The following is a 57,671-nucleotide window of genomic DNA, read 5'->3' as shown; positions in this document are numbered from 1 at the left end:
CGAGCGGCTTTCCCACAAACTCGGTTTGCTCGATTCGCGCGGGCGGCCCGTGGCGGGAATGGCAACATTTATTGTGGGAGGTTCAAAGGCTGATGCTGCGGCTGCCTGGCGCGGAGCCTTTCTAGCCCGAGGTTCGCTAATGGAACCGGGAAGAAACGCCTCATTGGAAGTGGTGTGCCCGCGTCTGGAGGCCGCTTATGCGCTTGGCGGCCTGGCGCGCCGCCTGGATATTACCTACCGGGTGCGTGAAGCGCGCGGAGCTCAGCGAGTAGACATCCGGGGCGGGGAGGGTATCTCCGATATGCTCACGCGCATGGGCGCCCACGATGCGGTGTTGCGCTGGGAAGAGCTACGTGTTGAACGCGAAGTGCAAGGCACGGTTAATCGCCTGGCCAATTTCGACGACGCCAATATGCGCCGTAGCGCCAACGCTGCGGTGGTGGCAGTGCTCCGGGTGGAGCGCGCCTTCGAGATCCTCGGAAACGAGGTGCCGGAGAATCTCCGCCAAGCGGGTATGGCGCGAGTGGAATATCCGAGTGATTCCTTGGCCATGTTGGGGGAGCGCCTAGACCCCCCGGCCACGAAAGATGCGGTGGCGGGCCGGTTACGGCGCCTCAACGCGTTGGCCGATAAAAAGGCCGTTGAATTGGGCATACCAACTACGGAAGATGTGGCCCAGGGAGAAGATTTATAGCCGTATCCGGTTTCGATTCGCCCCCGGCATAACGGGACTAAGGGCGCGGAATCGCGGCTTTTTGAGGGCCGTTGTGCGAAAGGTCGCACTCGCGTCGGGCGAAGGCCCAAGCCTGGCCTTCTAAAACCGGTAAAATTGATTGCGGATACGGGAGATAATCCCGGCCGAACCCCCGCTAATCGGGCGGGAATCGACGATACGCGCGGAAGCGCGTGAGGAGGAAAATAAGTGACTGTACGCGTTGGTATTAACGGTTTTGGTCGTATCGGTCGTGACTTCGTTCGCGCCGTTTACAAGGAAGGCCTCGACCTCGGTTTCGAGATCGTCGCCGTGAACGACCTCACCGACGTCAAGACGCTTGCGCACCTGCTCAAGTACGACACCGTCGGCGGCCACTTCCCCGGCGAAGTTGAGGTTACTGAAGAAGGCTTCTCGATCAACGGTAACGCAGTGAAGGTATTCGGCGAGAAGGATCCCGCCAACCTTCCGTGGAAGGACCTCGGCGTCGAGGTTGTTATCGAGTCCACCGGTAAGTTCCGTACTCGCGAGGGCATGGAAAAGCACATCCAGGCTGGCGCCAAGAAGGTCCTGCTTTCGGCCCCCGGCAAGGATGAGGACGGCACCTTCGTTATTGGTGTGAACGACTCCGAATACGATCCGGAGAAGCACAACCTGATCTCGGACGCCTCCTGCACCACCAACTGCCTCGCCCCGGTGGCGAAGGTTCTCCAGGAGAAGTTCGGTATCAAGAAGGGTCTTATGACCACGATCCACGCTTACACCGCGGATCAGAACCTGCAGGATGCGCCGCACAAGGACCTGCGTCGTGCGCGCGCCGCCGCTCAGAACATCATCCCGACCACGACCGGCGCCGCCAAGGCCGTCGCGAAGGTCATCCCCGAGCTGAAGGGCAAGTTCGACGGCTACGCCGTTCGCGTTCCGGTTATCACCGGCTCGTTGACCGACCTCACCTTCCAGTCGGAGAAGGAAGACATCACCGCTGAAGAGATCAACGCGGCGATGAAGGAAGCGGCTGAGGGAGAGCTCAAGGGCACCCTGAAGTACACCGAGGATCCGATTGTTTCGACGGACATCGTCAACGATCCGCACCAGTCGATCTTCGACGCTTCGCTGACCAAGGTTCTCGGCGACCTCGTCAAGGTTGTTTCCTGGTACGACAACGAGTACGGCTACGCCGTCTCGCTCGTCAAGCTCACCGACATCGTTGCCAAGAGCCTCTAAAGACTGACCTCAGGTAACAGTTTCATGAAGTGAGAAGGTGCCCGTGCGTGCGAGATTCGTGCGCACGGGCACCTTTGCTTAGAAGAAAAAGAAGTAACGCTTAGTTAGGACGAAAATTGAGGACTATTGATTCGCTCGGCGATCTCGCCGGCAAGAAGGTTTTGGTTCGCTCGGACTTTAACGTCCCGCTCGACGGCGATAAGAACATCACTGACGACGGCCGTATTCGCGCCGCTCTCCCGACCCTCAAGCGCCTGCTTGACGCCGACGCCAAGGTGATCGTGATGGCCCATCTCGGCCGTCCGAAGGGCAAGGTCAACCCGGATTACTCGCTAGCTCCCGTGGCCAAGCGCCTTGGTGAGCTACTGGGCAAGGATGTTGTGCTCGCCGGCGACACCGTGGGTGAGGATGCCCATGCCAAGGTCGAGGCTATGAACAACGGCGACGTCGTTCTCCTGGAAAACGTTCGTTTCGACGCTCGCGAAACCTCCAAGGTGGAGGAAGAGCGCCAGGAGCTCGCCAAGGAATACGCTTCGCTGGCGGACGTCTTCGTTTCCGATGGCTTCGGCGTGGTTCACCGCGCGCAGGCTTCCGATTACGACGTCGCAACGCTTCTGCCTTCGGCAGCCGGCGAGCTCGTCTTTAAGGAAATCGACTCCCTCTCCAAGGCCACCGAGAATCCGGAGCGCCCCTACACCGTGGTGCTCGGCGGTTCGAAGGTTTCCGACAAGATCGGCGTGATCGAGAACCTGCTCGAGAAGGCTGACAAGCTCCTCATTGGCGGCGGAATGGCCTTCACCTTCCTGCGCGCCAAGGGCCTGGAAATCGGTAACTCGTTGGTTGAAGATGACCAGATCGAGACCGCTCGTAAGTATATTGAAGAGGCCTCGGCCAAGGGCGTTGAGCTTCACCTCCCGGTGGATGTCGTGGTGGCGGAGAAGCCGGAAGCCGGCATTTCCTCCTCGATTGTTTCCGCGAACGATATTCCCGCGACCGAAGCGGGCCTGGACATCGGGCCGGAAACCGGTGAAGACTTCGCCGAGGTGATCGCCAGCTCCAAGACCATCGTCTGGAACGGCCCGATGGGCGTCTTCGAGATTGAGGACTTCGCTGAGGGAACCAAGGCCGTGGCTCAAGCCATGCAGGATGCCGAGGGTTTCACGATCGTTGGTGGCGGTGACTCCGCGGCGGCCGTGCGCACGCTCGGCTTCGATGAGTCCAAGTTCAACCACATTTCGACCGGTGGCGGCGCTTCCCTCGAGTTCCTCGAGGGCAAGACTCTCCCCGGTATCGCAGTTCTGGAGGATTAGTAATGGCACGTACCCCGATTATGGCGGGTAACTGGAAGATGAACCTCGATCATCTCGAGGCTACCCACCTGGTTCAGAAACTCGCTTGGACGCTCGAGGACGTCAAGCATGACTTCTCGAAGGTAGAGGTTGTTGTTCTGCCTCCGTTCACCGATCTTCGTTCGATCCAGACCCTGTGCGAGTCTGACGGGCTGAAGATCAAGTACGGCGCTCAGGACGTTTCAACCCACGACGAGGGTGCGTACACGGGTGACATTTCGACGACAATGCTGACCAAGCTTGGTTGCAGGTACGTCGTAGTGGGCCACTCGGAGCGGCGTGAATACCACGGCGAATCCAACGAGTTGGTGGGGGAGAAGGCCAAGAAGGCGCTTGATGCCGGCCTCACCCCGATCATGTGCTGCGGCGAAGCGCTCGAGGTGCGCAGGGAAGGCAAGCAGGTGGAGTACGTGGTCGGCCAGATCGACGCAATGCTCGCCGGGCTTTCCGCCGAAGAGGTTGCGAAGTCGGTTATCGCCTATGAGCCCATCTGGGCCATCGGCACTGGCGAGGTAGCAACCCCGGAAGACGCCCAGGAGGTGTGCGGAGCTATTCGCCAGCGCATCGGCGAGCTTTTCGACGATGCTACTGCCGAAGCGGTTCGCATTCAGTACGGTGGATCCGTGAAGCCGGCGAACGTGGCGGACATTATGTCCCAGCCTGACGTCGACGGCGCACTGGTCGGCGGAGCCAGCCTCAAGGCTGAAGATTTCGCCAAGATTGTCACGTACCAGGCGGCCTAAGTCAACAGTGACCAAGAGCGCGGATGGGTTTCTTACCTATCCGCGCTCTTCGGCTAAACTAAATAACGTCGCTTTTCTGCGCGTGCATCATCATGGCTCCGACCTGACGCTATGTATGGCCGCAGGAACATATTGAAAGGAACCACGGCGTGACCGTTCTGCTTTACGTTTGCGAGGCACTTCTGCTTCTGACGAGCATTCTTTTGACGCTCTCGATTCTGCTCCACAAGGGTAAGGGCGGCGGAATTTCCGAAATGTTCGGTGGAGGAATCTCCACCTCGATGCGTTCATCGGGCGTGGCCGAACGGAATCTTAACCGTATTACCGTGGGGCTGGGCATCGTCTGGCTCATCTCCGTGGTTCTTATCGGCTTGATCGTCAAGTTCGGCTAAAATCACGTAACTCGCTTGCCCTAAAATTTAGCCGACATGCACGAGTAGTTGGCAGTGTTCCATAAGGTGCTCGTCGTGGGTAGCCACGATAACGGCGCTTCCAGCTCGTGCCGCTTCTTCGAGCAATGAAATGACCTGGGCGCGATTGGCCGCATCTAGCGATGCGGTTGGCTCATCTGCGTAGATGTACCGCGCTTGGCGATAAAGCGCCCGCGCAATGCCAACACGTTGCTTTTCGCCGCCTGAAAGCACCGTAACGTCTTCCTGTATACGGCTCTGCATTCCTACTGCCTCGAGCGCGCGTAGGGTGTCATGATCTGGGTTCGGAAAGCGCCCGAAAATGTTCGGGCCACGAAGATTTACGTTATAAGCGACTGTACGGCCGGGGATGATCCCCGCGTCTTGGTAGATAAAGGCAGCTTTCTCTCGCCAAAATCGCTGAATTTTGTTTTCTTTCCATCCGGTGGCGTCTTCGCCGTCGATCTCCACTAATCCAGCCGTCGGGCGCAGAAGCAACCCTAAGATATTCAGCAACGTAGTTTTGCCGCTCCCAGAAGGACCCACGAGAGCGGTAATTTGGCCTGAGGAAACAGACACGTTGACATCGCTAAAAATGGTTCGGCCCGTGATCTCCATACGTAAATCGCGTGTGATAATAGACATAGTTTCCTACAACTTCAGGTGCGGTGAATAGTTTTTAGTGAGATAGCTCGGACAACGTGAAGGTGAGTCCAATAGGTACCGCCCATGTATACGAGCAAAACGAGGGCTACGATCGTCCCCGCGTAGAGAAGATTATCCAACTGCATTACGGCGAGGGTAGCGCCAATTGCGCACGCTATCACCGCCAACGCAAATTCTTTCCGGATGCGCGTCCGCACTATGTGATGCCGCGGAGACCCGGCAGTATATAGCGCAAAAATTTGCTCCGGGTTACTGTTTCCCCAGTTTAAGGCCGCAACGAAAAGCATTAACCCCACGGTTGCCGCCGCGATGAAAGTAGCGAGGACTCCTGAAATCTTAAGTATCCGTTGAAACTGCGCCTCTGCGGCAAAAGCGTCCGTCACGTTATCTACTCCGAGAATAAATGAAGAGAAGCCGCTTTTCGTAGCAAGCTCTAGTACTTTATCCGGGTTGCTAAAGATAACCTGCCCGTTGACAAGAAAAGATCCAAGCGCTCCGAGCTGATCTAGTTCTTGATAGGGATTCTCCAGAACTACGATGAGTGGATTACTGGTTTTTACGGTGTTGCTCGCATCCAAAAGGGATGGACCGATAGCGGGAAAAGCATCTTCGTTGTTCCAAGAATAGTAATGAGCGGAGATTCCCGCACCGTTAGTAGCGAGTGTGGAAAGGGCATCGCGGGTGGATGAATCGACATTCACCAGAGCGAGGTCAGATACCGTAATTCCCATGAGGTTTATGTAGTTACGGTCCGCCAGGATGATGTGGTCGTACCCGTCGGGCACAGGAATATCCATGAGTTGATCAATTACCGCCGAAAATGCCGGTAAATTTTCCTGTGCGCTAGTCGAAAGAAACTCACTCGCTGCCGATATATACGCTTCTTGCGCCGCGCTGGAATCAATTGATGCGGAGATCTGAAGGCGCACCGCATCCTGCGCCCGCGTCCATTGCTGTAGTTGCTCCTCGTTGGCGTGCGCGAGAGTCGCACTGTAGATGCTGAGTGGCAACATGAATACGATCAAGACGAGTCCCAAGGCGCGCGCTACTCCAGCTCCCAGATTGAGGCGCCGATCGGGTACCGTGGTGCGAATACCAGCATCGCGAATCCGGGGTAGAGCGAGCCGCGACGCCGCTACCGTCACTACCAGGCAAATCGCAAGTAATGCGAGCAACTGGGTAAAACTGCGCCAAACAAAGGGATCGGTCCTAGTCCAGCCCCATACCAGGCAAGCTAACACAATGAGTGCGTAGGTAAAGAGCGCGGCAAACGAAAAGGTTCGCCAGACTTCCCATACGTCATGGTAGTGAATACGCCACCGAGCAACGCCTGAGGTTAGTAATACCTTTCGCGCGGTGCGTCGACGCGCGAATATAAACAGACAAGACGAAAGCGCGAGGAGGATGAGCGTGCCGAGCGCATATCCTATTCCGCTCCGAACAAGTTGGGATGAGGTGTGTACCGGACTCAGACGATCGAAACCGGTGAGTTCGAGTCCGGTTTCCTCAGCCCAGTCCCGGATTATTCGTTCCTGCCCGCCAGCGGACTGAATCGCGTAACTACCCGTTAGCGTTCGAGTACCGATATCCTCCGGAGCCACGTACTGGCCGTCAACGGCCGACAACCAGGGCACCCTACCTTGGAGTTGGATCCCCGATGCCGGAAAGTAAATGACGTCCACGTTGGCATCACCGTCTATAAAGCTGGGTGCGTTCTTAAAAATTGGCGTACCTAGTCTGACGGCGAGTTCAGAGATGTGTGAAACGATGGTTGTTTTTTCGAGCTGAGCACCTTCAGTAATCAGCCCAAAGTTAAAATTGGTTCCCGGAGGAAAATCCTCCTGTTCGTGGACGACCGAAACGCCCGCGAAAAGACAACCAATTATGGCCGTAGCAACCCCTAAAACGCGTAGTAGGTTTCTCATAGGAGCTTGAAACTAACGGCTACGAGACCCTGTAATGGTAATGAAAATTCTGCCAGGGCGTACGGCCTTGATATTCCGCTATTGACTTCTTACCGGCCACGGTGTTAGTGGAGCGAAATAGCAATTTAGTGTCATTGGCATTTGCGATTGATGACCCATGTGTTCTATTGACGGTATAGTAAGAATAAGCTTTGCCGAAGCCCCTTTTACCGTACTCCCATATACCACCCTCAGCGGGATACTGCACTGACGCCATGGCTACGGGAGCGGCTACGAGAATCAGAGCACCAACTCCCGATAGTATTTTTGCCGTTACCCGGCTTATTTTTGACATATTAATTGCCCTGCCGAATCGTTATGACTATTCAGTTAATTGCGTTATGAGGATGATTCTACTCTCCGCAGTACACGAATCAAGGAAAAGCATATTGAAAAAATGTTTTCGATCAGTTGTTGAAGTAGGCGCTCTGAAGTACCGCCGCATACGCGGGGTCGGGATTAAGATCGCGCAGATCCTCAATTAACATCGCTTCGATGCTTCGGCGGGGAAGCGAAACTTCCTGGTCGTGACGGCCCGGGCGGTGCATCACTGCGAAATCTGATCCGGGTGAGCGGCGCAGGCTAATCTCGCCCGGTCCGCGCAAGCTAAGCGTCACTGAATTAATTGCGCTTCCGCGCCCCGGCGTCAGCGTAATGTCTGCCCCACTAAGGAGCCGCAACCACGCCACCATGAGGTACGTCGAGGCATTATTTGGATTTCCGTCTACCACGCCGCCGGTAATCAGTTCCTCGGTATCCGCCTGGTGCGCGAATTCGTCGACCATGGCGGCGATATGGTTGCGCCAGAGAGTGATTCCTGCCCACGCCAGGTCGGTATCTCCGGGTTGGTAGGCCTCGCGGAGGTTGCTCAGCATTCGGAGCGGATCATCGGCGGTACGGCTGGTTGTAATCCGGCGCTGCGCCATTTTTCCAATCTCGGTTGCGGCGGGATTATCCGGAGCTTTTTGTATCCACCAGGAAACAATCGGCGCGTCCGGAAGGAGGAGCGGCGTAACGAGCGTTTCGGCATTGGTGCCGGCGTCTCCCACGGTCCGCAAAATAACAATTTCCGAAGCCCCCGCTTCCGATCCGGTACGAATCTCCGCGTCAAGCCGCGAGGACGCCCGATCTTCACCGCTCTCCGCGGCTTCCGGTTTTCCGCCGGCTCTCAGGAGCACAATAATCCGCGCCGGATGCGCGCGGGAGGCCCCGGCCGCGGCTGAGAGCGCGTCGCGAACGCCGCCCTCGGTTTCCGCCAAAATAATCAGCGTCAAAACCCGGCCAAGAGCACCGGATCCGGCGGTGCCGCGTAGCTCGTCAAGGCGAGAGCCGACCTTAGCCGCCGTAGTATTCGTCATATGAGTAATCATTTTTCTCCCAGAAGTTTTCGCTAGGGGCGCCGCCACACGTGGCCATTTGCAGCGAGCATTGCATCGGCACCCGCCGGCCCCCAGGTGCCCGGGTGATAGGTCTCAAGAGTCTCCGGGGCGCTTTCCCAATAGTTTTCGACCTGATCGATAATGCGCCAGGATTCTTCTACCTCGCGCCACTGGGGGAATAGCGGCGGTTCGCCAAGGAGAACATCCAAAATGAGCCGCTCGTAGGCTTCGGGGGTGTATTCGGTAAAAGCGTGGCCATAGGCAAAATCCATGGTGACGTCGCGCAGGCGCATTTCTGACCCCGGCACCTTCGAGCCGAACTTAAACGTGGTGCCTTCGTTGGGTTGCACCCGGATCACCAGGGTATTTTGCCCGAGTCCAGAAATATCATCAAACGGCAAGAACGGCGGGCGCTTAAAAACGATCGCGATTTCGGAAACCCTCCGGCCCAGCCGCTTTCCGGTGCGCAGATAGAACGGCACCCCGGCCCAGCGTCGCGTTTCCACACCCAGCGCCATCGCGCCGTAAGTGTCGGTAATCGAATCGGCAGGTATGCCGTCTTCTTCGCGGTACGCCTTGACCCGCTCTCCGCCCTGCCAGCCGCCGGCGTACTGCGCGCGCACCGAATTCGTCTCTGCCGGGCCAAAGAGGTGGGTTGCCTTGAGCACCTTTTCCTTTTCGGCGCGCACGGCATCGGCGGTGAAGGCCACCGGCTCTTCCATAGCGGTGAGTGCGAGGAGCTGGAGCAGGTGGTTTTGAATGACGTCACGGGTGGCTCCAATACCGTCGTAATATCCGGCGCGCGAACCAATACCTATGTCCTCCGCCATGGTGATTTGCACGTGGTCGACGTGCGCGGAGTTCCAAATCGGCTCGTACAGCTCGTTGGCAAAGCGCAACGCCATAATATTCTGCACGGTTTCTTTGCCGAGGTAGTGGTCAATGCGGAACACCGAGCTTTCGGGGAACACGGCCCGCACTGTTTCGTCGAGTTCGCGTGCGGAGGCGAGATCGCGCCCGAAGGGCTTTTCAATCACCACGCGCCGCCAGCTCCCGTTCTCGCCCCGGTTCAGGTCGGCGCCCGCCAGCCCCTCGGTAACCACCGGGAATAGACGCGGGGGAATCGACAGGTAGAAGGCGAAGTTTCCGCCGGTACCCCGCGTTTCATCAAGCCCACGCAAATGCTGCGCCAGTGCGCGATACATTTCCGGATCGTCGTAGCCGCCAACAATTAGCGAAACTCCATCCAGGAGCTGCTTGAGTGCGGTGTCCGAAACCGGTGTTTTTGCGCCCTCGCGCACGGATTGTTCAACCGCGCTCCGCACGTCAATATCTCGCCGTGCCACGCCCACAATGGAGAACGACGGCGGGAGTAGGCCGCGGTTGGTGAGGTCGTAAAGTGCCGGCAGGATCTTGCGCTTGGCGAGGTCGCCGGTGATACCGAAAAGCACAATGCCGCAGGGGCCGGCGATTCTCTGCAAACGCCGGTCCGTAAGTGCACGCAATGGGTTAGTCGTCATAGTTCCTTAAAAGTAGCCGAGACCCGGGCGAAATCCGCTCGGGTCTCGGTCTGTGGTTTCGTCCGCGCCTATCTTACTCGGAAGCGGGCGCGAGTTGCCGCCTTAGCCGCGCGCGGCCTCGATGCTCTCGAGAGCCTTCTCGGCAACGGTTTGCGCGTTGATATGGAAGTGCTCCATCACCTCGCCACCGGAAGCCGATTCACCGAATTCGTCAATTCCAACACTTCGGCCGGCATCGCCCACGTAGTTCTTCCATCCCAGTACCGATCCGGCTTCCACCGAAACGCGAGCCCCTACCTCGGGAAGGATCACGGAGTCGCGGTACTCCAGCGGCTGCTGGTTGAACCATTCGAGGCAGGGGAGGGAGATAACCCGTGCGCCAACGCCCTTTTCAGCCAGTTGCTTTTGTGCCTCAACGGCCACCGAAACTTCGGAGCCAGTGGCCAGAAGCTGCACGTCTACCGAGCCGGTGGGAGATTCGGCCAGCACGTAGCCGCCCCGCTTCACACCCTCGCTATCCGTGCCTTCCAAAATCGGCAAGCCCTGGCGGGTCAGCACCAGGCCGATCGGTCCGCCGTCGTGCAACTCGAGGGCGGCGCGCCAGGCGGCCGCGGTCTCGTTGGCGTCCGCGGGGCGAACGATTGCCGTGTGCGGAATCGCGCGCATGGCCCACAGGTGCTCGATGGGCTGATGGGTGGGGCCGTCCTCGCCAACGCCCACCGAATCGTGTGTCCACACGAAAATCGTGGGAACACCCTGAATTGCGGCCAGGCGCACCGCCGGGCGCATGTAGTCGGAGAACACGAAGAAAGTGCCGCCGTAGGGGCGGGTGAGCCCGTCGAGCTGAATGCCGTTGAGGATCGCGCCCATGGCGAATTCCCGAATACCGAAGTGCAGGGTGCGTCCATACGGGTTACCCGGGAACATCTTCGAGCCGCGACGCTCGGGTAGGAACGAGGGCTCGCCCTTCATGGTGGTGTTATTCGACCCCGCCAAATCGGCAGAGCCGCCCCACAGCTCGGGAAGCACGTCCTTTAGTGAGTTGAGCACCTCTCCGGAGGCGGCGCGGGTGGCGATACCCTTCGAGCCGACCTCCCAGCGGGGAAGCTTTTCTTCCCAGCCGGCGGGAAGCTGATGTGCTCGCACCCGCTCCAGAAGCTCGGCGCCCTCCGGGTTCGCCTTCTGCCAAGCGGTGAACTTCGCGTTCCAGGCCTCGTGTGCGGCCTTGCCGCGCGCCGCGGCATTTTCGCGGGCGTGGGCAAGAACGGCGTCGTCGATCTGGAAATCCAGATTCGGGTCCAGCCCGAGGATTTCCTTGGTGGCGCGGATTTCTTCCTCGCCGAGAGCCGATCCGTGCGAGGCGCCGGTGCCCTGCTTGGTGGGTGCCGGCCAGGCAATAATGGTGGAGAGCTTAATAATGGACGGCTTGTCCGTCACCTTCTTCGCCTCCAGAAGCGCGTTGTAGAGCGCCTCGGGATCTTCCTTGTAGCCATCTTCGCCAATCCAGTTCACGTGCTGGGTGTGCCAGCCGTAGGCCTCGTAGCGAGCCAGAACATCCTCGCCGAAAGCAATCGAAGTGTCATCCTCAATGGAAATGCGGTTGTCATCGTAAATAACGATGAGGTTGCCCAGTTCCTGGGTGCCAGCCAGCGAGGCTGCCTCGCCCGAAACGCCTTCCTGCATATCGCCGTCCCCGGCGATCACGTACACGAAATGGTCGAAAATCGATTCGCCCGCTGGCGCGGTGGGATCGTAAAGCCCGTGCGCGCGCCGGGAAGCCATCGCGAAGCCGACGGCGGTGGCAACGCCCTGGCCAAGCGGGCCGGTGCTCATCTCTACGCCCTTGGTGCGGCCGTACTCGGGATGTCCGGGAGTCTTCGAACCGAAGGTACGAAGTTGCTTGAGGTCCTCAAGCTCAATATCGATTCCCGCCAAGAACAACTGCAGGTACTGGGTGAGCGAGCTGTGGCCGGCGGAAAGAATAAAACGATCCCGCCCGATCCACTCGGTATCCGCGGGATCAAAATCCATGATCCGCTGATAAAGCACGTAGGCGGCGGGGGCTAGCGACATCGCGGTGCCGGGATGGCCATTTCCAACTTTCTGGACGGCGTCCGCCGCAAGTGCGCGGCTCGAATCGACCGCGCGCTGATCGGCATCGGACCACTCAAAGTTAGCCATTCAAAATCTCCTCATTGATGATTGTTTGGATAAAACGAAAAACTCCGCACTATGAGGTCCAGTCTACGTGTATCGGGCGCGGCGCTCATGGGTATTTCGCTTGGGAGCGTAGCCGCAAGATCGTAAACTAGCCGGGATGGCAGAGAATTTTCAGTCGGTTCCGCTGGAGCGTTCGGTGCGCGAATATATTGCCCACCTCAGCGTGGAGCGCGCGCTTTCGCGTAATACGGTGGGTGCCTATCGGCGTGATCTGCAAAAGTATCTGGATCACCTGGCCCAGCGCGGGGTAACGAATTTGCGAGAGGTTTCCCGTGAGGATGTTGCGTCTTTTCCGGAAGCTTTGCGTGAGTACGCAAGATCCTCGGCGGCCCGGGCGGTTACCGCGGTGCGCGCCTTCCATAAGTTCGCTTTTGAGGAGGGGATGACGCCGGAAAATCCCGCCGCGGATGTGCGCCCGCCAAAACTGCCGCGCCGGCTACCCACCGCCTTGAGCGTTGCGGAAGTTACCGCCCTGATTGAAGCGGCGGGAGCGAAGGGTGACGCGGTGGCCTTGCGTGACCGCGCCCTCCTCGAGTTGCTGTACGGTACGGGCGCCCGGATCTCTGAGGCGGTTGCACTCACTGGCGACGACGTCGACGTCGAAACAAAAACCGTCCGTCTGTTTGGAAAGGGACGCAAGGAACGCGTTGTGCCGCTCGGATCTTTCGCCCTGGAGGCCGTCGAGGCCTATCGGGTACGCGCCCGCCCCGAAATGGCGGCGAAAGGGACAGGCACGGCAGCGCTGTTTTTGAATAAGCGCGGCAACCCGCTCACGCGGCAAAGCGCGTGGGGAATTATTCAGAACGCGGCGAAAAGAGCGGGCTTACGCGATCATATTTCCCCGCATTCGCTACGCCACACCTTCGCCACGCATTTGCTGGAAGGCGGAGCGGATGTGCGGGCGGTGCAGGAAATGCTCGGCCATTCTTCGGTCACCACCACGCAGATTTACACCGCGGTATCCCGGGAGCATTTGCGCGAAGTTTACGCTAGTTCCCACCCGCGGGCGCGCTAGCTGCACCCTCAACGCAAAGGTTCGGTAACCTAGAGGGGTGACCGAACAAGATGCGCTATTCGACCAGCCTGATTCCGTGGATTTCCCGGAGCCCGAACCGTTGGAATCACACGGACCGGCTCGGATTATTGCCATGTCTAACCAGAAGGGCGGGGTGGGTAAAACCACCACCACGATTAACCTTGCCGCGGCCCTAGCCGGCTACGGCAGGCGCGTGCTGGTTGTGGATTTTGATCCGCAGGGAGCGGCTTCCGCCGGCCTGGGTATTAATGCCCGCGCTCTGGAACGCACTATCTACGATGAGCTCATCGCCAATAAGCCGGATATCAGCCAAATCATTCAGCACACGGACGTGCCGAACCTTGATGTGGTACCGGCAAATATTGACCTTTCTGCCGCCGAAATTGTGCTCATTAACGAAGTGGCGCGCGAGCAGGCCCTGACCCGCGTGCTCCGGCCGGTTCTTGACGAATACGACCTCATTATTATTGATTGCCAGCCTTCGCTCGGCCTGCTCACGGTCAATGCGCTGACGGCCGCTCACGGCGTCATTATCCCGCTGGAGGCGGAGTACTTCGCCATGCGCGGGGTGGCCCTGCTGGTGCAGCAAATTGAGCGCGTGCAAGATCGCCTCAATCCCCGCCTGCAAATTGACGGCGTCCTCCTCACCATGGTGGACAAGCGCACGCTTCACTCGCGTGACGTGATGCGCTCGGTACGCGAGGGCTTTGGCAAGAGCGTCTACAACACCTACATTGCCCGCACGGTGAAATTCCCGGATGCCACTATCGCCGCCCAGCCAATTACCGATTACGCCCCCAGCCATCCGGGAGCGGTGGCCTATCGCAAGCTGGCGCGCGAGGTGATCGCGCGCGGCCAATGCGCCTAGAGCGCGAGGCGGGCAGTGACGGATAATCCGGAGTTCAAGGTAAGCCTGGATGTATTTTCGGGCCCCTTTTCGGTACTTTTAGACCTCGTTTCCAAGCGAAACCTCGACCTCACCGAAGTGGCGCTGGGGCAGGTCACCGACGAGTTCATCGCTTTCATTCGCCAGCAAGACGAATTTGATTTATCGGCCGCTTCGGAGTTTTTGGTAGTGGCGGCCACCTTGCTGGACCTGAAAATTGCCCGTCTCCTTCCGCGCGAGGAAAGCGAGGAAGAAGACTGGGAGCTGATTGAGCAACGCGATCTGCTTTTCGCGAAGCTGCTGCAGTACCGGGCTTATAAGGATGTTGCGGCGGATTTCGCGGTTCGCCTGGAGAACTCCGGCAAGGCGGTGGGCCGCGATGTTCCGCTGGAGGAGCCCTACGCGAGCAGCGTCCCGCCCGCCAAGCTCACCCTCACCGTCCAGGAACTCGCCATGCTCGCCGTGCAAGCGCTTTTGCGCCAGCCCGAAGAGCCGGTGGTCGAAATCACCCACCTGCACGATCCGGTAGTTGCGGTTGCCTCCCAGGTGAATTTTTTGGAGCGTCGCCTCGCGCATGTGGGGGAGTCGACCTTCGCCGAGCTGTGCGAGGATGCTCCGAACTCACCTACCGTGGTGTCACGTTTTTTGGCGGTGCTCGAGCTTATTCGCCGTCGCGCCGTCGCGGTCTACCAGTCAGCCCCGCTGGAGGCGCTGGTTATCCGTGCCACCCTGGAGGAAGATACCGGGAGTCCACTTTCGGGGGAGTTCGACGACGCCGCCGCTACCGCTCCGGATACTGAGGCGGGGAAAGACCAGGAATGATAAGAGGCAAGGTTTAAAGCGCGATGGATAATAATCGGGGAGCCATTGAAGCAATTCTTTTTATTTCCGCCCAGCCGGTAACGATTGGCGAACTCGCTACCGCCACCGGACTGACCGAGGCTGAGGCCGATAGGGAAGTGCGCGCCCTGCATGATGACTACGAGGCGAGCGGCGGGCGCGGTATAACTGTGCGCGAAGTGGCGGGCGGTTGGCGTATGTACACCAATCCCATGTACGCCGATGTGATCTCCGCCCACGTCACCCGAGCACATTCGGGTAAACTATCCACCGCCGCGCTGGAAACCCTCGCCGTGATTGCCTATCAGCAGCCCATCTCTCGTGCCCAGGTGGCGGCGGTGCGAGGCGTTTCGGTAGACGGCGTCGTACGAACTTTAGCGACCCGCGGACTCATTGAACCGCGCGGTCAAACGGAGACAACGGGAGCGACGCTCTGGGGAACAACCGACTATTTCCTGGAGGAAATGGGAATGAACTCCCTGGAGGAACTTCCGCCGCTAGCGCCCTATTTGCCGGATAATACCGAGCTGGAAGAAGTAGAGAAGGAAATTCGATGAAAGAACGTTTGCAGAAAGTGATGGCGAACGCGGGGGTCGCCTCACGGCGCCACAGCGAGGTCCTCATCGAGCAGGGACGCGTGAGCGTTAACGGTAATATTGTTCGCACTCTGGGAACGAAGGTGGATCCGGAAACCGACGTTATTCACGTCGATGGGATGCCGATTGCCACCAAGCAGGACGACATCACGATTGCTCTGTACAAGCCGCCGGGGGTTGTCTCCACCATGGAAGATGAGATGGGCCGGCCCTCTTTGGCGCAGTACGTGGAAGATCGCCCGGAGCGCCTGTACCACGTGGGCCGCCTCGACGAAGATACCGAGGGGCTGATTCTGCTCTCCAATAACGGCGAGCTCACCCACCGCCTCACCCATCCCTCCTACGAGATTCAAAAGACCTACGTGGCGCGGGTCGATGGCCAGGTCACTCGCGGACTGGGGAAAGTCCTGGAAAAGGGGATTACCCTGAAAGACGGTCCGGCGAAGGTGGATAAGTTCGTGTTGCGTGAGTCCCAGCCGCGCAATTCGATTGTGGAGCTCACCTTGCATGAGGGGCGCAATCGCCTGGTGCGCCGCATGATGGGCGAGGTAGGCCACCCGGTGCTGGAGCTGGTGCGTATTCAGTTTGCGAATATTAAGGCCGGGCGCCTCAAGCCGGGCCAGTACCGCATTATTGGTGGCAGTGAGCTGTCCACGCTCATGCATATGGTCAACCTGTAACCGTTAATCTGTAACCTTCCAACAGTAGCGAGGATCAAAATGTTGCCGCGCAGGGTTCGCATTATCGGCTCCGGCTTGCTCGGGGCCTCCCTCGGCATGCGCTTGCTCCATTTGGGGGCGCAAGTGGATGTGGAAGATGCGTCTCCGATTGCCGCGGCCCTGGCGCGCGATTTGGGCGCCGGCGATCTGGCGAGTGACGCTTCGCCGCAGCCCGAACTGGTGGTGGTTGCGGTTCCTCCTGACGTCACCGCGGAGGTGGTGTGCCGAGCGCTGGAGCGCTTCCCGGACGCTCTAGTTATTGACGTTGCCTCAGTCAAAGAGGTGATTGGCCGCGAGGTGGCCGCTCACCCTGGCGCGGAACGCTATCTGGGATGCCATCCGATGGCGGGCAGGGAGCGTAGCGGGGCAATCGCGGCCGATTCTGATTTATTCGAGGGTCGGCCGTGGGTGATTTGCGCCCGCGAAGGCGCTGCCGCCCCGGAGCATATCGCCTTGACGCGCGAACTGGCGCTCGACGTCGGGGCTATTCCCTACATTATGGAAGCCGGACAACATGACCGGGCGGTGGCCCTGGTTTCGCATTTGCCCCAGCTCGTCTCTTCCCTGATGGCCGGAGCACTGCGCGGCGCCGAGGAGTCTGATTTGGCGCTGGCGGGCCAGGGCTTGCGCGATGTCACCCGCATCGCCCGCTCGGATGCTTCGCTGTGGGCCTCAATTGTGGCCGGTAACGCCCCGCAGATTGCGCCAATTCTGCGAGAGGTGGGTGAGCAGGCAGTCGCGCTGTCCCGCGCCCTGCATTCCACCGGCGATAACCCGGTTGCCGGTGATGGCGCCCTTGCCGTGGCGCGCACCGTCGCGGCCGGAAACGAGGGCGTCAATCGAATTCCCGGCAAGCACGGCGGAGCGCCGCGCCGCTACGGGCACGTTATTGTTTTGGTTCCCGATCAGCCCGGTCAGCTCGGCCGTCTTTTTGGAGATATTGGCGAGATCGGCGTGAATATTGAAGATCTGCAAATGGAACACTCACTCAACCAGCCCGTGGGCCGGGCGGAGCTCTCGGTTCTTCCGGCGAGCGCGGAAGGCCTGGCGGCCGGTTTGGGGGAGCGCGGCTGGCAGGTCATTGTAGAGGGGAGCGAGAAATGAGCGTCGTCATTGCGATTGACGGCCCGAGCGGGGCGGGCAAATCCACCGTATCCAAGGAGCTAGCGCACCGGTTGGGGATTGCGTACCTGGATACCGGTGCCATGTACCGCGCCGCCGCCTGGTGGGTAACGCGCGCGCAAATTGATACCACGGACCGGCAGGCCGTGGCCGGGGCGGTACGGGCTATGGATTTGTCCATGCCCCTCGATCCGTTCCACCAGACGATTTTTATGGACGGCGACGATATTACGAAGGCGATCCGCACCCCGGAAATCGCCCGAAGCGTCTCCACAGTTTCGACGAACCTGGCGGTGCGGGAGATTCTGGTGAGCCGTCAGCGCGCTATTATTCACGACGCCGAAGACGGGATTGTCGCGGAGGGCCGCGATATCACTACCGTGGTTGCGCCCGATGCGGATGTGCGCGTTCTGCTCACCGCCTCCGCCGAGCAACGGGTGGCGCGCCGCGCGGCCGAGGTACGGGGAGGCACCGATGCCCAGGCCTTAGCACTCACCCGCGGTGAGGTAATTGGCCGTGATGCGAAGGATTCGACCGTGGTGGACTTCACCGAGGCCGCCGCGGGAGTGACCACAATTGATACCACAAACCTAACGATTGAAGAAGTGGTGCAAGCAATTATCGAGCTCATTCCGGCCGAGCGGCGTCCGGCCAAGCGAGGAGAATCATGACGAACAACGAAGAGGCGAACCTCGAAGAGCGCGTGATGCGCGCGGGGCTTGATGCCTACGAACTATCCGCGGAGGACCTGGAAGTTCTGGAAGGGAAGGAAGCGGCACGCGAGGCCGGGTTTCCCGTCCTCGCCATTATTGGCCGGCCTAATGTTGGCAAGTCCTCGATTATTAATCGCATTGTGGGTCGGCGGGTTGCCGTAGTGCAGGACGAACCCGGGGTCACTCGCGACCGCGTCTACTACGAGGCGGAATGGAACGATAAGCGCTTCACCGTGGTCGATACCGGCGGGTGGGAGAACAATGCTCGCGGTATTGATGAGTCGGTAGCCAATCAGGCCGAAATCGCCATGCATAGTGCGGATGCGATTTTGCTGGTCCTGGACGCGACGGTCGGAGTGACGAATACGGACGAGGCCCTCGTCAAAATCGTGCGACGCGCGAATGTTCCCGTGATTGTGGCTGCCAATAAGGTGGACTCGGAGGCTCAGGAAGCCGACGCCGCCTATTTGTGGAGCCTTGGATTGGGTGAACCGCACCCGGTTTCCGCGCTACACGGGCGCGGATCGGGTGAGCTCCTGGATGTGATCGTGAAGGCTCTTCCCGAAAAGTCCGCGGTTGCTAGCGCGCGCCCGCAGGGAGGACCGCGCCGAATCGCCCTGGTCGGGCGACCAAACGTGGGTAAATCCTCGCTACTCAATCAGCTGGCGGGGGAGAACCGCGTGGTGGTGGACAATTTGGCCGGAACCACCCGCGATCCGGTTGACGAAGTGATTGAACTTGACGGAAAGCCGTGGGTTTTTGTCGACACCGCGGGAATTCGCCGCCGCGTTCACCAAACCACCGGCGCTGATTACTATTCCTCCTTGCGCACCCGCGGAGCGATTGAAAACGCCGAGCTGGGGCTGGTGCTTATTGATGCCACCGAGCCGCTGAGCGAACAGGATATTCGGGTGATGCAGCAGGTGATCGATGCAGGCCGCGCCCTGGTGATTGTTTGCAATAAGTGGGACGAGGTGGATGAGGAGCGCCGCCTGCAGTTGGAGGATGAGCTAGACGTAGAACTGGTGCAGATGCAATGGGCACAGCGGGTGAATCTTTCCGCCAAAACTGGCTGGCATACCAACCGGCTGACTCGCGCTATGGAAACCGCGCTTGATTCCTGGGATCAGCGCATCACCACCGGAAAGCTCAATGCTTTCCTGGGTGAAACCGTTGCCGCTCATCCGCATCCTGTGCGCGGCGGCAAGCAACCGCGAATTCTATTCGGTACGCAGGTTTCCAACCGCCCGCCGCGCTTCGTACTGTTCGCCTCCGGATTCTTGGAGCACGGTTACCGCCGGTTCCTGGAAAATCGGCTCCGCGAAGAGTTCGGATTCGAAGGCTCGCCGATTGAGATCTCGGTGCGAGTGCGCGAGCGGCGCGGGAAGAAGTCCTAAAAGTCCCGCGTCCAGGTGCGCTAGCGCTGAGCGTTGCTAGGCTGCGCTTAGTCTCCAGTGCCGCTCAGCGCGGGGGACACCGTGATACCGGAAGAGCCGGGGAGCGCTGATAGCTCCTCGGCCATTCCCTGTGCCACCTCACGGGCCCGCTCAAAGGGGAGGCGTTCGGCGGGGGCGGAAACGGAAACCGCGGCGGTGCGTCCGTCGGGAAGGTAGAGCGGAACGCCAACGCAGGCGATACCTGCTTCGTTCTCTTCCTGCTCATAGGACCATCCCTCGGCGCGCACTCGCTCGAGGTTTTCTACGAACGATTCGCGGAGCGCCGGGCCGGATTCCGGCACGCGCTCGAGATACCAATTGATTTGGTCCTCGGAGAGGCCAGCACCGCCAAGTAGGGCCCTGCCCAATGCCGTTATGGGGGCGGGAACCTCGCGGCCCACAAACGAGACAACCCGAATGGCCCGGTCCGGCTCCACTTTGTCGATATAGCGCACGTGGTCACCCGCGAGGACTCCGGCGTGAACAAGCTCGTTAAAGCGCAAGGAAATTGCCACGAGCGCCGGATGGAGGGTTTCTTTGAGCATTTCCGTGCGAGTAGTGTACCTCACGAGGGGAGCGACGCCGTCACCCAAAAAATAATTACCGGTTTGTGAATCTTGCTCAACCCAGGTGCGGGTTTTTAACGCTCCCAGAGTGTGATGAGTGGTGGCCTTATTTGATTCAACGGCAGCGGCTATTTCTCCCAGGGGAGCGCCGGTAGGCCCGCATTCGGCGAGGTATTCAATAACGGAGAGGGCACGGTCCACCGTGGACAGTTTTTTATTCTTTCGTTTTTCGGAACTACCCATGCGCCCTCCATCGAAGCGGTATTGCCAGGTTATTTTAGCCTGTAAGCACGAGAGTCTACGTTGAGAAAAAGAATTATGGGCAAATTCGGGTCGGAGCTGATTGGCAGCCCCATAAACTTTCGCTTAAAGGGTGGTACGCCAGGAGAAAAAGGGTAGACTAGTTTCTACTGCACAAACGGTCGTTTCATATATCGAAACGGGGTGGATTCCGACCCACGGGCCCACGCTTCCACCCGCGTCGATTATTCCCTGGCACCGCTGCCAGGTGGCCGTTTCGATGCTCGACAATAGAAAAACCGCCCGCGTGGCGAATATGAAGGGATCATATGTCTATTCTCTGGCTCTGTGTGGGCATTGCCATCATGCTTGTCCTCAATATCAAGTTCAAATGGAACTCGATGCTCGCCCTGCTTTTGGCGGGTGCTGTGGTGGGCCTGTGCAACGGAATGACTCCGGGGCACACGCTCGAATCCATTTCGAAGGGCTTTGGCTCTACCCTCGGATCGCTCGCGATTATCGTCGTCTTCGGCGCCGCTATTGGCAAGCTAATGGTGGATTCTGGAGCTTCCAACGTGCTTGCCAGCACCCTCATTAAGAAGTTCGGCGTCAAGTACATTCGCGTTGCGGTGGCAATTATCGGCATGATTTTCGGAATTGCCATGTTCTACGAGGTTGCCTTCTTGATGCTGGCGCCGCTGGTGATTTCAATTGCCCGTGAGGCAAAGATTTCTTGGCTCTCCTTGGCTATTACCGGCGTGGCAGCGGCAACGATTTCACACTCAATCTTCCCGCCGCAACCCGGCCCGGTGGCGCTTATTGACGCTTACAACGCCGATTACGGCACCGTCTACATTATTGGAATCCCCATGGCGATCTGCATGCTCGCGGTGGGCGGCTTCCTCTACCCGCGTCTGATTGGAAAGTTCGCGAATGCCGATCGCCCGGTTCCGAAGTTCATGCAGAAGGACGAGGACGTGGTGATTGATAATCCGCCGTCGTTCGCAGTCTCCCTGCTGGTGCCGCTCTCGCCGGCGATCATTATGATCAGCGTGACGATCTGCAATATCTTCATTGATAAGGAGTCGATGCTCGGCCAGTGGCTGAATTTCTTTGGCTCTTCGCAGGTCGCCATGGCAATTGCGCTTGTGCTCGCCTTCCTGCTTTTCGGCACTCGCCAAGGCCACAATATGGACTGGAATATGAACTGCTTCTCCTCTGCGGTGCAGTCCATCGCCGGCGTGGTGATGATCATCGGCGCAGGTGGCGCCTTCAAACAGATTGTTCTGGACTCGGGAATCGGTGACTACATCGGCAAGATGATGAGCGCCGGAACAATCTCTCCCTACATTATGGCATGGCTCATCGCTGTTATTATTCGTCTCGCTACGGGCCAAGGAGTCGTGGCGGCGATGACGGCAGCGGGTATTATTGTGGGAGCAGTCACAGATCCTGCGACGGGAGCGATGATCGCGGGCGTCAATCCGGCGCTTCTGACCCTCGCCACCGCCTCGGGAGCTAACTTCTTGACTCACATTAACGACGCCTCGTTCTGGCTGTTCAAGGAGTACTTCGACCTGTCGATCAAGGACACGCTCAAGACCTGGGGCGGCTTGCTTGCGAGCGGCTCCGTTATGGGCTTGGCGTTCGTCATGGTCTGCTCGATATTCATTTAGGTGAGGTTCGCGCCAGCGAAGCTGACCGCAATGAAACGGGGCAGGTTCCTCGTTGAAAAACAGAAAACATACACGAATCAAAGGTGATAACGGATATGAAGCTAACGATTGAGTCCCTCCGCGAGCACGCGGATGAATTCGAAAAGGCCGGGGTGCGCGTACCCGAATTTGACATAGCGCAGATACAGGAGAAGGGGAAGAAGGATCCGCGCTGGGTGCATATCGGTGCCGGTAACATCTTCCGCGTTTTCCAGAATCGAATTGCGGATGATCTGTTGGCGGACGGTGAGTTCTGGCCGATTACCGCGGTGCAACCGCGCGGGCCGGAAACCCTCAAGCGCTCGTTGCAGGATTTCGACAATCTGACTCTGGAAGTCGTCCTTTCCAATGAGAAGACCGATTATCGGGTCATCGCAGGAATTTCCGAGTCTCTCGCCTCGGAGCTGGAGGAAGATTTCCAGCGGCTGAGGGAAGTCTTTGTGCAGCCGCAGATGTCCTTCGTTACCTTGACCATTACCGAAAAGGGCTACGTGGTGACGGATTCGAAGGGTGAGCTACGCGACGACGTCGTCGAGGAAATTGAAAAGGACCCGGAGGCTAACCACCTGCACACCATGGCTGAGCTGGCAGGCCTGCTTTTGGCTCGCTACAACGCCGGCGGGGCTCCGATCACTCTGGTATCCGCGGATAACTTCTCCCACAACGGCGACGTTATGAAGAAGGGAATCCTCACCGTTGCCGAGGGTTGGGTAGAGCGCGGCGCGGTGGCGCCGGAGTTCGTCGAGTGGCTCAAGGATGAATCCAAGGTGAGCTACCCGATCACGGTCATCGACAAGATCACCCCGCGCCCCTCGGAAGTCGTGGCGGAGCAGCTCGCTGAGCTCGGCTTTGAGGATATGGAGTTGGAGGTTATCGGCCGCACGCCGATGGCGGGCTTCGTGAACACCGAGCCGGCGGAGTACCTGCTCATTGAGGACAAGTTCGCGGGGGAGCGCCCGCCGCTGGAGAAGTACGGCGTGATTATTACCGATCGCGAGACCTGCGACCAGTTCGAGCGGATGAAGGTGACGACCTGCCTCAACCCGCTCCACACCGCGTTGGCGGTTACCGGATGCTTGCTCCGCTTCCCGACCATCGACTCGGAGATGCGCGATGAGGATCTTTCCCGCCTGGTGCACGTGCTCGGCTATAACGAGGCCATGCCGGTGGTAACCGACCCGGGCGTGGTTTCCCCGCAGGAGTTTCTCAAGGAGGTTCTCGAGGTTCGCTTCCCGAACCAGGCCCTGCCGGACGATCCCGCGCGTATCGCGATGGACACGTCCCAGAAGATCCCGATTCGTTACGGCGTAACGCTCAACGAATACGAACGTCGCGGTATGGATATGGACTCGCTAGTGGCGATCCCGCTCGTCTTTGCCGCGTGGTGCCGGTACCTGCTCGGAATCGCCGACGACGGCGAACCGTTCACGCCGTCCACCGACCCGCTCCTGGACGAACTTCAGGAGCAGCTCAAGGATGTGAATCTTGGCGAGCCGGTCGACGCGCACGCAAAGCTTCAGCCCATCCTCTCCAATGCCAATATCTTTGGCATTGACCTATACACCACTCCGCTTGCGGAAAAGGTGGAATCCCTATTCACTCGCATGGTCGCCGGCCCCGGCGCCGTTCGTTCGACGATTCATGAGGAGATCAACAAGTAATGAAGATGACATTCCGCTGGTACGGCGAAGGGCATGACCCGATTCCCCTCCAGTACATCAAGCAGATTCCTGGCGTTTCGGGCATTATGGGAACCCTTTCCTATAAGGAAGCCGGAGAGAACTGGGAAAAGGACGAGATCAAGGAACTAGTCGACGGCGTTCACAATGCCGGCCTCGAGTGCGAAGTCATTGAATCAGTCAACGTCCACGAGGACATCAAGCTGGGGCTTGATACCCGCGACGAGTACATCGCTAACTACCGGACGACGATTGAGAACCTGGCCGAATTTGGCGTGAAGGTAATCGTTTACAACTTCATGCCCGTATTCGACTGGCTTCGCACCGATCTGGCGCACGTCGATGAGGAAGACGGCTCGAACTCGCTGTTCTACGATGAGGACGCGATTCAGGGCATGACCCCGCAGGACATCGTCAATAAGACGGCGGAAGAGTCCGGCGGGCTTACCCTCCCCGGATGGGAGCCGGAGCGCTTGGCTCGCCTGGATGAAGTGATGAAGCTTTACCAGGGTATGACGGCCGAGAAGCTGCTGGAGAACTGGAAGTACTTCCTCGAGGGCGTCATTCCGACCTGCGAGAGGGTAGGCATCCGCATGGCCTGCCACCCGGACGATCCGGCTTGGGACCTGTTCGGCATCCCGCGCGTTTACAAGAGCCTTGAGGATATTGATCGCATCCTCGATCTTTACGATTCGCCGGCTCACGGCCTGTGCGTGTGCATTGGCTCGCTGGGCTCGAGCGTTCACAACAAGGTGGACGAGATTCTGCGTCACGTTGGCAGGCGCGGCCGGCTGGTGGCTTCGCACCTGCGAAACGTCAAGCACTTCTCGGAGCGCACCTTCAAGGAAGCCCCGCACCTTTCCCGCACCGGCGATCTTCCGATGGAGGAAGCTGTTGAGGCGATTTACGACGTCGAGAAGGAAGCCGCGGACGCGGGTAAGCCCTTCGAGGTTTACGTACGTCCGGATCACGGCCGCATGATCTGGGGCGAGGAAGGCCGACCTGGCTACCCGCTCTATGACCGTGCACTCGGCACCCAGTACCTCCTTGGTCTCTGGGATGCAACGAAGAAGCAAAAGGAGCAGGCGAAGAACTAATGGCTAAGAAGGAACTACCTAACGCCTTACCGTTCCTCGAGGAAAACCCGATTGTCCCGGTAGTTGTTATCGACAATGCCGAGGATGCCGTAGCGGCGGGCGAAGCGCTCGTGGCCGGCGGGGTTAAGTGTGCGGAAGTTACCTTCCGTACCCCGGCTGGACGCCAGGCGATCAAGGAGATGTCCAAGGTCGAAGGCATGACGGTCGGAGCCGGAACGATTATTAATCGCGAATGGGCTGAAGAAGCGGCCGATCTGGGTGCGAAGTTCTTCGTTTCCCCGGGTTGGAGCGCGGGCGTAGCAGACGTGGCAATTGAGCGGAACATTCCGTACCTGCCCGGCCTACAGACCGCCACCGAGATCATGATGGCTCTCGAGTACGGCGCCAAGGCAGTCAAGTTCTTCCCCGGTGGGGAAGCGGGCGGCCTGAAGATGGTAAAGGCCCTGCGCGGGCCGTTCCCTGATCTTCTGTTCGTACCTTCGGGCGGCGTGAACGCCGAAAACCTGACCGATTGGATTTCCAATCCGGCTATTGCCTCGGTCTCGGGTTCGTGGATCATTAAGCGCGATCTCATAAAGGAACACAAGTTCGAGGAAATCACGCGCCTTTCACAGGAGGCGACGGATAAGGTCAAGGAGGTTCGCAAGTGAGCGAAGGTTTGAAGATTAAGTCCGCCGAAGAAACAACCTATGACATTGTTTCCCTCGGTGAAGTCATGTTGCGTTTGGATCCGGGCGATTATCGCATCCGTACCGCCCGTTCCTTTGCGGCCTCCGAAGGCGGCGGCGAATACAACGTGGCGCGCGGTTTCCGCCGGGCCTTCCGCAAGCGCGGTGCCATTCTTACGGCGCTGGTTCGCAACGAAGTGGGTCTTCTGCTCGAAGACCTCATCCTGCAGGGCGGCTTGGATACCCAGTTCATTCACTGGGTGGACGACGACGGTATTGGCCAGTCGGCACGTAATGGCCTGAACTTCACCGAGCGCGGTTTCGGCGTGCGCGGTGCGGTTGGTTGCTCGGATCGTGCCCATACGGCGATTTCACAGATGAAGCCGGAAGATATCGACCTCGATTACCTCTTCGGGGAACTCGGCGTTCGCTGGCTACACACCGGCGGTATTTACACCGCGCTTTCGGAGCAGACCTCCGAAACCGCCAAGGCCGTAATGTCCAAGGCGAAGGAATACGGGACGATTGTTTCTTACGATCTCAACTTCCGTTCTTCGCTCTGGAAGAGCCACGGTGGCAAGGAGCATGCGCAGGAAGTCAACAAGGACCTCGCGCAGTACGTTGACGTAATGATCGGCAATGAGGAGGACTTCACCGCCTCGCTCGGTCTCGAGGTCGAAGGTGCAAACGAGAACCTGGATAATCTGCAGGTCGAATCCTTCCGCAAGATGATCGAAAAAGCCACGGAAACCTTCCCGAACTTCCAGGCCATCGGCACCACAATGCGCCAGGTGCGTACCGCCTCCATCAACGATTGGGGAGCGGTCGCGTGGATGAAGGGGCAGGGCTTCGTACAGGCGCGTCAGCGTGACGGCCTGGAGATCTTTGACCGCGTGGGCGGTGGCGATTCCTTCGCTTCCGGCCTCATCTACGGCATCATGGAAACCGGAGACATTGAGAAGGCCGTCAACTACGGCGCCGCTCACGGCGCTCTGGCCATGACGACCCCGGGTGACACCACGATGGCTTCAGTTGAAGAGATCGAAAACCTCGCGGCTGGTGGCTCGGCTCGCGTCAAGCGCTAAGGCGAGGTAGCGCCAGGTAGCTACTGCCTGGCATAAACCTAAAATCCGGCCGTTCCAAGAGTTCTTGGAGCGGCCGGATTTTTATATGTAAACGAAAGAAACGAGGATTTAGCCCTGCCGGTAGTTCGCTGCCCACTCCAACAGCACGGTAAGGAAGCGGGGCGTCTTGTAGTCATCTCGACGCTCCAGCAGGCCCTCCACGAAATGAGCCGTCAGGGGAGTGTCTCGCTCGAAACGAGCAGAGGCATCCTCATCCACGCTCTCCGGTCCATCGGTGTAGGTGATGTGGAGCTGGCAGGTCTGGCCGGCTACGCACGCCACGAGAAAAGCCGCGGTGTCCTGGTCAAAGCCATCAGCCATAACATTAGAGATAGCCGCCTCAAACGCCGGCGCACCCCACAGAGCCAGGCGGGGATCGCCCACCAGCTCGTAGGCGAGGCCCTCATACTTATCAAGAAGCTTATTGAGGCGCTCATGGAATACATTAAGAGTCGCCTGGTAGTTCAGCCCGCCCTCAACCGGATCAAACTCCTTTAAGGCACGCTGAATAGCAACTTCGACGACTTCCTGACGGCCGGAGAAAATGCGGTACACTGCGGGTGCCGCAACGCCAATCTCACTGGCAATGTCGTTCATAGTAAATGTATGAACGCCGATCTCCAGCGCCGCCTTGACGACGTCATCCGCATTGAACCGCTGCTTACGGCCTACTTTTTTCGGTCTTGAATCTTTCACGCTCTCTCTCCTAGCTAGTTATTCTATAAAAATATGCCATACGACCTGCGACGATAGAACTAGTCTCTCAATATGTTTCCCGGGTTTTCCCAGTGTTTCGAACAGGTCGTCCACAAATACGGACCAGGAAAGTTTACTCGTTAGAGCGGCCCCTGCAAGCCCTTAGCCGCATTACTTATCCCATGCATAGACGTTGATAAGTTTCGCTATCTTAACGCCAAAGTTATACGCGAGAATGATTCGTAAAAACGGCTATATTTAGCGAAATTTACGGCTCTAAGATTAGCTATATTTTTATAGTCGGGTTTGATTGGCGTTTACCAGCTATTCACCCTGTGATGAACGTAACTTAAAGTAATGCGGGTAGCGAGCGGCTTTTCGCCTCTCGCTACCCGCGTTTTACCATAAGTTGTTATCCCGTATTACGCATTCCGGCCGCAATACCGTTAATCGTGGTGAGCAAGGCCCGTGTGTAGTACTGGATTTCTTCCGAGTTGGGCTCGGCATTCGCCCGCACGCGCTTGAGCATGGCGACCTGCATATAGTGAATCGGCTTGAGGTACCGATCGCGCACATCAAGCGTGCGCTGCAGGGTGGGTTGGCGATCGAGGAGGGCATTCTCCGCAACCAACCACTCGATCTGCTCCACCGTCAGCTCATATTCTTCCTTGATCTGGGCAAAGATCCGCCGCAGGGAGGGATCGGCCAGCGATTCTATGTAATATGCCGCAATTTCCATATCGGTCTTTTTGAGCGTCATCTCAATATTGGAAACCGTGGCAGAGAAGAACAGCCAGTTCTCCTGCATGGACTTCAGAGCGTCTCCGTAGCCGGCTTCGCGCGCGGCCTTGATTCCCGATCCCGCTCCGAACCAGCCGGGCACAATCTGGCGTGCCTGCGTCCAGCCAAACACCCAGGGGATAGCGCGCAGGCCATCCAAGCCCTTTTCCGAGGTGGTGCGCTTAGACGGACGCGAACCAATTTTCATATCGCCCAACTGCTCAACCGGCGTCGACTGCACGAAGTAGCTGGGCAAATCCGGATCCTGCGCCAGTACCCGGTAGCGATCGTAGGCGCGATCGGAAAGGAACTGCATAATCCGCGTGTTCTGTTCCTGGCTCTCAGGGGAGTGGCGGGACTGCTTGTGTAGCGAAGACCCTTCCAAAACCGCGGCCAGAGACAGCGAGAGATTCTCTAGCGCTAGCTCCGGCAAGGTGTATTTATCGGAAATGACTTCGCCCTGCTCGGTGAACTTGATGGAACCATCAAGCACCCCGGCTGGCTCGCCCATAATTGCCTCATACGTTGGGCCGCCGCCGCGCCCCACCGAACCACCGCGTCCGTGGAATAGGCGGAGCTTCACGCCGTACTTCGCGGCAACGTCGCGCAACTGGCGCTGAGCCCGGTGGATCTCCCACTGCGAGGTAATCACGCCAGCTTCCTTGTTCGAGTCGGAGTACCCGAGCATAACCTCCTGCACATCGCCACGCATGCGGACGATCTCGCGGTAGGAAGGATTCTCGAAGAGTTGAGTAAGGATCTTTCCGGCGGACTGTAGCTCGGGTACTTCCTCAAGAAGTGGCACAAAGCCAATATCGGCGTGCTTGTGTTCGCCTTCTAGGCCGATCAGGCCAGCCTCGCGGGCCAGAAGCGCCACGGCGAGAATATCATCGGCGCCGTGGGTCATGGAGACGATATAGCTTTGGATACACTGCTTACCGTAGATCCCGTGGGATTCCTTGATCACCCGGAAAACATCGAAGGTTTGGCGGGAAGCGGCCGAAACTGGGCTATCTTCCTGACCAATCGTTGCCGGGACGAGGGGACGCGAGGATGCCAACTCCTCGGCAATCAGCCGAGTGCGCTCCTCTCGATTGAGCTCACAGTAGCGCCGCTCACCGAGGGTAGCCCCGAAGCGGTCGAAAAGCTCACCCAACAAATCGTGATGCTTCTCGGAGTGCTCGCGCACGTCGAGAACGGCGAGAGAAAGCCCCATTCCAGAGGTAACCTGCTGAGCCAAAAGCAACTCGGAATCCGCAATCCGATCGCCTCCGTGGCGGCGCAGAGCATCGCGAATCACCTGGAAATCAGCGTGTACTTCCTCGGCGGACTGGTAATCGTCGCCATCCACATGGGGGCTCCGCTGGGTGATCCGCCGCTTTGTGCGTCGCAGCTTCTCGCGCATAATCCCCAGCTTGATGCGGTAGGGCTCTTCCTCGTAGAGAGCCCGCTCTGCCGGATCGATGAGAGTCTCATTGCGATAGTCACGCGCAAGAGAAGCCTGAAGCTCGGGATCTGCACCGGTGAGGCTGGAGGAAACCGAGAGCAGCTGCATCGCGCGGTTAATGAACTCAATGGCGATGTCGATCGCCGTCGCCGCCTGCAGGGTGAGAACCTCACGGGTCACTTGCGGGGTGACGTAGGGGTTACCGTCGCGGTCGCCACCAATCCACGAACCAAAGCGGATGGGTTGCGCATTTTCCGGAAGCTCGACGCCGTACTTGGCTAGCTCGTCGCGCAGAATCGTGAGCAGTTCCGGGAGGGTGTTGAGGTACAGGCTCCGCAAGTACCACATAACGTTGCGGGCCTCGTCAATTGGCGTGGGCTGGAAACGCCGCAAATCGTCCGTCAGCCAAATGCTCTCAATCAGGGTCGCCAGCTGGCGGTCCTGCCGGGCCCGAGCAGCCGTGCCCTCCGGCGTCGCTTCACCCACAATTTGCGAAACGCGCTTCAGCTTCGTCAGCAACGCGCGCCGCTGCGCCTCGGTGGGGTGGGCGGTGAAAACGAGGCGAACGTCGAGTTTTTTGACCGTTTCACGCAGTTCGTCGACGCCGCCGTGCTCAACGATTCGCCGAATCGCGCGCGGAATCCAAGATTCCGGATCCTCGGCACCGCGAATGGAACGAATGCGGTAGACCTGCTCGGCGGAATTCGCGAGCAAGAAATACTGGGAAAAAGCCCGCGTGAGAACGATTGCTGTTTCCAAAGGCACCGAATTAATACGCCGCTGCACTTCGGAGGCGGCGTCGGCGGCGTCAAGATCGCGAGAAGCCGCGCGCACATCCTCAACCAGCTGCAACACATCTTCGCCGTGTTGCTGCTCGATTTCTTTACCTAGGAGAGTAGATAGTCTGCGAACGGCCGCGCGAAGCGGGGCGTCCAAATCTTCCGCCGTCTCATCGGCGGCGTTATGTGGGAGCTGGGGTTCCACGAAGACCTCCTCATGCTGAACTCTGGCCCTACTCTACCGCTGGAGCACCGGGGGCAGCCGCCACGGCGATTAAATGAGAACTTCCGCCCAATCGGCGCCCGGCTTGAATGCCTAGAAGCGCTTCGCGTGAAGCAAGGCTTATTTCACCCAAAAGCTTCGAGGCGCTTAGCTCTTAGGCCAAGCGTAGCCCGCGATAGCGGTTGAGAGCCGCGGCAATATCTAGTGCCCGAGGGCGGGCAAGGTTGCCGGGATGTTTTTTACCAGCGGCGAGGCGGTCAATTCCCTCGCTATCGATAAGTGCGGTTACCTCCTCAATCAGGCTGCGCACGCTAGCTGGTTCGCGGCGCTGAGAAATGAGAGTTATGGCCCGGGCGATAGCCTCAGTTTGCGAGGAATCAACGATTTGCGAGAGCGCGGAAAGATCGATGGTGTCTTTACCAATCTGGATCGCAGAAAGGCCTCGCCCGCGCGGAGGCTTGGTATTGTGCCCGCCGCGAGGTTGGAAGCACCGCGCGTCCAGGGAACGAGCATGCTCGCTGGCTTTTGCGGGGGCGGAGCCGGATTCGCTCGGTGCCTCAACGCCCGCAATGGTGCGCGCTTGGTCGGTGACGTCGAGCGGCCGATAGGCGTCCATGGCGATAACCAGATCCGCCTTTTCGAAGAAAGCCCCCAAGCCGCCTGCCACCAGAACGGTTGAGACGCCGTCGCGCGTAAACAGTGAACGTACCCGATCAACGAACGGGGTGATTGGTTCGCGATTATCCGGGATAAGGGCGCGCATGCGCTCGTCGCGAATCATAAAGTTCGTGGCTGAGGTGTCCTCATCAATAAGGAGCGTCTGCGCACCCGCTTCCACCGCTTCGAGCAAATTAGCGGCTTGAGAGGTGGACCCCGAAGCGTTCGGGGTGGAGAAGTTGCGGGTGTTCGCTTTGGAGGGAAGGTTGTTAATGAACAGCGAAATGTCGACGCCGGTGACCGCCCGCCCGTCCTCAGCTCGAATAGCGGCGGACTCTTCGCGGGTGATCACCCATTCGCGCCCGTCACCGGCCACATGTGCATATACGCTGCGCTCCAGAGCGCGCAGTAGCGTCGATTTTCCGTGGTAGCCGCCGCCCACAATGAGCGTCACGCCTGTAGGAATTCCCATTCCCGTCACCGTCTTCCCGCTGGGAAGGGTGAAGCTTCGGCGGAGCGATTCGGTACTTTTGAATGCAATCGGGGAATCTTCGAGGGGCAGGTCGGAGTTTCCGCTCCGGCGGGGGAGGATGGCGCCGTCACCCACGAAAGCGACCAGACCGGAGGCCGGAAGCTGATCGCGAAGCCATTCCTGATCGCGGTAGAGCTCCACATGGGCGCGGAGCGGTGCCGGATCGCGGCTTTCCTCGCGGAGCACCGACTCCACCAAATCGGGCAGGTCTTCGGCCAGGAGCTCGGCGGCGGCTCGCCCTCGGATGCGTCGCCCGGAGGCCGGTAGTCCGGCGTAGAGGCGAATTTCAACATTGCCCGCCGCGTCGAGCTTCACACTGGAGCGCTCCAGAATTTCCTGACCCGGACGGTCAATCTCAATCCGCCCCGACCCGCCGGTGCCATTTGCCCGGTCAAAGCCTTCCGCCGCTAGGGCATCGGCGAGAGCGCGGGTGAGGTAATCGGCGGCAGCGATGCGCCCGCGCTGATCATTGAGGGCATCTGCCGGGAGCTCGGCAACCTCCGCGGGAATATTCATCCGCACGGGGGAGGGGGGAGTGAATGGATCGCGCTGAGCCCGATCGAGCGAAACGGCCAGGCCGCCTCCAACGTCGTGGGCTCCAACCGCGTCGCGGTAGGCACCATAGGGTTTTCCGTCAAGTGATCGAAGCAGTCCAGCGAAGTTTCTTGGCATAGGGCCGAGTTTAGCTAACGCGTGGGCCGAAAAATATCGAGCTCGGTCTCGTAGGTTGTGTGTTTCTTGAAGAGGAACTCACCATTTCGCACCGATGCCAGCACGCCGGCGCGCTGACGGATCGCTTCGAGGGGATCGGGGGCATCGAGAACAATAAAGTTTGCGGCCTTCCCAACTTCGATTCCGTAGATGTCCTCTATACACAAGGTTTTCGCACCATTGAAGGTAATGAGGTCGAGCGCCCGCTCCATTTGCTCGAAGGACATGAGCTGCGCCAAATGCAGGGTATTGTCCAAAACATTCATCAGGTTTCCATTGCCCGCCGGATACCAGGGATCCACGATGGAATCCTGACCCAAGGAAACGTTAATTCCCGCTTCTAGGAATTCCTTCACCCTCGTCAAGCCGCGGCGCTTCGGATAGGAATCCGCGCGCCCCTGCAAATAGGCGTTCTCCGTTCCCTGGGACGTAAAATTCATTCCCGATTTTTGGAACAATCCCATCATGCGGAAAGCGTAGGCATTATCGACGGATCCAAAGGAGGTGGTGTGGGACGCCGTCGTGCGTGAACCAATACCTTCGCCAAGAACCCGCGCATTGAGTAACTCCACGAAGCGGGCCATGGGATCGTCAGTTTCATCGCAGTGAACGTCAATGAGTTTGTCGTACCGGACCGCTAGGTCAACAATGCGGTGGATCGATTCTTCACCGTATTGGCGCGCCCATTCGGCATGGGGAATCCCTCCCACCGCGTCGGCACCCATTTTCAGGCCTTCTTCAACCAGTTCCGCGCCGCGCGGATAATTGTGCATGCCCTCCTGCGGGAAAGAGACGATTTGAATCGTCACATTTTGAGCGAGCTCCTCGCGTAGCTCCAAAACTGCCCGTAGCCCAGTGAGCTGGGGATCGGTGACGTCGACGTGAGTGCGAATATACTGCACGCCGTGAGCCATCTCTTCGGTGATTCCACGAATGGCACGCTGCTTGACGTCCTCAACGGTTTGCGTTTTCTTGATGTGCGACCAGCGCTCAATCCCTTCGAAGAGGGTTCCGCTGAGGTTATCCGCCGCGGCGTCGTCGCGTCCGGTACCCACGTAATCCAGGTGAAGGTGGGAATCGACGTAGGGAGGTGAAACAAGCCTTCCATCCAGATCGATTTCTTGGTCTGCCGGCGGAAGCCCGCAACCAATAGCTTTGATCACGCCATCTTCAACCAAGATTTCTTTAGCCTCGGGCTGGCGATAGATGCTGAGGTTCGTGAATTTTTTCGTTGCCATATCTAACCACTTCTCCCCGCTGAAAACGAAAGCATTTCGGGTTTCAGGATACAGCTCGTCGAATGTATCGCTAAAACTTGTACCACCTTCGCGCCGGGGTTTAGCCTTTGGGGGGGGGTGGAACCACGTCGCATTCCAGCGCCGGTTTCGAGACATGGGTTTTGCATTCAAACAAGAGAATGAAAGAAGGAACCGTGAACCTTTCTTCACGATTCGGCAAGTCCGCGCAATCAGCGGTCGCCGCACTATCCGCGCTCGCCTTTGTAGCCCTCGCCGGTTGTAGCAATAGCGCCAGCACTTCCACTTCCGACTCTGGGGCCTCGGCGGCAAGCCGCGGCACGCTTGTCTATGCCACGGGGGATGCTGAGCCTACCTGCCTGGACCCGCATGTGGGCGGAAACTTCCCGCAGGCACTGGTGGGGAACCAGGTTATGGAGTCGCTGTGGTCGCGCAATAGCGAGGGCGAATTGATCCCTTGGTTGGCCACCGAGGGCACCGAAGCTGCGGACAAAATGAGCTGGACGGTGAAGCTGCGCGAAGGCGTTACCTTCCACGACGGCACGCCCTTCAACGCCGAAGCGGTGGCGGCGAATATCGCCCATTTGAAGGACCCGGACACCGCCTCATCCACCGGCATCCTTTCGGTGCAGAAGATTTCCAGCGTCGACGCCGTTGACGAATACACCGTTCGTTTCAACCTTTCTGAGCCCGACGGCGCACTTATGGAAGTGCTTGCCCAGCCCTGGACGGCGATGATGTCTCCAGCCGGTATTGAGCGCGGAAAAGAAGCTAACTGCGAGCAGCCTTTCGGCACCGGCCCCTTTAAGGTGGAGTCTTGGCAGCGCAAGCAGCAAATCAACCTGGTGCGCAACGATAATTACAATTCCGCTCCCGCCGATGCCGAGAATAAAGGTAAGGCTTATTTGGAGCGCATTGAATGGCGCTTTATCCCCGAATCCGCCACCCGTTTGGGAGCTCTTGAATCGGGCCAGGTAGACGTCATTGACTCCGTGCAACCCGATGCCCTGGCGCGCTACAAGCAGTCCGAGAACTTTGGTACCGCAATGTTCGCCCGCCTCGGGCTGAATACCCGCATCGAGCTCAACACCACCGGTCCGGTGTTCGCAGATAAAGCCGTGCGCGAGGCATTTAGCAAGTCAATGAACCTCAATCCGGCCATTGAAACGCTCTTTAGCGGTATGTACGAGCGCTCGTACTCACTGCTTGCAGACACCCTGCCTTTCGGCACGCCGCGCCCGGACTTGTTTGAATACGACCCGCAGCTGGCGAATCAGCTTCTTGATGAGGCCGGCTGGACGGATCGCGATGCGGACGGAACCCGTATGAAGAACGGGCAGCGCCTGGAAGTACGTTTCCCGCTCTCCACCAACCAATCGATCCCGGCCGAGGTTTCCCTCGTGGAGCAGATTGCGCAGACGGCCAAGGAAGTGGGCTTCGACGTCAAGATCGAACAACTCGATCTGGCGAGCTGGTACGAGCGCTCGGGCACCTGGAATTTCGACGCAATCATCGCTCCGTATTCCACCACCTCGCCCGATGTACTCCGCCGCGTTTACCATTCCTCGGCCAATGTGCCGGCGCCGTCGGGCTACCACGCGAACCAAACCGGGGTGAAGGATCCGCAACTTGACGAGATTCTCACGCAGGCCTCCCACGAATCGGAAGCCTCCGTTCGTGGGCCGCTCTACCAGCAGGCGCAAAACATGATTCTGGAAAATGGCGTGGTTATTCCGCTTTACGGCCAGATGGTGCAGATTGCCTACTCGAACCAGGTTGAGGGGCTACGTCTGCAACCCCAGCTTGGCGTGCCGAACTTCCTCGACGCGAAGATCGCCGCCAAATAGGCGGGGCATCGGGCAACCGCGTGTATCAGGCTAAGGAACAGATGCCAGCACAGAAAACCAGTGCACCCCGCCGGCCAGCGATTCTCCGCGTCCTACGGAAAATCGCTGGCCGGCTCGGCGGCGCGCTTCTCGTTATCTGGGCGGTAGTGACCGTCACTTTCATTGCCGTGCGCGCGGTTCCCGGCGACCCTTTGCAGGCGGTATTGGGAGGGCCAGGCTCTAATGCCTCGGAGGAAGCGGTGGCCGCGGCCATCGAGCAGTACGGCTTTGATTTACCGCTTTGGCAGCAGTACCTGCGTTATCTCGCCCAGGTGGCTAGCGGAAATTTGGGGGATTCCTACTCCCTGCGCGCGCCGGTTACTCAAATCATTGGCGAGCAACTTCCCGCCACCCTCACGCTCGCGCTGGCGGGCTTCTTTGCCGGCTGGCTCCTAGCTCTTGTTCTAGCCTGGTGGTCGGTGGTGGGCGGGCGCGGCGCCTGGGCAATCGCCTCCGGCTTTGAGGCGGTGGCTTCGATCCTGCCGCAGTTCTGGATCGCTACCGTACTTATCGCCATTTTTGCTGTAGGGTTTGGCCTTCCCGTGGCCGTCTCGCAACCGGGACCGGCCGGCTTGGTTCTACCAGCTATTACTCTGGCGATTCCAGCGGCGGGCTTCCTAGGGCAAACCATTCGCGAGCGGATGCTCGATACGCTCGAACAGCCTTTCGTTATTGCCGCGCGGGCCCGAGGCATCTCAACCTCGCAGCTGTTCTTCAAGCATATTTTGCGCCACGCGGCGCTTCCCGCCGTCTCCGTTTCTGCCTGGCAGTTTGGCAACCTTATTTCCGGAGCGGTGGTAGTCGAGACGATTTTCGCCCGCCAAGGCCTGGGCCGCGCCCTCCTGCAGGCGGTGCTTGACCGCGATGTGCCGCTGGTGTGCGGCACGCTGATTGCGGTGGCGGTGGTTTATATCGTCATGACCATCCTCACCGAACTCGGCGAATACCTACTTGACCCGCGCGGCTCGCGCGCCCAGACCTCCAGCGCGCGGGAGGTGCTCATTTAATGTCTACATTTCTCCGCTTCCTGCGCCGCTGCGACCTGCCGCTCATCCTTGCCTTGCTGACGCTTATCTTTTTTACTTTGGCTATTGTCGCCCCGAGCCTGGTAGCACCCGGCGATCCCTACGCCGTCGACCCCGCGGCTGGAATGCAGGCACCGAGCACCGCGCACCTCCTCGGTACCGACGAATCGGGCCGCGATATCTACACCCGCATTGTGTGGGGAACGCGTGACTCCGTCACCATCGGCCTACTTGCCACCGCTATCGGCCTTGGCCTGGGCGGCCTGCTGGGAGGGATCGCCGCCCTCGGCCCGCGCTGGGTGGACTGGGTCTGCTCGCGGTTGATTGAAGTGGGCTTTTCCTTCCCGGGAATCCTCCTTGCCCTCCTGGTTATTGCACTCACCGGGCCGGGAGTCACTCCCGCCACCATCGCCGTCGGGCTCTCCACCGCACCCGGATACGCTCGCGTTTTGCGCGGCACCATGCGGGCGGTAGCAAAATCACCCTACGTGGAGGCGGACCTCATATTGGGCCGCTCAGCCGCCCATCGGCTGTTCCGTACCATTTTGCCTAATACGTTTGCACCACTTTTCGCGCTAGCGACGCTCGGCTTGGGGCAAGCAATTGTGTGGGCATCCGCCCTCGCGTTCCTCGGCTTGGGCGCCGCGCCTCCCTCACCGGAATGGGGCGCGATGCTTTCTGCCGGGCGCACCTACCTCATCACCGGAAACTGGTGGCTCACGGTGTTTCCCGGAACAGCCATCGTTTTGGTTGCAATCGCCGCAACCGTTATTGGGCGGCGCATCCAACGCCGCACCCGCGCGCGAGGAGGAGTTGCCTAATGCTCACGCCTGCTCTAAGCGTGCGAGGCCTGGAGGTTAGCTTCGGTGCCCGCACCGTTCTCCGCGACGTCTCTTTCGACGCCTATCCCGGCCGCGTCCTCGCCATCGTCGGCGCCTCGGGCGCAGGCAAATCCGTCACCTCTCGCGCGCTGGTGGGTTTGGTTTCCGCACAGCCGGGCACGGTCGTGCGCGCCGAAAGCTTGGTTTATAGGCACGACGGCGACGCCGTTAACCTGGCATCGGCCACGCAGCGCACTTGGCGCAAAGTGCGGGGGAGTCGGGTAGGCCTGGTGCTGCAGGACGCTCTGGTGGGGCTCGATCCCTTGCGCACGGTTGGCCGAGAACTCGAAGAGGCGATTGGTAGCGCTCAGCCGCGCGCCCGACGGCGGGCAAAGGCACTCGAGCTCCTGGAGCGGGCCGGCTTGGAAGAACCGGAGCAGTTTATTGATCGGCGCGCCGATGAGCTTTCCGGTGGCCAGCGCCAACGCGTTCTCATTGCCACAGCTATTGCGCGGGATCCGAGCGTGATCGTGGCTGACGAACCGACCGCTTCACTTGATCCGGTCACCCGTGACCAAATTTTGGATCTGCTTCGCGACCTGGCCGATGCGGGCACCGCCGTCGTCCTCATTTCGCATGACCTGCGGGCGATTGATCGAATTGCCGACTCGGTGCGCGAGCTAAGGGACGGGCGCCTCGACGCGGAGGTGGACACCGTCGAGAAAACCGAGGTGGCTAAGTTCCTGCGAGCGGGGCGAGGGCAAGTGCATCGAGCTTCGACCGAGCGAGGTGATGCTGGCCGGGGTGAAACTGGTCAAAGCCAAGATCGCGCCACGAAGCCCGAGGTGCCGATTGTTCTGGAGGCGCGACATCTCTCAAAGAGTTTTTCCCGCCCGGACGGAAGCCTGGTGCGCGCGGTAGATGACGTCAGCTTTACTCTGCGGGCCGGGCAAACGCTTGGAATTGAGGGCCAGTCCGGGTCCGGGAAAACCACACTAGGACGCCTGGTGCTCGGGGTCAGCGCGCCAAACGCGGGGGAGGTCCTGCTCGAAGGAAAGCCGTGGACGCCGGGAAAGGAACGCCAACGCCAGGCGCTACGCGGGCATATTGGGCTTATTCCGCAGGATGCTCTCTCGAGTTTCGACCCGCGGCGAACAGTGGGGCAGATCCTCGCCGATGCACTTTCTGACGGAAGGACTTACCGCACCACCGGCCTAGAAGAGCAGATTGACACGGCCTTGGCTGAGGTGGGGCTTCCGGCTGACACAGCTCGGCGGCGGCCCATCTTCCTTTCCGGCGGCCAACGCCAACGCGTGGCGATTGCCCGTGCGCTCGCCGGTCATCCCTCGGTACTTGTGGCCGACGAAGCCGTTTCTGCACTGGACCCGGGAATGCGAGCCACCGTGCTCGATATTTTACAAGCGGTGCAAGAAACTCGCGGCTTGGCCATGCTCTTTATTTCCCACGATCCGCTGGTGACCGCCCGCATGGCCCATCGCGTGTTGCGCATGGCCGAGGGCCGGGCCTGGATCGCGGAGTAGTACCGATGCGCCCTCGCGCGAAGCGGGAGCGGGGGGGCGGCTACCGCTCCGGCGGGGGATTTTTAGCGACAGGTGCCGAATGGGTGGCGCTCCGGCTTAAATGCGAATCCCGCGAGCTGAACCTTCTGGCTCTAACTCGCGGGAATCTCTCCGTCGGGCTAGCGGGATTTGAACCCACGACCCCTTGACCCCCAGTCAAGTGCGCTACCAAACTGCGCCATAGCCCGTCGCCATGCGACCAATTGAGATTACACCAGCGGCGGTGAAGTTTCCAAGACGAAGCCATCACGGAGACGGGGTTCACATCTGGAGCGTGCGCTCGCAAAAGCCGCCTGCCCCACTAATTGGAGTGCAGGCTACTCCATGGAGTGCGCGCTACTAAGTAGCCCAGGCTCGGCCTAATTGCGCGACCTTAGGGCGCGGGCCGTCGAGGAACGCCGCAAAGCGCCGCCCCGGCTCCCGAGAATTTTCACAGCTGGACCAGCTAGAGTTCTTTGCCCGCCCGTTATACGATTGTTACCGACTTACTGCCGAGTTACCGGCGGTTTCCAATGGGCGGATGAGGAGGCATTATGGCGCAGCAGTTCGACCCTCGATCAACAGCGGGGGATCCCAACGAAACGTCACGTTTTACGGCGATTGGGGCGCCGGCCGAGCAGCCGACCGTCGATCGTAGCCTCCGACCCGAGGAACTTGCGGCGATTGACGCCCTCCCGGCAGGATCCGCCCTTTTGATCTCACAGTCCGGCCCCAACGCTGGCGCCCGTTTCCTCCTTGACGGCGAGGTGACGAACGCGGGGCGCCACCAGCGGTCCGATATTTTCTTGGATGACGTCACCGTTTCCCGCCGCCACGCACAGTTCATTCGGATCGACGGCGGCTACAAGGTGAGGGATTCCGGATCCCTTAACGGTACCTACGTCAATCGAGAGCGCGTTGATGAAGCGGTTCTCAAGATAGGCGACGAGATTCAGATCGGTAAGTTCCGGCTTACGTACTACGGATCAAAGGCGGCAGCGTGACATCAGCCGCGAAGAACGCGGCTCGTGAATCAGACAACTCAGGCCAGCATCTGCAGTGGCCTCAGAATCTTCCCCACGATCCGCAGTTAAAAATCGGGGAGGTTCGGCGAATCCTGAACGCCGAATTCCCTATGCTCTCAGTGTCAAAGATCCGCCACTACGAATCGGTGGGTTTGATTAGCCCGCACCGGACCGCAACTAACCAGCGCCTTTTCTCGCAGGCCGATGTTGAGCGCCTCCGTTTTGTGTTACGCGAGCAGCGCGATAGCTACCTACCGCTTGACCAAATCCGCGAGGAACTCCATCAGCTCGACAGTGGAGTCTCCACCGAGCACCCGCGCACCATGCGGCTCGTCAACGAGCGCGAAGTGCGCCGTCCGCAACCGGGGGAGCGCCTCCGCGTGGGAGAGGTTGCCGATATCACCGGAATTGAGGTGGCCACGATTCAGGCCGTGATCGACGCTGGTATCTTGCAGACCGACGCGCGCGGGCGCCTCTCGGCTCAAGCTCCGGATGTGATGCGGTATACCGTGATGTTGCTGGAGGCCGGGTTTGATCTGCATCAAGTCCGCGCGGTGCGCACCTCGGCACATTCACATGCCCACGCAATTCTGGCGTCCCTCGCTCCGCAGTTGGCTAAGAAATCCGCGGTGGAAAGGGAGCGCGCACTGGCTCGCGCGGACGAAAATTTGGAAAAGTTTGCCCGTCTTTACCGCGCTCTATTGGCCGAAGATATTGAGGTCAGCGTTCGCTAGGGCGGGCATCCGTCCGCGGATTCACATCTTTCACACGTTTCACAACCATCTACCCAGAAAAGCGCTAAGCTAGCGAGAGTAGCGGTTAGGTTTTTGCCACACCTCAAGTACAGCTTGAGCTTTCGACACGCCGACGCATCACGCAGGCGGAAACTTCTTCCTGCTATATCGTTGGACATGCGGCCGAAGCCGCATCCACGCAAGGAATGGAGTAGATATGAGCGACGCCATCGCGCATCAGCAGGGAATGCGCACGCAGCCGATGCTCTTTGGCGACCCCTTACCCGAACTCGACGCCGAGACGGGATACCGCGGGCCGGTCGCCGGCAAGGCCGCAGGAATTACCTATCGCCAGCTTGACTACTGGGATCGCACCGGCTTGGTCTCGCCTTCCATCCAAAATGCTTCCGGATCCGGTAGCCAGCGCCTTTACTCCTTCCGCGACATCCTCGTCCTCAAGGTGGTCAAGAGGCTACTCGATACCGGCGTGTCCCTGCAGCAGATTCGCCAGGCCATTGCGCAACTCCAAGAGCGCGGAGTGGAAGACCTCGCGCAAATCACCCTTATGTCCGACGGCGCCTCGGTCTACGAGTGCACGTCGGACGAAGAGGTGATCGACCTCGTCAAAGGCGGGCAGGGAGTATTCGGCATCGCCGTCGGGAAGGTGTGGAGCGAAGTCGAGGGTTCCCTCGCGCAGCTACCCACCGAACACGCCGACGCGGGCGACGTCGAAGACGAGCTCGCCAAGAAGCGGGCCGAAAAGGCGCGGCGCAGGGCGTAGGGGAGCCCAGTGCGAGTACTCGTTACGTATTTTGAGCCATTCGGCGGCGCGGAGGAAAACGTTTCCGCGCTTGTGGCCCGCGCCCTGGAAAAAAGCTTTTCGGCTGAGCGGGTTCACCTGCATTTGGCGCAACTTCCGGTTGATTACTCGCGACTCGCGCGTGAATTAGACACCGCGATTATCCGTAGCCATCCCACAATCGTTCTTTGCCTGGGGGAGGACGGTTCGCGCCCGCATATCTCGGTCGAAGCCGTGGGGCGAAATCAGCTCGATCCCGCAAGTGCTGATAATGCCGGAAACCTGCCCACTTCAGAGCAAATCATTCCCGGCGGGCCCGAAGGTGTTATGTCACGTTTCGATGTGGAGCGCCTGGCAAGTTGCATCGAAGCCGCTGGCTTTGCCGCCCAGGCGTCCACCGATGCCGGAAAGTACCTGTGCAACTACACCGCGTACCTGATTTACCAGAGCATTTTCCCGGCGGTTTTCATTCACGTGCCCGCCTTGCGCGGAGAAGATCTTGATTCGCGCCTCGAGTCATTGCTGGCCGCGGTGCTCAGCGGAGTGCACGACGCCGTCGCACAGGAGCAGGAACGCTTCGAGCGAGCAATTCGCGCTGGCTACTAGCGCGATCCCAAGCGGGGAGGACCGCAAAATAACCGCTATCGTGACAGTCAGAAGAGACATCGCCAATTTGACATAATGTACATTATCGGCAAAGAGCTCTGGTAAATCGCGGGTTCGTCCATCTCCACTTTCGCCCGGTTTTGCGCTGTTCGGGAGGGAGCGGGAACAACCCGAAGAAAAACTGCGTTTAGAATAAACGAGTTGATGGCAAGCCTGGATAAGGAGAAAACGTATGGCGGAACGCTCGCTTCGCGGAATGCGCATTGGAACGAACTCCCTGGAAACCGATAAGAATGTTGCTTTCGTGCAACATAAGGAAGTCAAGTACCAGTGCAAGGAAGGTCATAAGTTCCGGGTCTCCATGGCGGTTGATGCCGAGGTCCCCATGGCTTGGACCTGCCGCTGCGGTGATGAAGCCGAACTTGTTGAGGGCGAAGGCGTGGACGATCGCAAGCCGCCCAAGCCCCCGCGGACCCACTGGGATATGCTCCTGGAACGTCGCAAGGTTGAGGACCTGAAGGTCCTTCTCGATGAGCGTCTCGAGCTTTTGCGCAACGGACAGTTGCATGTTGGCGTGGGTCGGCATCGCTAGATCCGATCCTCGCTCATATTTACGCTGTGGCGTCCGCAAAGTCTTTGGCCTTGCGGACGCCACAGTGCTACTCCCCGCGCTGGCGAAGTTTAGCGACTAGCTGTTCGGAAAACTCTTTAAGTTGCTTGCCGCGGCGTTGCACGCCCATCGTCGTCGTGCGCTTAAGTGACTCCGTGAACACCGCACCGGAAAGCTTAGACTCCCCCGCCTCGCGCTCAGAGAAGGTGATCGGCATTTCCACGATACGGCCGCCGGCGCGATGGACGTGATCGGTCATATCCGTCTGGAAGAAGTACCCCTTGGCTTCGACGGAATCCAGGTCGAGCTTGTCGAGCATCTCGATACGATAGACGCGGAATCCCGCCGTCACGTCCGCGGCCGGCAATCCCAGCATGAGTTTGATGTATGCATTGCCCGCCTTAGATAGCAATAGCCGGGAGTTCGACCATCCGTCAATTTTGCCGCCGCGCACATAACGCGAACCAATAACCAAATCCGGCTGATCACTCATCGCCGCACGCTCAAGCAACAGCGGTAACTGCTCGGGATGATGCGAGCCGTCCGCGTCCATTTCCACCACGTGGGTGTATCCGTGCTCTTTCGCCCACCCGAAGGCGTCAATATAAGCCCGGCCGAGGCCGTTCTTTTCATGGCGATGGAGCGCGTGAATCCGCGGGTTTTCCTCGGCCAGCTCATCGGCAATTTGCCCGGTACCGTCCGGCGAGTTATCGTCCACCACCAAAATATCGGCGTCTTCAACGGCGGCCAGCGTGCGGTCGATAATTCGGCGGATATTCTCGGCCTCGTTATAGGTCGGAATCGTTACCAGTACCTTCATTGGTGCTTCCTTTCTTTACGCCCGTGCACGAGGACGAGGTATGTGGCCAATGCTATTACGCCGCTGCCCAAAAGATAGGTTCCGGCGTGGATGAGCTCGTAAAATTGCGCGGCAAAGGTGATTCCCTGGCGCAATCCGACAGTGGCAGTGCGACTCTCTTCCGTCCAGGTATCCGTGGTGGAGTGAACGACGCCGTCGGGCTCAACGATCCCCGAAACTCCAACCGTCGAAACCTGAATTGCGGTCCGGCCCAATTCCACCGCCCGGAAACGCGTCATCTCAAATTGTTGCGCCGATTCGGCCGAGTGGCCAAAGGACGCGTTATTGGTCGGTACCACGAGCAGCTGCGCTCCCTCGCGCACGGCTCGCGCCGAAATGTCGTTATACGCCACCTCGAAACAGATCGGGGTGGCGACCCGGACGGTGCGCTCCCCCAGCGGTACGTCAAGCACCGCCGGAAGCGAGCCGGGAATCATATCGACGCTCACGAGGTCGACAGCGGCGGAAAACTGGCGGAAGAAATCGCGGTAAGGCATGTATTCACCAAACGGCACCGGGTGTTGCTTGGTGTACGCACCGGAGATCTCACCCTGTGCGGTAAAAACTACGTAGTCATTGGTGCGCCGAGAAACAGAGAAACCGTCTTGGGCACCGGAAGCTGGGTCCTCCCAATAACGCTGGGTTCCCAGCAGGATAGGCACGCCCAGGCGCGCGGCTACCCCGTCCACAACCTCTCGAGCCTCGGGATCTTCCCGAATGTCGATATCTGAGGCTGATTCAGGCCAGAGCAGAAGGTCAATCTTCCCGGGCGTCATGGCCTGGCTGGCGCGAGCCAGATTTGCTGTCACTCCCAGGGCGCGCTCGCGCCACTCGAGCGGGGCACTGGCCGGCGCCACCTCGCCCTGAGCAAATCCCACGGTGATTTTCTCACCCGCCGAGGACTGCGCCGGCACCGCTACCGGCGCCACAAAGAATGCGAGGGCCAACAAAGCCGCCACCGAAGAGCTAAAGAGGTTTGCGCCCGCCAGATACGTTCCGGCCCGCGCCGCCAGAAGCCCGATAAGTACCACCGTGAAGCCAACTAGTTGGGTCGATCCCCACGGCGCCAGGCGCAAAAGCGGCGTTTCCCCCTGCGAAAAAGCCAAGGTTCCCCACGGCATGCCGCCAAATGGCCACTCTCCGCGAAGTTGCTCGAAGGCTACCCATACCGCCGCACAGGCGAGGTCCGATAAGAACGCGCTCGCCAGGCTTCCCCGTGCGCGCGGCAAGCGGGAACGCGCCAGCGCGATCAGACGCCAGCCGACGGCGGTGGCGCCGATGTAGAGCGCTTCAACGGCGGCGAGGGCGAGGCGAGGTAGCCACTCCCCTGTTGCCTCAAGCGTCCAGGAAAAAAGCAACGCGAAAAATATAAAGCCCGCGAGCCAACCGAGGAGGAAGCTGGCGGCCGCGCGGCGGCGAGAGGTGGTGACGGCGAGGAGAGCAATGCCGGCAATTGCTGCGGGGCCGAAAGCAATGGGAGCGAAGGCGGCATAAAGGAGCATCCCCGTTAGGCCGGAGCCAAGCAGGGTTGCCAAGAATCTGGCGGCCTTCATTTACTCTCCTTTGGTTAGTAGTGCCCGCGTGAGCTTCGCGCGTCTTAGCTGACCAGCTCGCGGCGGCGCACCGCATCGCGAGCCTGGTGGGCCAGATCGGAAATCCAGGTGCCCTCCGTCGCAACCACGATCTGACCCAAAATATCAATCAAACGCCGCGCCGCACCAATGAAGTCACCAGCGGAAAGCCGCGAGGCTTCCAAGCAGGTTTCGAGGTTTGCCCCACCCGCCCACTGCGCGAAAACATCCACGCATCCGGGAGTGACGTCCGGAGTCCGGTCAATGCCGTGTTTTGCCTCCACAGAGCGAAGGAAATCTGCCTCGCCTCGCGCGGCGCGCGCCAGCTCAAAGAGCTCGCGTGAGCGCGGATACGCGCTACCGAGCCGATCATCGTTGAGGAACATAGACGTCCAGCCCGCCAGCTGTGCGGAGGTCAGCGCGCCCTCGGGAAGACTCGCCAAACAGGTGTAGAGCAACAGATCGGTTTCGGTATGGATTTCCCGCAATTGGTTTGCGCCCCGTCCGAGGCGAACCTCCCGGCCGCCCGGGGTTTGCGAATCAGCATCCGCTACCTGAAGAATTCCCAGCTCAAGCAAAACATCCGCGGTGGCGTCAAACTCTCGGCCCACCGAGTCTTCGTAGGATTCGGCAATCCCCGCGAGCTCACGTTCGGAGCGATCGAGCGCTAGCAGTTCTTGCCCCTCGCGCACGTGCTGGGCGATATCCGGGCAAGAAGCGCAGGGGTGCTCCAGTACCTTTTCGTCACGCGGGGGCGCAAAGCGCGCCCACGATTCAAGCAGGTCCCGATCCAAACCTAAATCCGCTCGCTCAGCCACCACGTCAAGAATCGAATCGGCGACTTGGTCGCGCACATCCGCTTTCTTCAACGACATTCCGAAGGGGACTTCCGCCTCCCCCAGCCGCCGCATTTCCGAGGCCAGCTCATCCTCATAGAGCCAGTACATATCCCCGTTCCAGTCCACGACCCGCGCTCGGTGCCGATCGGCGGAGGTGACCATGCCATAAAACAGCTCGCGGCCCGCGGCATAGGCGTAGACCGAGCCGGTCCGCAAATTGGCGAAGGACTGTGCGATGTGCTCGCGATATTCTCGCTTAGCTTGTTTTCGCGCCGATTTACGGCCGCGCCCGCCGGACGCGCGGAGGCGAATGTACTCCACAACGTTGCCTCGATCGCACTGCAATCGAGCCTCTTCTGCGCCAATTCGGCGCCGCACTCGCTCCAGCCGCGCGGTCACGTTTCCCAGGTCCGCATTGCGCTGATATTGCGCGAAAGAACGGTTCATTACGTCTCGAGCAGATCGATACGAGCGATCCGAGAGCAAATTGATCACGGTGTTATAGGAGGGCTGGAATGCCGAGAGAAGCGGCTCCACTTTCCCAGAGCCCAACTCCGCCAGATATTCGGCATCGGTTTGGGAATTCCCCATTACCACCCCGTACCCGACGGCGTCTTTTCCGCGCCTGCCGGCCCGACCAATAAGCTGGGTATATTCGGTAGCCGTCAGATCCACAAAGCTGGTGCCGTTCCAGCGCGTGAGCTCTTCCAGGACCACCGTTCGCACTGGCATATCAATGCCGAGTGCCAGCGTTCCGGTGGCGTACACAATCCGCAAGAGGCCGTGCTCCATGAGCTTTTCGGTGAGTTCTTTCAGCGGCGGATACACGCCCGCGTGATGTGCGCCGTATCCGCGCTCGAGCGCCTGGGCCGCTCGTTCAAATCCCACCGCGCGCCGGTTCGAATCATCCATTGAGTCACGTAGGCGCGCGATCTCCTCGCGTATTTGTGCCCGCTCGGCGTCGGTGGTGAGCACTACCTCACGCCGCAGCAGTGCGTCCACCGCGCGGTCGCATCCTTTGCGGGAAAAGATGAATTCAATGGCCGGAAGCATTTCGCGATTGGCCAGTTGCCCGATAATGCGGCGTCGATCCTTATCTCCCATTCGGCGCGGCGGTTCGTCTTCCCGTTGGCGCAGGGCGTTGACCAGGCTGGGATGCGGGCGCGGCGCGGAGCCAGCGGCGTCATCGTAAAGAGGGAAGAACTTCTTCCCCAGGGCCACCGATTGTTCGAGCGGGACGGGGCGAGTGTGGGAAACAATCAGATCGGTGGGGCCGCGCACCGAACGCATCCAGGAAGCGAGCTCGTCGGTATTCGCGATCGTGGCGGAGAGGGAAACGAGGCGCACGTGCTCGGGCAGGGAAAGAATCGTCTCCTCCCATACCGGTCCGCGATCACGATCGGAGAGGTAGTGGACTTCGTCGAGCACCGCGTAGCCAAAATTTTCAATTTCCGGGTCGGCGTGCAGCAACATATTTCGCAGCACCTCGGTGGTGACAACGATGATTTGCGCATCGCGATTAATCGTCTGATCCCCGGTGAGCAGACCAACATTATCTTCGCCAATTAGCTCGCGTAGCTCGGTGAACTTCTGGTTCGAAAGCGCCTTAATTGGCGCGGTGTACACGCACCGCCGCTCGGATGCGAGCGCCAGGTAGACCGCGAAATGCGCGACGACGGTTTTCCCCGATCCGGTCGGCGCAGAAACGAGTACGTCACGGCTGCGTGCCAGCGAACGGCAGGCCTCGACCTGGAACTCATCGAGCGTCATGCCTCGTGCGCGGTAGCTCTCCACGTAGTCGGTTACGAGTAACGATTCGTTGACCACAGGTTCTCCCCTCTAGGCAATTCCTTTGCCTAATGAATTCATGGCCTGGCATGCGTGCGCCACCCGCGCGGCGAGTGCGGGCGGGCCAATATGTTTGACGTCTTGCCCGATTTGCACCAAGAAAGTCATCAGCCATTCCACGCTGCGCGCGTGAAACTCAATCCGCAAATCGCCGCTGTTTTCGGCTGGAATTATCCGAGCATCTGGAAGTGCCTGGGCCACCCAGCGAGCCCGCGGATCAAGGGTTAGCTGAACCAAAATGCCTTCCGGGCTCCAGGTACTCCCGTGGTCCTCAAGCGCCCGCTTTTCCTTCCGATCGGCTCGGTCTCGGGCTTTCTGTGCGGCTCGCGACTTCGCCGCAGAGGCGGGTTCGCCCACCCGGGCGCCGCCTATTCGATCCAGCCGGTAATACCGAAACTCGCCGTCTTTGAGCGCACGCAGAAGCGGGTTGACACCGGATTTCACGTCGACGGGAACAACGTTTACCCGCTCGCTTTCCGCCGCGCCGCCCGCCGGCCGGTAGTACTCAAACTCTAGGTAGCTTTCTTGTTGGATTGCCTGGTCGACGGCGGAAGTGGTGGCCGCATCCGCAACTGTCTGGGGAGGGTCCCACAACGCCGTACCAAAGCCTCGCTCGCTCGCGGAAGCGGCTAGCTTGGCGCGAGTTTCACGCACAGCAGCCGCCTGCGGGCCGGATGGAGAAATCTCCAGTATTGAGTCAATCAGCGCTAGCACGATAAGCAACTCATCTAGACCTAGGGATATGCGAGCCGCCCCAGCGCGCAAACTCACCCGCGCTCCCGGCCCTGGCTCCTCGCCTTCTCCATCCCATTGACCATCGGGATCAGGAAGCTCTAGATCGTAGGGAATCTCGTGGCTCGCGGTTTCCGCTAGATTTGCCGTCCACAAGGCGGCTAGCGCTTCCTTCCACGGTATGCGGAAATGCTCCGCGAGCTCTCCGAGGGTAGTACTTTCCCGCCCGGAAAGATAAACGAGCATGGCATTGACCAAGACCACCTCAGAAATACTCGCTCGATTCTCCCTAGGCATCCGCGCCGCGTCCTTCCTCGCTATCGGCCCGAGCAACCGCCCCCAGATGTGCAACCCGAGCTTCCCACTCCGCGCGCAACTCAGCGGGCGCGGCGATGCGCACGCTCGAACCGTAGAGGCACAGATCCTCAAAAAGGCGGTTCTTCGGATAATCACGGTATTCGTAGAAAGCGAAGCCCGGCTCGGTGGAGGCAAGCTTTTCACCCCGGGTGCGAAGCGGTTCGGCCTCGCCGTCGGCTATGGAAAGTACCACGTAGTCTGAGGTGAAGGCGGTCGAGGAGTCCCCCTGCTCGCGCGCGTGGGAGGCCTCCTCGCCCAGGGTCAAGCTACCGTCAATAATCCGGTCCAAGCGGAATGTTCGTTCACCCCAGGTCTGCCCAGATCTTGCCCAACCAGAGAAATAGAAAGCACCGAAATGATGGAAAAGTGCCCACGGCTCAGCCTGGTAGTGCTTTACCGTATCCGGCCCACGCTGGTAGTCAAATGCCACGCGCCGAGATTCCCCCAGAGCCTGAGCCACTCCGATCACCTCGGTGCCGGTAGGAATCGAGGCGATAACGCTGGCTCGTTGCGCTTGCGGGCGATCATCCCGGGCGTCTGAAAGCAACTTGAGCAAACCGTTTCCGGCCGTTTTTGCCCGCGCATCCCCACTGGGCAAAGCGCTGAGCAAAGAGCGGATGAGCCCCGCATCCAGGGCGGAAACCTCCATTTCCACCCGGCTGGCCGTCCGCAAGAAATAACCCGCCGCTTCGGCAATGATCGGGTATCCGGCATCGCGGAGGTCGCTCACATCACGCTCGAACATCCGTTGGAAAGCGCCGGCACTTGCACAGTTTGAATAGGCGGGGACTTCGCGCCCCACGGTTTCGCGGGAAATACCAGGATTAGCGGCGATTGTTTCCAGTAACGCCAGCTGGCGCTCCGATGCCGCACGCTTATCCTGCCTCATGGTTCCTAGCCTAAAGCATGAAAAGCACCCACTTCACCGGCGCGCCCGAGACGCGTCCGATCACATAAAGTAAAACCCGTGATGACTTGGCGTGAAGGTACCGTTCGGGCACTTGTGGATAACTGGTCGCAGTGCGTTGAATGCGAGGTGGAATTGGATTCGGGCGGCGTGGCCCGCGCCCTCGCCTACCTCCCCATGGTGGGCAGTCCGCAACTGGGCGACCGCGTTCTTTTGCAATCGGCCGCCCTCGACCGCGGCCTGGGGACCGGTGGCTATATGTTCATTTGCGCACTCCCCGACCGCCTGCCCGAACCTCCAGAGCCGCAACCGGGCCATATCGTCAAGGCCCGCTACACCCCCATGCAGTACATGACGCTCGGTATCGACGAGCAGGAGTCGCCCTACCACGCGCGTTTGCGCAGTGCCGACTCGATTGAGGGAATGCCGGTAGTAGTAGCCGACCTGCATTCGGCCCTGCCCGCCGTCGTCGCGGTGGTCCGTTCGCGCCTCCCCCAGGCACGTATCGCCTACATTATGGACGACGGCGGAGCGCTTCCCGCCTGGTTTTCCCGCGCCGCCGCCACCCTCGAGGAGCGGGGGGATATTTTGGGCACTATTTCCTGCGGGCAGGCTTTCGGAGGAAGCTTAGAGACAGTCAATATGCACACCGCTCTGCTTGCCGCAAAGCACGTGTGGAACGCGGATCTGGCGATCATTACCCAAGGGCCCGGGAATTTGGGAACAGATACACGCTGGGGATTTTCCGGCACGCGCGTCGGTGATGCGGTGAACGCCGTTAACACGCTGGCTGGCCGGGCGATTGGGCTCCTGCGAATGTCGAGCGCCGACAAGCGCGAACGCCATCTCGGACTTTCGCACCATTCGCTCACCGCGCTTTCGCGAGTGGCCCTCACCCCTGGCCTCTGCCCGGTACCCGATCTTTCCACTGGGGAACTTGCCAGCCTGGTAGACGCCGCCGCGCGTGAGCGCCTGGCCGCCGGCCTGAAGTTGCTATTCGAAAATCCCCGACTGACCCGCTTTGACGTTCCGGCCAGCGCGCTCGAAGAACCGCTTCGCTCCAGCCCGGTACAGCTTCGAACCATGGGCCGCGGCCTGGAGGATGACCCGCTCAATTTCCTTGCCGCCGGCGCTGCCGGATACGCAGCCGCGAAAATGATCAGCGCAGATTTCTAAAAGCGGGCCGGGCCGCTCGGTGCTCACGCCCGCCGCTCAGATCCGGCCACTCAAAGCTGGCTCACCGCCAAGGCCCGCTCGCCGCGGGCCGCTAAAGGCGGCTGGCGAAGATTGGTGTCACCACGATGCCGCGGGCACCGGCGTCGTACAACTTATCCATGGTGGCGTTCATTGAATCGCGCGGTACCATTATGCGAACCGCATACCACCCATTGTCGTGAAGGTTGGAAATAGTCGGCGATTGAATACCGCGGGCGATATCCGCCGCCTCTTCCAGGTGCTTAGCCGGCACATCGTAGTCCAGCATAACGTAGGCGCGAGCCGTCAGCACTCCGCGCAGGCGCCGATCAAGGATTTGCAAACCATCGGGTTCTTGCCCGGCCCGGCAAATAAGCACCGCCTCGGATTCCAGGAGCGTTTCACCAAAGGTTTCTAGCCCGGCCGCGCGCAGGGTGGAGCCAGTTTCGACGACGTCGGCAACGGCGTCGGCAACGCCCAACCGCACCGAGGATTCCACCGCTCCGTCGAGGTGCACCACCTTCGCTTCAATATTGCGCTTGTCGAGGGTCATCCGCACCAGGTGATCATACGAGGTAGCGATGCGCTTGCCCCGAAGATCTTCCAAGGTGGTCATGGTGCCAGCAGGAGCGGCGAATTTGAACGTTGAGCGCGCGAAACCCAGGGGCAAGTGTTCGACGGCGTCGGCACGCGAATCGAGCAAAAGATCCCGGCCGGTGATGCCCACATCCACCGTGCCGGTGCCGACGTAAATTGCCACGTCACGGGGGCGAATGAAGAAGAACTCCACCTGATTTTCGGCGTCAACCAGCACGAGTTCCCGGCTTTGGCGGCGCTGCCGGTAGCCGGCTTCCTGCAAAAGAGCCGAGGCGGGCTCGGAAAGCGCGCCCTTATTCGGTACCGCGATACGCAGCATAAATCCCTCTCTTCCGTGACGCGCCGGGGATCGCGCTAGAGCTCCCGATAGATATCTTCGAGCGTGAGACCCTTTTTCAGAATCATAACTTGCAGGTGATAAATCAGTTGCGAGGCCTCGAGGGCAAACTGGGCATCGGATTCGTACTCGGCCGCCATCCACGTTTCGGCCGCTTCTTCAACGATTTTCTTTCCGATCGCGTGCACCCCGGCGTCGAATTCCCGAACAGTCCCGGAACCTTCGGCCCGGGTTTCAATTTTTTCCGTGAGTTCGGAAAATAGTGCTTCAAAAGTCTTCACAGTTCCGCAGTATAAAGGGCGAGCGCACGGCACCTCGACGGTGTCCACGCGCTCGCCCTTCGCTATCCCTTATGTGGCCCGTAGTTTTCCAGGCCGATCGGCCCGCCCTCCAGGCCCTTCTCCACCGGACGCGGTGCCCGCACCCTACTTGGTCAGATCCACGTACGCGCTTTCGACGTCGAGCGGCGCCTGGAGAATTTTCTGGCCCATGAATTCCGCCATTTCACCCCAGCGTTGCGCATCCTGCGATCCGAAAACTTCCGCACCTTCGTAAAGATTGAGGGTGGAATCAAGAACCTTTAGCGCGTTGGCGTGCTCCTCGGGTTCGGCCAAGGAGGGCACAAACTTCTCGGTGATATTGACCGTTTCCTCGGGATTTTCGCGGGCAAAGGCTACTGCCTTGTCCAGGGCGCGAATGAGCTTAGTGAAATCTTCGCTACGCGCCTCCAAAGTTGGGCGCAGGGATCCGAGCCCCACCCCAACCAAAGGCAAACCGCCCTCCATCATCTCAACCGTTCGCACCGACATACCCTGGCGCGCGATCGAGTGAACATCCGAGTTAGAGAATCCGACCACCGAATCAACCTGCTTGGAGGAAAGCGCAGCAGCCTGGGTGTAGCCGATGTATTGCACATCGACTTTCCCTTCGAGGTCATAGGCCTGCAACATGGCCTGTAGGGCGTAGTAGTTCTCCCCGTAGGGGCCAGGCAGACCGATGGAATTCCCGACGAGGTCGGCCGGAGTGTGAATCTTGGAATCTTCGGGCACAATCAGCGTGACCGGATACTTCTGGTACATGGTGGCCCAGTTCACCACGTCCACCCCATTGGAGCGACCTTCGAGCATTTCGTCTCCACCCGCAAAAACAACGTCCTCGCTTCCGCCCTGCAGGGCGGTGAGGAGTCCCTCCTGCGCGCCATGATGGCGAAGTTTGATATCCAAACCTTCCTCGGCAAAGTAGCCCTTCTCCTGGGCCACATAGAGCGGTGCGAACTGAATATCAGGAACGTAGGTGAGGCCGACCGTTAGGGGCGCGTTGCTCGCGGCCGACTGGCTGGCCTCCTTTTCCGAGCCGTTCCCGCCGTTTCCTGCGCCCGCCGAGCAACCGCTCAAGGCCAGCGTGGCGGAGACGAGCGCAACGAGCCAATGACGAAGTTTCATGGACGTACCTTTCTCTTGTGGGCTGCGGCGCGGGTTACACCGGCGGCCGCATTTGCCCGGTTTTCTAAGTAGTACAGAAGGCTGTAGAGGCTGATCGCGGCGGCCGCCATCACGACGACGACGGCAAACAGTCCTCGCACATCGGCAGCGCTTTGCGCCCGAGTAAGTTCCGTCCCCAGGCCGTTCCCACCAATAATCATTTCGCCCACGACCGCGCCGGTGACGGAAAGCGTGAAACCTGTGCGGATTCCGGCGAGCACCGAAGGAGCGGCCATGGGAAGCTCTATTCGGCGGAACAGCGACCAACCATGAGCGCCGTCAAGCCGGGCCGCCCCCAAAACATCTCGGTCGAGTTGAGTGATACCCACGGAGGTGGAAACAATAATTGGGAAAATCACCATAATGACGCAGAGCACCACCACCGGAACGAAGCCATATCCAATCCAGACCACGAGGAGCGGGGCAATCGCCACGGCCGGGACGGCCTGCGAGGCAGCCAAGTAGGGCTGAATAATGGAGGAGAAAAGGCGGGATTTGGCGATGGCGTATCCCAGCGGAATCCCGGCCAGGGCGGCGATCAAGCACCCAGCCAGCGCTTCGGCGAGGGTATTTTTGAGCGCTAGGGCGAGATATCCGGCTTCCGGCCCGGATTCATTCATCTTTACGAGTCCCTGGCCCACCCGTTCCAGAACCGACTGCGGCGTCGGCAAGAAAGCGGGATTCACCCACCCGAAGGTGGAAGCGACCCACCAGGTGCACAGCACCAGCAGACCGAAAAGAACCGCGGGGACTTTCCGAACCATTCTGACCTTTCCCTCATGCACTGCGGGGAAAGTAGCCCAAGCGGATCCGGCGTGCCACGCGGGCAAGCCGAATTGCTAGTGCGCCTCCCATCCGGACTTTAACCGTCGGTCGAGGAATTTCACCTCGTCAACCGCTTGCGCGGTTCGCGGACTTTCACCGCCGGTTCAGACTTTCACTGACCCCGGAGCACTGTTGTAGATTTTCGTACCACCCCATCATAGGCGTTGGGGCGGATAAAGCAATGTCGCCCTAGCAGGCTTCTTGTGCCAGCTTGCGGAGTGTATCTACTTCCGCGTACGCATCTTCAGCCCGGAACACCGCCGATCCGGCCACAAAATTCGTAGCGCCCGCCCGCGCGGCTTTCTCAATTGTCGCCCGGGAAATTCCGCCATCAACCTGGAGCGAGACGTCAAGGCCGTATTTATCGATGGCCTCGCGGGTACGCTCAACTTTGGGCATCATGCTTTCAATAAAGGACTGGCCACCAAATCCGGGTTCGACGGTCATAATCAGCACCATGTCGAATTCGTTGAGAATATCCACGTAGGGGATGATGTCGGTAGCCGGCTTCAGGGCGATACCGGCGCGCGCTCCCATCTTTCGCAGTTCGCGGGCCAGGCGCAACGGTGCTTTGCACGCTTCGGCGTGGAAGGTTACCGAGGCGGCACCGGCCTCGGCATATTGCGGCGCCCAGGTATCGGGATCCTCGATCATGAGGTGGGCGTCCACCGGGACGCTGGTGTTTTCCACGACCTTTTCCAAAAGCGGCACCCCGAAGGAAAGGTTCGGGACGAAGTGATTATCCATTACGTCGAAATGCACGTAGTCGGCGTTGGAGATCTTTTCGAGCTCATCGGCAAGATGCCCAAAATCGCAATTGAGGATCGAGGGCGATATCTGAACGCTCATCGGCTTGCTTTCCCTTCTGCTTTGGCTGTGTGGAGCACTTTTGATCCCGGCTCGAGCGGAGCGAGGCGCTTCGGGCGAGCCGCCCGCACGGGCGCTATTACTTCTTTAGGATACGTGCCATATACATCGCATCGGCGTGATGGAGGTCCGGCCAGAGCTGCGCCGTCGTACCGGTTGACGAAACAGGAACCAACGCCTCACTGTTTGCCGTCTGCGTCACGTCGGCCACTTCCGCTTCCGGATGGCGAGCCAGGAAAGCTTCAATCACGCCGGCGGTTTCGCGCACCACCGGAGAACAGGTGGTGTAGAGCAGAACGCCACCCGGACGCACCGCCTGGTAGGCAGAGTCAAGCAACTGACCCTGGAGCTGGGTGAGCTCCTCAATATCCTCGGGGCGCTTTCGCCAGCGCGCCTCGGGACGGCGCCGCAGCGCCCCCAGGCCAGAACACGGTGCGTCCACCAGCACCCGATCGTAACCATTTGGCTCTAGATCGCCAATTTCGCGCCCGTCTCCCTCGCGTAGGGCGACGATATCGGAAAAACGTTCGACGGCTTCGGCCACCAGATCCAAGCGATGAGCGTGTGGCTCGTTGGCAAAAACCGTTGCGCCTCGCTGCGCGGCCAGCGCCGCGATCGTCGCCGTTTTCCCGCCCGGGCCCGCGCACATATCGAGCCAGCGCTCGTCGGTTCCGGCGCTGACCTCGAGATTGGCGAAAACTAGAGAAACGAGTTGCGAGCCCTCATCTTGGATCCCCGCGGCCGCGTCTTGGACTGGCCAGAGGCGGCCCGGATTTCCGTGCGCTAAAAGCACGGCCGAGGGCACCAAGTAAGGTGCCGACCACGCCATCTTCGCCCGCTCAATTCGTTCCTTGAGCGCATCAACGCTCATATCGCGGGCTCGGAGGGCAACCTTCGCCGGTTCGTTATCCGCGGCAAGAACATCTTCCAGGGCATCCTCGCGCCCGAACTGTGCCAAAGATTCGCGAAGCTCTGCCACAATCCAACGCGGATGGGAGTACCAGACAGAAAGGAATTGCTCCTTGTTGGCCGAGGTGGAGCGCAGAACTTCCCTCCAGTCTCCCCGCTCGGAAACTCGCCGCAAAATAGCATTAATGAAACCGCCGGTCCCCTGCCCCAGCTCATTGCGTGCAATGGCCACCGTCTCGTTAATCGCGGCGTGAGGCGGGGTACCCAATTCGATGAGCTGATGGCATCCCATTCGCAATAGATCCAGCACCGGCGCATCAATATCGTCCACGGGTCGATCTTGCGAGCAACGTGCGATCACCGCGTCATAGCGGCCCTGTAGGCGGAGCGTTCCATAGGTTAGGTTCGTGGCGAAGGAGGCGTCGAGTTTGTTCAAACGAGCCCGATCAATTGCTTCCGGAAGAACGAGATTTGCGTAAGCGTCATCCTCGCGCACGGCGCAGATCGTATCCCAGGCCACCAGTCGCGCCCGATCACTGCGCTTACGCTTGGGTACCCATCCGTCGTTGCGGTCTTTACTCACCTGTTCTCCTCGTCTTCCTCAATTGCGTCAAATGTGGTTCCGGCTTCTAGCCGTGCCCCTCGTAGCCACGAGCCGGCGTCCATATGTTGTTTGCCAGCGGGAGCTACGCGGGTGAGCCGTACCGGAGTACTTCCGGTACCCACCCAGCCTTCGCCGGAAATCTCGCCCGGCGCCAGATTCTGCCCTGGAGCCGAGTGCTGCTTCAGCGCGAGATCCTGCTCGAGCTCCGAGTCTTGCTCGGGCAGCGAATCATGCTGCGCGCTCGCATCAATTTCGACCGGCGCGAGCTTCACCCGGTGACCTCCGAGCGTTGTCCAGGCTCCCGGGACGGGGGTGGCAGCGCGAATCTTTGCGTCGATTGCGGTTGCCGGTTCTGCCCAATTCACGCGTGCCCACGCGCTGGAAAACTGCGGCGCATAGCTGGCTTCGCCCTGTTGCGCCACGGCCTGGGCGCTTCCGTCCGCCAGTCCTCGCAAGGTTGCGGAGAGCGTCGCCGCGCCGTCCGCCGCCAGGCGCTCGAGTAGCTCGCCGGCGGTTTCGCGGGCACCAATTGGAGTTTCTTCCCGCGCGAGGACAGGGCCCGTGTCCAAGCCCTCCTCGATCTGAAAAACGGAAACACCAGTAGTTTCGTCACCGGCGGCGAGAGCGTAGTTGACTGGCGCTGCGCCTCGCCATTTGGGAAGCAAGGAAAAATGCAGGTTAATCCATCCAAACCGCGGCACAGTGAGAAGCGCCTTGGGGATAATGAGGCCGTAGGCGACGACGGCGACGGCCTCAGGCTCCAATCCCGCAATGGCCTCTCCAATCTCGGGATCCTTGAGGCTCCGTGGGGTAAGGACCGGAATACCGAGTTCTTCGGCTCGCTGATGCACCAGCGAAGGAGTCAGGATTCGCTTTCGTCCCACCGGGGCAGGCGCGCGGGTGAGAACGGCGGCTACTTCAAAGCCGTCGTCAATAAGTCTTTCCAAGGATGGAACCGCGGTGGCCGGGGTTCC

Annotated in this window: 51 protein-coding genes, 1 tRNA gene and 1 riboswitch (2 of these 53 cut by a window edge); of the genes, 28 read left to right on the top strand and 24 right to left on the bottom strand. The window is 59.8% G+C overall.

Annotation, left to right across the window (positions count from 1 at the left end; genetic code table 11):
* The 5 genes from whiA to secG all read left to right on the top strand — a co-directional run.
* Positions 1 to 694, top strand: partial view of a DNA-binding protein WhiA gene (gene whiA / locus BN2664_RS02735; protein ID WP_007001747.1) — the 3' portion only. The gene continues 287 nt to the left of window position 1, outside the view; 694 of the gene's 981 nt are visible here — the last part of the coding sequence; the start codon falls outside the window, past its left edge; it ends in the stop codon at positions 692 to 694.
* A gap of 228 nt (positions 695 to 922) precedes the next feature.
* Entirely contained in the window at positions 923 to 1,936 is a 1,014-nt protein-coding gene (gap, locus tag BN2664_RS02730) for a type I glyceraldehyde-3-phosphate dehydrogenase (RefSeq protein ID WP_007001748.1), read from the top strand.
* Positions 1,937 to 2,052: 116 nt separating this feature from the next.
* On the top strand, positions 2,053 to 3,246 hold the full coding sequence (locus tag BN2664_RS02725; RefSeq protein ID WP_007001749.1) for a phosphoglycerate kinase: 1,194 nt from the start codon (positions 2,053 to 2,055) through the stop codon (positions 3,244 to 3,246).
* A gap of 2 nt (positions 3,247 to 3,248) precedes the next feature.
* Positions 3,249 to 4,028: a triose-phosphate isomerase gene (gene tpiA / locus BN2664_RS02720; protein WP_007001750.1), complete on the top strand. Its 780-nt coding sequence runs from the start codon at positions 3,249 to 3,251 to the stop codon at positions 4,026 to 4,028.
* 149 nt (positions 4,029 to 4,177) lie between these two features.
* Complete coding sequence (gene secG / locus BN2664_RS02715; protein WP_007001751.1) at positions 4,178 to 4,420, top strand: preprotein translocase subunit SecG; 243 nt, start codon at positions 4,178 to 4,180, stop codon at positions 4,418 to 4,420.
* Between the two features lie 27 nt (positions 4,421 to 4,447).
* Here secG and BN2664_RS02710 read toward each other — a convergent pair whose 3' ends face one another.
* The 6 genes from BN2664_RS02710 to tkt form a co-directional block, all read right to left on the bottom strand.
* Complete coding sequence (locus BN2664_RS02710) at positions 4,448 to 5,056, bottom strand: ABC transporter ATP-binding protein (RefSeq protein WP_197408639.1); 609 nt, start codon at positions 5,054 to 5,056, stop codon at positions 4,448 to 4,450.
* Positions 5,057 to 5,097: 41 nt separating this feature from the next.
* The gene (locus tag BN2664_RS02705; RefSeq protein ID WP_007001753.1) at positions 5,098 to 7,029 is read right to left on the bottom strand and encodes a hypothetical protein; all 1,932 of its coding nucleotides are present in this window, start codon (positions 7,027 to 7,029) and stop codon (positions 5,098 to 5,100) included.
* A 19-nt stretch (positions 7,030 to 7,048) separates the two neighbouring features.
* The gene (locus BN2664_RS09515) at positions 7,049 to 7,285 is read right to left on the bottom strand and encodes a lactococcin 972 family bacteriocin (RefSeq protein WP_081586585.1); all 237 of its coding nucleotides are present in this window, start codon (positions 7,283 to 7,285) and stop codon (positions 7,049 to 7,051) included.
* 190 nt (positions 7,286 to 7,475) lie between these two features.
* Positions 7,476 to 8,426 carry a glucose-6-phosphate dehydrogenase assembly protein OpcA gene (locus tag BN2664_RS02700; protein ID WP_231723437.1) on the bottom strand — a complete coding sequence of 317 codons (951 nt, stop codon included), beginning with the start codon at positions 8,424 to 8,426 and terminating at the stop codon, positions 7,476 to 7,478.
* Between the two features lie 32 nt (positions 8,427 to 8,458).
* Entirely contained in the window at positions 8,459 to 9,967 is a 1,509-nt protein-coding gene (zwf, locus tag BN2664_RS02695) for a glucose-6-phosphate dehydrogenase (protein ID WP_007001756.1), read from the bottom strand.
* Between the two features lie 102 nt (positions 9,968 to 10,069).
* Positions 10,070 to 12,148: a transketolase gene (gene tkt / locus BN2664_RS02690; protein WP_007001757.1), complete on the bottom strand. Its 2,079-nt coding sequence runs from the start codon at positions 12,146 to 12,148 to the stop codon at positions 10,070 to 10,072.
* Between the two features lie 136 nt (positions 12,149 to 12,284).
* Between tkt and xerD the strand changes: the two genes are divergently transcribed.
* The 8 genes from xerD to der are packed head-to-tail and all read left to right on the top strand — an operon-like array spanning position 12,285 to position 19,496.
* Positions 12,285 to 13,202, top strand: coding sequence for a site-specific tyrosine recombinase XerD (gene xerD / locus BN2664_RS02685; RefSeq protein ID WP_007001758.1), 918 nt, complete (start codon positions 12,285 to 12,287; stop codon positions 13,200 to 13,202).
* 37 nt (positions 13,203 to 13,239) lie between these two features.
* The gene (locus BN2664_RS02680) at positions 13,240 to 14,091 is read left to right on the top strand and encodes a ParA family protein (RefSeq protein WP_007001759.1); all 852 of its coding nucleotides are present in this window, start codon (positions 13,240 to 13,242) and stop codon (positions 14,089 to 14,091) included.
* Between the two features lie 15 nt (positions 14,092 to 14,106).
* Complete coding sequence (locus tag BN2664_RS02675; protein WP_058120611.1) at positions 14,107 to 14,931, top strand: segregation and condensation protein A; 825 nt, start codon at positions 14,107 to 14,109, stop codon at positions 14,929 to 14,931.
* Positions 14,932 to 14,954: 23 nt separating this feature from the next.
* Complete coding sequence (gene scpB, locus BN2664_RS02670; protein ID WP_007001761.1) at positions 14,955 to 15,506, top strand: SMC-Scp complex subunit ScpB; 552 nt, start codon at positions 14,955 to 14,957, stop codon at positions 15,504 to 15,506.
* Positions 15,503 to 16,225: a pseudouridine synthase gene (locus BN2664_RS02665; RefSeq protein WP_007001762.1), complete on the top strand. Its 723-nt coding sequence runs from the start codon at positions 15,503 to 15,505 to the stop codon at positions 16,223 to 16,225. Before scpB ends, BN2664_RS02665 begins: the two co-directional genes overlap by 4 nt.
* Before the next feature lie 39 nt (positions 16,226 to 16,264).
* Entirely contained in the window at positions 16,265 to 17,368 is a 1,104-nt protein-coding gene (locus BN2664_RS02660) for a prephenate dehydrogenase (RefSeq protein WP_007001763.1), read from the top strand.
* Positions 17,365 to 18,057, top strand: coding sequence for a (d)CMP kinase (gene cmk, locus BN2664_RS02655; RefSeq protein WP_007001764.1), 693 nt, complete (start codon positions 17,365 to 17,367; stop codon positions 18,055 to 18,057). The genes BN2664_RS02660 and cmk overlap by 4 nt, the downstream gene beginning before the upstream one ends.
* Complete coding sequence (gene der, locus BN2664_RS02650; RefSeq protein WP_007001765.1) at positions 18,054 to 19,496, top strand: ribosome biogenesis GTPase Der; 1,443 nt, start codon at positions 18,054 to 18,056, stop codon at positions 19,494 to 19,496. The genes cmk and der overlap by 4 nt, the downstream gene beginning before the upstream one ends.
* A 47-nt stretch (positions 19,497 to 19,543) precedes the next feature.
* Here der and BN2664_RS02645 read toward each other — a convergent pair whose 3' ends face one another.
* Positions 19,544 to 20,344, bottom strand: a complete 801-nt coding sequence (locus BN2664_RS02645) for an IclR family transcriptional regulator (protein ID WP_007001766.1) — start codon at positions 20,342 to 20,344, stop codon at positions 19,544 to 19,546.
* Positions 20,345 to 20,670: 326 nt separating this feature from the next.
* Between BN2664_RS02645 and BN2664_RS02640 the strand changes: the two genes are divergently transcribed.
* The 5 genes from BN2664_RS02640 (at position 20,671) to BN2664_RS02620 (ending at position 26,585) form a co-directional block, all read left to right on the top strand.
* Positions 20,671 to 22,017: a gluconate:H+ symporter gene (locus BN2664_RS02640; RefSeq protein WP_007001767.1), complete on the top strand. Its 1,347-nt coding sequence runs from the start codon at positions 20,671 to 20,673 to the stop codon at positions 22,015 to 22,017.
* Between the two features lie 95 nt (positions 22,018 to 22,112).
* Positions 22,113 to 23,717, top strand: a complete 1,605-nt coding sequence (locus BN2664_RS02635; RefSeq protein WP_007001768.1) for a mannitol dehydrogenase family protein — start codon at positions 22,113 to 22,115, stop codon at positions 23,715 to 23,717.
* Positions 23,717 to 24,832 (top strand): mannonate dehydratase, encoded by a 1,116-nt coding sequence (locus BN2664_RS02630; RefSeq protein ID WP_007001769.1) that lies wholly within the window; start codon positions 23,717 to 23,719, stop codon positions 24,830 to 24,832. Before BN2664_RS02635 ends, BN2664_RS02630 begins: the two co-directional genes overlap by 1 nt.
* On the top strand, positions 24,832 to 25,482 hold the full coding sequence (locus tag BN2664_RS02625) for a bifunctional 4-hydroxy-2-oxoglutarate aldolase/2-dehydro-3-deoxy-phosphogluconate aldolase (RefSeq protein ID WP_007001770.1): 651 nt from the start codon (positions 24,832 to 24,834) through the stop codon (positions 25,480 to 25,482). The genes BN2664_RS02630 and BN2664_RS02625 overlap by 1 nt, the downstream gene beginning before the upstream one ends.
* Entirely contained in the window at positions 25,479 to 26,585 is a 1,107-nt protein-coding gene (locus BN2664_RS02620; RefSeq protein WP_007001771.1) for a sugar kinase, read from the top strand. Before BN2664_RS02625 ends, BN2664_RS02620 begins: the two co-directional genes overlap by 4 nt.
* 108 nt (positions 26,586 to 26,693) lie before the next feature.
* Here the strand turns inward: BN2664_RS02620 and BN2664_RS02615 are convergent, their stop codons facing one another.
* The 4 genes from BN2664_RS02615 to BN2664_RS02600 all read right to left on the bottom strand — a co-directional run bounded on the left by BN2664_RS02615 (position 26,694) and on the right by BN2664_RS02600 (position 33,687).
* A complete protein-coding gene (locus tag BN2664_RS02615; RefSeq protein WP_007001772.1) occupies positions 26,694 to 27,320 on the bottom strand; it encodes a TetR/AcrR family transcriptional regulator in 627 nt (208 codons plus the stop codon).
* Between the two features lie 412 nt (positions 27,321 to 27,732).
* Positions 27,733 to 30,531, bottom strand: a complete 2,799-nt coding sequence (gene ppc, locus BN2664_RS02610) for a phosphoenolpyruvate carboxylase (RefSeq protein WP_007001773.1) — start codon at positions 30,529 to 30,531, stop codon at positions 27,733 to 27,735.
* Positions 30,532 to 30,703: 172 nt separating this feature from the next.
* A complete protein-coding gene (locus BN2664_RS02605; RefSeq protein ID WP_058120610.1) occupies positions 30,704 to 32,410 on the bottom strand; it encodes an ABC-ATPase domain-containing protein in 1,707 nt (568 codons plus the stop codon).
* A gap of 14 nt (positions 32,411 to 32,424) precedes the next feature.
* On the bottom strand, positions 32,425 to 33,687 hold the full coding sequence (locus BN2664_RS02600) for an amidohydrolase family protein (protein WP_007001775.1): 1,263 nt from the start codon (positions 33,685 to 33,687) through the stop codon (positions 32,425 to 32,427).
* A 194-nt stretch (positions 33,688 to 33,881) separates the two neighbouring features.
* Here BN2664_RS02600 and BN2664_RS02595 point away from each other — a divergent pair, with 194 nt between their 5' ends.
* The 4 genes from BN2664_RS02595 to BN2664_RS02580 are packed head-to-tail and all read left to right on the top strand — an operon-like array spanning position 33,882 to position 38,978.
* Positions 33,882 to 35,552 (top strand): ABC transporter substrate-binding protein, encoded by a 1,671-nt coding sequence (locus BN2664_RS02595; protein ID WP_007001776.1) that lies wholly within the window; start codon positions 33,882 to 33,884, stop codon positions 35,550 to 35,552.
* Between the two features lie 41 nt (positions 35,553 to 35,593).
* Complete coding sequence (locus BN2664_RS02590) at positions 35,594 to 36,598, top strand: ABC transporter permease (RefSeq protein WP_007001777.1); 1,005 nt, start codon at positions 35,594 to 35,596, stop codon at positions 36,596 to 36,598.
* Positions 36,598 to 37,437 carry an ABC transporter permease gene (locus tag BN2664_RS02585; protein ID WP_007001778.1) on the top strand — a complete coding sequence of 280 codons (840 nt, stop codon included), beginning with the start codon at positions 36,598 to 36,600 and terminating at the stop codon, positions 37,435 to 37,437. Before BN2664_RS02590 ends, BN2664_RS02585 begins: the two co-directional genes overlap by 1 nt.
* On the top strand, positions 37,437 to 38,978 hold the full coding sequence (locus BN2664_RS02580; RefSeq protein WP_007001779.1) for an ABC transporter ATP-binding protein: 1,542 nt from the start codon (positions 37,437 to 37,439) through the stop codon (positions 38,976 to 38,978). Before BN2664_RS02585 ends, BN2664_RS02580 begins: the two co-directional genes overlap by 1 nt.
* A 153-nt stretch (positions 38,979 to 39,131) precedes the next feature.
* Here the strand turns inward: BN2664_RS02580 and BN2664_RS02575 are convergent.
* Positions 39,132 to 39,205: transfer RNA gene (locus tag BN2664_RS02575), tRNA-Pro, on the bottom strand.
* 345 nt (positions 39,206 to 39,550) lie between these two features.
* Here BN2664_RS02575 and BN2664_RS02570 point away from each other — a divergent pair.
* The 5 genes from BN2664_RS02570 to BN2664_RS02550 all read left to right on the top strand — a co-directional run bounded on the left by BN2664_RS02570 (position 39,551) and on the right by BN2664_RS02550 (position 42,752).
* Positions 39,551 to 40,000, top strand: coding sequence for an FHA domain-containing protein (locus BN2664_RS02570; RefSeq protein WP_007001781.1), 450 nt, complete (start codon positions 39,551 to 39,553; stop codon positions 39,998 to 40,000).
* Positions 39,997 to 40,755, top strand: coding sequence for a transcriptional regulator FtsR (ftsR, locus tag BN2664_RS02565; RefSeq protein ID WP_007001782.1), 759 nt, complete (start codon positions 39,997 to 39,999; stop codon positions 40,753 to 40,755). The genes BN2664_RS02570 and ftsR overlap by 4 nt, the downstream gene beginning before the upstream one ends.
* Positions 40,756 to 40,972: 217 nt before the next feature.
* Positions 40,973 to 41,536 carry a MerR family transcriptional regulator gene (locus tag BN2664_RS02560; protein WP_007001783.1) on the top strand — a complete coding sequence of 188 codons (564 nt, stop codon included), beginning with the start codon at positions 40,973 to 40,975 and terminating at the stop codon, positions 41,534 to 41,536.
* A gap of 9 nt (positions 41,537 to 41,545) precedes the next feature.
* Positions 41,546 to 42,160, top strand: coding sequence for a pyroglutamyl-peptidase I (locus BN2664_RS02555; protein ID WP_007001784.1), 615 nt, complete (start codon positions 41,546 to 41,548; stop codon positions 42,158 to 42,160).
* Positions 42,161 to 42,392: 232 nt separating this feature from the next.
* Positions 42,393 to 42,752 (top strand): RNA polymerase-binding protein RbpA, encoded by a 360-nt coding sequence (locus BN2664_RS02550; RefSeq protein WP_007001785.1) that lies wholly within the window; start codon positions 42,393 to 42,395, stop codon positions 42,750 to 42,752.
* A gap of 67 nt (positions 42,753 to 42,819) precedes the next feature.
* Here the strand turns inward: BN2664_RS02550 and BN2664_RS02545 are convergent, their stop codons facing one another.
* From BN2664_RS02545 to BN2664_RS02525, 5 genes are read right to left on the bottom strand one after another with little or no spacing between them, the layout of a single operon-like run.
* Positions 42,820 to 43,590: a polyprenol monophosphomannose synthase gene (locus tag BN2664_RS02545; protein ID WP_007001786.1), complete on the bottom strand. Its 771-nt coding sequence runs from the start codon at positions 43,588 to 43,590 to the stop codon at positions 42,820 to 42,822.
* Complete coding sequence (gene lnt, locus BN2664_RS02540) at positions 43,587 to 45,182, bottom strand: apolipoprotein N-acyltransferase (protein ID WP_007001787.1); 1,596 nt, start codon at positions 45,180 to 45,182, stop codon at positions 43,587 to 43,589. Before lnt ends, BN2664_RS02545 begins: the two co-directional genes overlap by 4 nt.
* Positions 45,183 to 45,226: 44 nt before the next feature.
* Positions 45,227 to 47,866 carry a DEAD/DEAH box helicase gene (locus tag BN2664_RS02535; RefSeq protein ID WP_007001788.1) on the bottom strand — a complete coding sequence of 880 codons (2,640 nt, stop codon included), beginning with the start codon at positions 47,864 to 47,866 and terminating at the stop codon, positions 45,227 to 45,229.
* 12 nt (positions 47,867 to 47,878) lie between these two features.
* Positions 47,879 to 48,916, bottom strand: a complete 1,038-nt coding sequence (locus BN2664_RS02530) for a helix-turn-helix transcriptional regulator (RefSeq protein WP_007001789.1) — start codon at positions 48,914 to 48,916, stop codon at positions 47,879 to 47,881.
* Complete coding sequence (locus BN2664_RS02525; RefSeq protein WP_007001790.1) at positions 48,909 to 49,865, bottom strand: helix-turn-helix transcriptional regulator; 957 nt, start codon at positions 49,863 to 49,865, stop codon at positions 48,909 to 48,911. The genes BN2664_RS02530 and BN2664_RS02525 overlap by 8 nt, the downstream gene beginning before the upstream one ends.
* Before the next feature lie 81 nt (positions 49,866 to 49,946).
* On the opposite strand from BN2664_RS02525, the gene BN2664_RS02520 reads away from it, so the two are divergent.
* Entirely contained in the window at positions 49,947 to 51,059 is a 1,113-nt protein-coding gene (locus BN2664_RS02520; protein WP_007001791.1) for a DUF3866 family protein, read from the top strand.
* A gap of 91 nt (positions 51,060 to 51,150) precedes the next feature.
* Here the strand turns inward: BN2664_RS02520 and hisG are convergent, their stop codons facing one another.
* The 7 genes from hisG to fmt form a co-directional block, all read right to left on the bottom strand.
* Positions 51,151 to 51,993 (bottom strand): ATP phosphoribosyltransferase, encoded by an 843-nt coding sequence (hisG, locus tag BN2664_RS02515; RefSeq protein ID WP_007001792.1) that lies wholly within the window; start codon positions 51,991 to 51,993, stop codon positions 51,151 to 51,153.
* A gap of 35 nt (positions 51,994 to 52,028) precedes the next feature.
* On the bottom strand, positions 52,029 to 52,292 hold the full coding sequence (locus BN2664_RS02510; protein ID WP_040317380.1) for a phosphoribosyl-ATP diphosphatase: 264 nt from the start codon (positions 52,290 to 52,292) through the stop codon (positions 52,029 to 52,031).
* Between the two features lie 144 nt (positions 52,293 to 52,436).
* Positions 52,437 to 53,453, bottom strand: a complete 1,017-nt coding sequence (locus BN2664_RS02505) for an ABC transporter substrate-binding protein (RefSeq protein ID WP_007001794.1) — start codon at positions 53,451 to 53,453, stop codon at positions 52,437 to 52,439.
* Positions 53,450 to 54,256 carry an ABC transporter permease gene (locus tag BN2664_RS02500; RefSeq protein WP_007001795.1) on the bottom strand — a complete coding sequence of 269 codons (807 nt, stop codon included), beginning with the start codon at positions 54,254 to 54,256 and terminating at the stop codon, positions 53,450 to 53,452. Before BN2664_RS02500 ends, BN2664_RS02505 begins: the two co-directional genes overlap by 4 nt.
* 75 nt (positions 54,257 to 54,331) lie before the next feature.
* A riboswitch (FMN riboswitch) is annotated at positions 54,332 to 54,450 on the bottom strand.
* A 56-nt stretch (positions 54,451 to 54,506) separates the two neighbouring features.
* The gene (gene rpe / locus BN2664_RS02495) at positions 54,507 to 55,166 is read right to left on the bottom strand and encodes a ribulose-phosphate 3-epimerase (protein ID WP_007001796.1); all 660 of its coding nucleotides are present in this window, start codon (positions 55,164 to 55,166) and stop codon (positions 54,507 to 54,509) included.
* Positions 55,167 to 55,263: 97 nt separating this feature from the next.
* Entirely contained in the window at positions 55,264 to 56,676 is a 1,413-nt protein-coding gene (locus tag BN2664_RS02490; protein WP_007001797.1) for a transcription antitermination factor NusB, read from the bottom strand.
* A protein-coding gene (gene fmt, locus BN2664_RS02485) for a methionyl-tRNA formyltransferase (RefSeq protein WP_007001798.1) crosses the window boundary here: on the bottom strand, positions 56,673 to 57,671 show its 3' portion. 18 nt of this gene lie beyond the right edge of the window; the window shows 999 of its 1,017 coding nt (coding positions 19-1,017); its start codon lies off the right edge, out of view; its stop codon occupies positions 56,673 to 56,675. The genes BN2664_RS02490 and fmt overlap by 4 nt, the downstream gene beginning before the upstream one ends.

The organism is Actinobaculum massiliense, assembly GCF_001457435.1.
In the GTDB taxonomy this organism is placed as follows: domain Bacteria; phylum Actinomycetota; class Actinomycetes; order Actinomycetales; family Actinomycetaceae; genus Actinobaculum; species Actinobaculum massiliense.
The sequence above is the reverse complement of the archived record's forward strand: the minus strand, read 5'-3'. Positions and strand labels throughout refer to the sequence as shown.

Bases quoted from the DNA above. Each gene is read 5' to 3' on its own strand.
- BN2664_RS02635 (WP_007001768.1), top strand. From the start codon at position 22,113: ATGAAGCTAACGATTGAGTCCCTCCGCGAGCACGCGGATGAATTCGAA.
- BN2664_RS02625 (WP_007001770.1), top strand. From the start codon at position 24,832: ATGGCTAAGAAGGAACTACCTAACGCCTTACCGTTCCTCGAGGAAAAC.
- BN2664_RS02600 (WP_007001775.1), bottom strand. From the start codon at position 33,687: ATGGCAACGAAAAAATTCACGAACCTCAGCATCTATCGCCAGCCCGAG.
- BN2664_RS02530 (WP_007001789.1), bottom strand. From the start codon at position 48,916: ATGCCTAGGGAGAATCGAGCGAGTATTTCTGAGGTGGTCTTGGTCAAT.
- lnt (WP_007001787.1), bottom strand. From the start codon at position 45,182: ATGAAGGCCGCCAGATTCTTGGCAACCCTGCTTGGCTCCGGCCTAACG.
- BN2664_RS02580 (WP_007001779.1), top strand. From the start codon at position 37,437: ATGCTCACGCCTGCTCTAAGCGTGCGAGGCCTGGAGGTTAGCTTCGGT.
- BN2664_RS02700 (WP_231723437.1), bottom strand. From the start codon at position 8,426: ATGACGAATACTACGGCGGCTAAGGTCGGCTCTCGCCTTGACGAGCTA.
- zwf (WP_007001756.1), bottom strand. From the start codon at position 9,967: ATGACGACTAACCCATTGCGTGCACTTACGGACCGGCGTTTGCAGAGA.
- BN2664_RS02545 (WP_007001786.1), bottom strand. From the start codon at position 43,590: ATGAAGGTACTGGTAACGATTCCGACCTATAACGAGGCCGAGAATATC.
- BN2664_RS02570 (WP_007001781.1), top strand. From the start codon at position 39,551: ATGGCGCAGCAGTTCGACCCTCGATCAACAGCGGGGGATCCCAACGAA.
- hisG (WP_007001792.1), bottom strand. From the start codon at position 51,993: ATGCTGCGTATCGCGGTACCGAATAAGGGCGCGCTTTCCGAGCCCGCC.
- BN2664_RS09515 (WP_081586585.1), bottom strand. From the start codon at position 7,285: ATGGCGTCAGTGCAGTATCCCGCTGAGGGTGGTATATGGGAGTACGGT.
- xerD (WP_007001758.1), top strand. From the start codon at position 12,285: ATGGCAGAGAATTTTCAGTCGGTTCCGCTGGAGCGTTCGGTGCGCGAA.
- scpB (WP_007001761.1), top strand. From the start codon at position 14,955: ATGGATAATAATCGGGGAGCCATTGAAGCAATTCTTTTTATTTCCGCC.
- BN2664_RS02660 (WP_007001763.1), top strand. From the start codon at position 16,265: ATGTTGCCGCGCAGGGTTCGCATTATCGGCTCCGGCTTGCTCGGGGCC.
- BN2664_RS02500 (WP_007001795.1), bottom strand. From the start codon at position 54,256: ATGGTTCGGAAAGTCCCCGCGGTTCTTTTCGGTCTGCTGGTGCTGTGC.
- BN2664_RS02705 (WP_007001753.1), bottom strand. From the start codon at position 7,029: ATGAGAAACCTACTACGCGTTTTAGGGGTTGCTACGGCCATAATTGGT.
- BN2664_RS02630 (WP_007001769.1), top strand. From the start codon at position 23,717: ATGAAGATGACATTCCGCTGGTACGGCGAAGGGCATGACCCGATTCCC.
- BN2664_RS02590 (WP_007001777.1), top strand. From the start codon at position 35,594: ATGCCAGCACAGAAAACCAGTGCACCCCGCCGGCCAGCGATTCTCCGC.
- BN2664_RS02560 (WP_007001783.1), top strand. From the start codon at position 40,973: ATGAGCGACGCCATCGCGCATCAGCAGGGAATGCGCACGCAGCCGATG.
- rpe (WP_007001796.1), bottom strand. From the start codon at position 55,166: ATGAGCGTTCAGATATCGCCCTCGATCCTCAATTGCGATTTTGGGCAT.
- tpiA (WP_007001750.1), top strand. From the start codon at position 3,249: ATGGCACGTACCCCGATTATGGCGGGTAACTGGAAGATGAACCTCGAT.
- BN2664_RS02640 (WP_007001767.1), top strand. From the start codon at position 20,671: ATGTCTATTCTCTGGCTCTGTGTGGGCATTGCCATCATGCTTGTCCTC.
- BN2664_RS02605 (WP_058120610.1), bottom strand. From the start codon at position 32,410: ATGCCAAGAAACTTCGCTGGACTGCTTCGATCACTTGACGGAAAACCC.
- cmk (WP_007001764.1), top strand. From the start codon at position 17,365: ATGAGCGTCGTCATTGCGATTGACGGCCCGAGCGGGGCGGGCAAATCC.
- BN2664_RS02585 (WP_007001778.1), top strand. From the start codon at position 36,598: ATGTCTACATTTCTCCGCTTCCTGCGCCGCTGCGACCTGCCGCTCATC.
- BN2664_RS02550 (WP_007001785.1), top strand. From the start codon at position 42,393: ATGGCGGAACGCTCGCTTCGCGGAATGCGCATTGGAACGAACTCCCTG.
- der (WP_007001765.1), top strand. From the start codon at position 18,054: ATGACGAACAACGAAGAGGCGAACCTCGAAGAGCGCGTGATGCGCGCG.
- BN2664_RS02665 (WP_007001762.1), top strand. From the start codon at position 15,503: ATGAAAGAACGTTTGCAGAAAGTGATGGCGAACGCGGGGGTCGCCTCA.
- BN2664_RS02710 (WP_197408639.1), bottom strand. From the start codon at position 5,056: ATGGAGATCACGGGCCGAACCATTTTTAGCGATGTCAACGTGTCTGTT.
- BN2664_RS02505 (WP_007001794.1), bottom strand. From the start codon at position 53,453: ATGAAACTTCGTCATTGGCTCGTTGCGCTCGTCTCCGCCACGCTGGCC.
- BN2664_RS02520 (WP_007001791.1), top strand. From the start codon at position 49,947: ATGACTTGGCGTGAAGGTACCGTTCGGGCACTTGTGGATAACTGGTCG.
- tkt (WP_007001757.1), bottom strand. From the start codon at position 12,148: ATGGCTAACTTTGAGTGGTCCGATGCCGATCAGCGCGCGGTCGATTCG.
- BN2664_RS02525 (WP_007001790.1), bottom strand. From the start codon at position 49,865: ATGAGGCAGGATAAGCGTGCGGCATCGGAGCGCCAGCTGGCGTTACTG.
- BN2664_RS02645 (WP_007001766.1), bottom strand. From the start codon at position 20,344: ATGGGTAGTTCCGAAAAACGAAAGAATAAAAAACTGTCCACGGTGGAC.